46 protein-coding genes and 8 tRNA genes are annotated in these 44,541 nt (G+C 29.7%); 41 read left to right on the top strand and 13 right to left on the bottom strand.

The features are described 5' to 3' along the window. Positions 1-155: 155 nt before the first annotated feature. On the top strand, positions 156-500 hold the full coding sequence (locus LJD34_RS07490; RefSeq protein WP_227359547.1) for a hypothetical protein: 345 nt from the start codon (positions 156-158) through the stop codon (positions 498-500). Positions 501-522: 22 nt separating this feature from the next. Here LJD34_RS07490 and map read toward each other — a convergent pair whose 3' ends face one another. Then, positions 523-1,380 carry a type I methionyl aminopeptidase gene (gene map / locus LJD34_RS07485; RefSeq protein ID WP_195933455.1) on the bottom strand — a complete coding sequence of 286 codons (858 nt, stop codon included), beginning with the start codon at positions 1,378-1,380 and terminating at the stop codon, positions 523-525. Positions 1,381-1,468: 88 nt separating this feature from the next. Here map and LJD34_RS07480 point away from each other — a divergent pair, with 88 nt between their 5' ends. From LJD34_RS07480 to LJD34_RS07455, 6 genes are all read left to right on the top strand, one after another. Continuing rightward, entirely contained in the window at positions 1,469-2,020 is a 552-nt protein-coding gene (locus LJD34_RS07480) for an NUDIX hydrolase (RefSeq protein WP_195933454.1), read from the top strand. Between the two features lie 149 nt (positions 2,021-2,169). Further along, positions 2,170-2,883 carry a LytR/AlgR family response regulator transcription factor gene (locus LJD34_RS07475; RefSeq protein ID WP_227359546.1) on the top strand — a complete coding sequence of 238 codons (714 nt, stop codon included), beginning with the start codon at positions 2,170-2,172 and terminating at the stop codon, positions 2,881-2,883. A gap of 55 nt (positions 2,884-2,938) precedes the next feature. Beyond that, complete coding sequence (locus LJD34_RS07470) at positions 2,939-3,628, top strand: N-acetylmuramoyl-L-alanine amidase family protein (RefSeq protein WP_107030484.1); 690 nt, start codon at positions 2,939-2,941, stop codon at positions 3,626-3,628. A gap of 116 nt (positions 3,629-3,744) precedes the next feature. Beyond that, positions 3,745-3,821, top strand: a tRNA-Ile gene (locus tag LJD34_RS07465). Between the two features lie 40 nt (positions 3,822-3,861). Then, positions 3,862-3,937, top strand: a tRNA-Ala gene (locus LJD34_RS07460). A gap of 80 nt (positions 3,938-4,017) precedes the next feature. Further along, complete coding sequence (locus LJD34_RS07455) at positions 4,018-5,022, top strand: PTS transporter subunit IIC (protein ID WP_117788642.1); 1,005 nt, start codon at positions 4,018-4,020, stop codon at positions 5,020-5,022. A gap of 12 nt (positions 5,023-5,034) precedes the next feature. Here the strand turns inward: LJD34_RS07455 and LJD34_RS07450 are convergent, their stop codons facing one another. The 4 genes from LJD34_RS07450 to LJD34_RS07435 form a co-directional block, all read right to left on the bottom strand. Further along, positions 5,035-8,202, bottom strand: a complete 3,168-nt coding sequence (locus LJD34_RS07450) for a DEAD/DEAH box helicase (protein WP_227359545.1) — start codon at positions 8,200-8,202, stop codon at positions 5,035-5,037. 103 nt (positions 8,203-8,305) lie between these two features. Beyond that, positions 8,306-9,292: a dipeptidase gene (locus LJD34_RS07445; RefSeq protein WP_147580739.1), complete on the bottom strand. Its 987-nt coding sequence runs from the start codon at positions 9,290-9,292 to the stop codon at positions 8,306-8,308. 13 nt (positions 9,293-9,305) lie between these two features. Further along, a complete protein-coding gene (locus LJD34_RS07440; protein WP_227359544.1) occupies positions 9,306-10,160 on the bottom strand; it encodes a DegV family protein in 855 nt (284 codons plus the stop codon). Between the two features lie 11 nt (positions 10,161-10,171). Next, entirely contained in the window at positions 10,172-10,426 is a 255-nt protein-coding gene (locus LJD34_RS07435; protein ID WP_022001050.1) for a hypothetical protein, read from the bottom strand. Between the two features lie 177 nt (positions 10,427-10,603). On the opposite strand from LJD34_RS07435, the gene LJD34_RS07430 reads away from it, so the two are divergent. From LJD34_RS07430 to rpiB, 12 genes are all read left to right on the top strand, one after another. Then, a tRNA-Asn gene (locus LJD34_RS07430) sits at positions 10,604-10,679 on the top strand. 3 nt (positions 10,680-10,682) lie between these two features. Next, positions 10,683-10,758 (top strand) — tRNA-Glu (locus LJD34_RS07425). Positions 10,759-10,763: 5 nt separating this feature from the next. After that, positions 10,764-10,839 (top strand) — tRNA-Val (locus LJD34_RS07420). Between the two features lie 11 nt (positions 10,840-10,850). Beyond that, a tRNA-Thr gene (locus tag LJD34_RS07415) sits at positions 10,851-10,926 on the top strand. Between the two features lie 6 nt (positions 10,927-10,932). Beyond that, positions 10,933-11,008, top strand: a tRNA-Lys gene (locus tag LJD34_RS07410). 7 nt (positions 11,009-11,015) lie between these two features. Next, positions 11,016-11,099, top strand: a tRNA-Leu gene (locus tag LJD34_RS07405). Positions 11,100-11,636: 537 nt separating this feature from the next. Then, on the top strand, positions 11,637-12,584 hold the full coding sequence (locus LJD34_RS07400) for a sugar phosphate isomerase/epimerase family protein (protein ID WP_227359543.1): 948 nt from the start codon (positions 11,637-11,639) through the stop codon (positions 12,582-12,584). After that, positions 12,574-13,938: a PTS transporter subunit EIIC gene (locus tag LJD34_RS07395; protein ID WP_117480774.1), complete on the top strand. Its 1,365-nt coding sequence runs from the start codon at positions 12,574-12,576 to the stop codon at positions 13,936-13,938. The genes LJD34_RS07400 and LJD34_RS07395 overlap by 11 nt, the downstream gene beginning before the upstream one ends. Before the next feature lie 64 nt (positions 13,939-14,002). After that, positions 14,003-14,743, top strand: a complete 741-nt coding sequence (locus tag LJD34_RS07390; RefSeq protein ID WP_117871431.1) for a DeoR/GlpR family DNA-binding transcription regulator — start codon at positions 14,003-14,005, stop codon at positions 14,741-14,743. Positions 14,744-14,805: 62 nt separating this feature from the next. Continuing rightward, positions 14,806-15,291 carry a PTS glucose transporter subunit IIA gene (locus LJD34_RS07385; RefSeq protein WP_022002312.1) on the top strand — a complete coding sequence of 162 codons (486 nt, stop codon included), beginning with the start codon at positions 14,806-14,808 and terminating at the stop codon, positions 15,289-15,291. A gap of 9 nt (positions 15,292-15,300) precedes the next feature. Further along, a complete protein-coding gene (locus LJD34_RS07380) occupies positions 15,301-15,954 on the top strand; it encodes a ribulose-phosphate 3-epimerase (RefSeq protein ID WP_227359542.1) in 654 nt (217 codons plus the stop codon). Positions 15,955-15,956: 2 nt separating this feature from the next. Beyond that, entirely contained in the window at positions 15,957-16,412 is a 456-nt protein-coding gene (gene rpiB, locus LJD34_RS07375; RefSeq protein WP_227359541.1) for a ribose 5-phosphate isomerase B, read from the top strand. Positions 16,413-16,539: 127 nt separating this feature from the next. Here rpiB and mscL read toward each other — a convergent pair whose 3' ends face one another. Beyond that, entirely contained in the window at positions 16,540-16,992 is a 453-nt protein-coding gene (gene mscL / locus LJD34_RS07370; protein WP_200765361.1) for a large conductance mechanosensitive channel protein MscL, read from the bottom strand. A gap of 266 nt (positions 16,993-17,258) precedes the next feature. Here mscL and LJD34_RS07365 point away from each other — a divergent pair, with 266 nt between their 5' ends. Genes LJD34_RS07365 through LJD34_RS07340 form a run of 6 tightly spaced genes read left to right on the top strand, consistent with a single transcriptional unit; the run spans position 17,259 to position 23,024 of the window. Continuing rightward, complete coding sequence (locus LJD34_RS07365) at positions 17,259-18,077, top strand: MurR/RpiR family transcriptional regulator (RefSeq protein WP_022002308.1); 819 nt, start codon at positions 17,259-17,261, stop codon at positions 18,075-18,077. Positions 18,078-18,086: 9 nt separating this feature from the next. Beyond that, entirely contained in the window at positions 18,087-18,932 is an 846-nt protein-coding gene (locus tag LJD34_RS07360; protein WP_118473463.1) for a fumarate hydratase, read from the top strand. Then, a complete protein-coding gene (locus LJD34_RS07355) occupies positions 18,929-19,486 on the top strand; it encodes a Fe-S-containing hydro-lyase (RefSeq protein WP_022002307.1) in 558 nt (185 codons plus the stop codon). The genes LJD34_RS07360 and LJD34_RS07355 overlap by 4 nt, the downstream gene beginning before the upstream one ends. Before the next feature lie 50 nt (positions 19,487-19,536). Next, positions 19,537-20,793 (top strand): D-alanyl-D-alanine carboxypeptidase family protein, encoded by a 1,257-nt coding sequence (locus tag LJD34_RS07350; RefSeq protein ID WP_227359540.1) that lies wholly within the window; start codon positions 19,537-19,539, stop codon positions 20,791-20,793. 39 nt (positions 20,794-20,832) lie between these two features. Continuing rightward, entirely contained in the window at positions 20,833-22,455 is a 1,623-nt protein-coding gene (locus tag LJD34_RS07345; protein WP_227359539.1) for a B12-binding domain-containing radical SAM protein, read from the top strand. Positions 22,456-22,505: 50 nt separating this feature from the next. Continuing rightward, a complete protein-coding gene (locus tag LJD34_RS07340) occupies positions 22,506-23,024 on the top strand; it encodes an ATP cone domain-containing protein (protein WP_022002304.1) in 519 nt (172 codons plus the stop codon). Positions 23,025-23,052: 28 nt separating this feature from the next. On the opposite strand, the gene LJD34_RS07335 is transcribed toward LJD34_RS07340, so the two are convergent. Both LJD34_RS07335 and LJD34_RS07330 read right to left on the bottom strand, forming a co-directional pair. Continuing rightward, on the bottom strand, positions 23,053-24,156 hold the full coding sequence (locus LJD34_RS07335; RefSeq protein ID WP_117347560.1) for a 5-methyltetrahydropteroyltriglutamate--homocysteine S-methyltransferase: 1,104 nt from the start codon (positions 24,154-24,156) through the stop codon (positions 23,053-23,055). 127 nt (positions 24,157-24,283) lie between these two features. Continuing rightward, positions 24,284-26,026, bottom strand: a complete 1,743-nt coding sequence (locus LJD34_RS07330) for a M24B family metallopeptidase (RefSeq protein ID WP_227359538.1) — start codon at positions 26,024-26,026, stop codon at positions 24,284-24,286. Between the two features lie 418 nt (positions 26,027-26,444). Between LJD34_RS07330 and LJD34_RS07325 the strand changes: the two genes are divergently transcribed. The 12 genes from LJD34_RS07325 to LJD34_RS07270 all read left to right on the top strand — a co-directional run bounded on the left by LJD34_RS07325 (position 26,445) and on the right by LJD34_RS07270 (position 37,575). Continuing rightward, the gene (locus LJD34_RS07325) at positions 26,445-26,753 is read left to right on the top strand and encodes a hypothetical protein (RefSeq protein ID WP_118632897.1); all 309 of its coding nucleotides are present in this window, start codon (positions 26,445-26,447) and stop codon (positions 26,751-26,753) included. An 11-nt stretch (positions 26,754-26,764) separates the two neighbouring features. Then, positions 26,765-27,796: a V0D/AC39 family V-type ATPase subunit gene (locus tag LJD34_RS07320; protein WP_048924892.1), complete on the top strand. Its 1,032-nt coding sequence runs from the start codon at positions 26,765-26,767 to the stop codon at positions 27,794-27,796. 11 nt (positions 27,797-27,807) lie between these two features. After that, positions 27,808-29,172 (top strand): hypothetical protein, encoded by a 1,365-nt coding sequence (locus LJD34_RS07315; RefSeq protein ID WP_147580721.1) that lies wholly within the window; start codon positions 27,808-27,810, stop codon positions 29,170-29,172. Then, positions 29,163-31,070 (top strand): V-type ATP synthase subunit I, encoded by a 1,908-nt coding sequence (locus tag LJD34_RS07310; protein ID WP_227359537.1) that lies wholly within the window; start codon positions 29,163-29,165, stop codon positions 31,068-31,070. Before LJD34_RS07315 ends, LJD34_RS07310 begins: the two co-directional genes overlap by 10 nt. Positions 31,071-31,090: 20 nt before the next feature. Then, complete coding sequence (locus tag LJD34_RS07305) at positions 31,091-31,525, top strand: ATP synthase subunit C (RefSeq protein WP_022002297.1); 435 nt, start codon at positions 31,091-31,093, stop codon at positions 31,523-31,525. A gap of 18 nt (positions 31,526-31,543) precedes the next feature. Next, positions 31,544-31,852: a V-type ATP synthase subunit F gene (locus tag LJD34_RS07300; RefSeq protein ID WP_022002296.1), complete on the top strand. Its 309-nt coding sequence runs from the start codon at positions 31,544-31,546 to the stop codon at positions 31,850-31,852. An 11-nt stretch (positions 31,853-31,863) separates the two neighbouring features. Further along, a complete protein-coding gene (locus LJD34_RS07295) occupies positions 31,864-32,460 on the top strand; it encodes a V-type ATP synthase subunit E (RefSeq protein WP_022002295.1) in 597 nt (198 codons plus the stop codon). Positions 32,461-32,471: 11 nt separating this feature from the next. Then, positions 32,472-34,223 carry a V-type ATP synthase subunit A gene (locus tag LJD34_RS07290; RefSeq protein ID WP_022002294.1) on the top strand — a complete coding sequence of 584 codons (1,752 nt, stop codon included), beginning with the start codon at positions 32,472-32,474 and terminating at the stop codon, positions 34,221-34,223. Positions 34,224-34,235: 12 nt separating this feature from the next. Then, positions 34,236-35,678: a V-type ATP synthase subunit B gene (locus tag LJD34_RS07285; RefSeq protein WP_107030497.1), complete on the top strand. Its 1,443-nt coding sequence runs from the start codon at positions 34,236-34,238 to the stop codon at positions 35,676-35,678. Between the two features lie 2 nt (positions 35,679-35,680). Next, a complete protein-coding gene (locus LJD34_RS07280) occupies positions 35,681-36,289 on the top strand; it encodes a V-type ATP synthase subunit D (protein WP_022002292.1) in 609 nt (202 codons plus the stop codon). A gap of 103 nt (positions 36,290-36,392) precedes the next feature. Then, on the top strand, positions 36,393-37,160 hold the full coding sequence (gene aroD, locus LJD34_RS07275) for a type I 3-dehydroquinate dehydratase (protein WP_022002291.1): 768 nt from the start codon (positions 36,393-36,395) through the stop codon (positions 37,158-37,160). Positions 37,161-37,200: 40 nt separating this feature from the next. Then, positions 37,201-37,575: a hypothetical protein gene (locus tag LJD34_RS07270; protein WP_032089659.1), complete on the top strand. Its 375-nt coding sequence runs from the start codon at positions 37,201-37,203 to the stop codon at positions 37,573-37,575. Here the strand turns inward: LJD34_RS07270 and asnB are convergent. From asnB to LJD34_RS07250, 4 genes are all read right to left on the bottom strand, one after another. After that, the gene (asnB, locus tag LJD34_RS07265; protein ID WP_227359536.1) at positions 37,572-39,386 is read right to left on the bottom strand and encodes an asparagine synthase (glutamine-hydrolyzing); all 1,815 of its coding nucleotides are present in this window, start codon (positions 39,384-39,386) and stop codon (positions 37,572-37,574) included. The genes LJD34_RS07270 and asnB overlap by 4 nt on opposite strands. Before the next feature lie 70 nt (positions 39,387-39,456). Further along, a complete protein-coding gene (locus tag LJD34_RS07260; protein WP_022002288.1) occupies positions 39,457-40,368 on the bottom strand; it encodes an SPFH domain-containing protein in 912 nt (303 codons plus the stop codon). 12 nt (positions 40,369-40,380) lie between these two features. Beyond that, positions 40,381-40,809, bottom strand: coding sequence for an NfeD family protein (locus LJD34_RS07255; protein WP_022002287.1), 429 nt, complete (start codon positions 40,807-40,809; stop codon positions 40,381-40,383). 14 nt (positions 40,810-40,823) lie between these two features. Beyond that, a complete protein-coding gene (locus LJD34_RS07250; protein WP_117813630.1) occupies positions 40,824-41,189 on the bottom strand; it encodes a hypothetical protein in 366 nt (121 codons plus the stop codon). Between the two features lie 164 nt (positions 41,190-41,353). Between LJD34_RS07250 and LJD34_RS07245 the strand changes: the two genes are divergently transcribed. From LJD34_RS07245 to LJD34_RS07235, 3 genes are all read left to right on the top strand, one after another. Then, positions 41,354-41,818, top strand: a complete 465-nt coding sequence (locus LJD34_RS07245) for a hypothetical protein (RefSeq protein WP_227359535.1) — start codon at positions 41,354-41,356, stop codon at positions 41,816-41,818. A gap of 64 nt (positions 41,819-41,882) precedes the next feature. Beyond that, positions 41,883-42,581 (top strand): purine-nucleoside phosphorylase, encoded by a 699-nt coding sequence (deoD, locus tag LJD34_RS07240; RefSeq protein WP_022002283.1) that lies wholly within the window; start codon positions 41,883-41,885, stop codon positions 42,579-42,581. Beyond that, positions 42,582-43,202, top strand: a complete 621-nt coding sequence (locus LJD34_RS07235) for an HAD family hydrolase (protein ID WP_117828737.1) — start codon at positions 42,582-42,584, stop codon at positions 43,200-43,202. It begins immediately after the preceding gene. Positions 43,203-43,207: 5 nt separating this feature from the next. Here LJD34_RS07235 and LJD34_RS07230 read toward each other — a convergent pair whose 3' ends face one another. After that, entirely contained in the window at positions 43,208-43,411 is a 204-nt protein-coding gene (locus LJD34_RS07230) for a DUF378 domain-containing protein (RefSeq protein ID WP_117574731.1), read from the bottom strand. A gap of 94 nt (positions 43,412-43,505) precedes the next feature. Between LJD34_RS07230 and LJD34_RS07225 the strand changes: the two genes are divergently transcribed. Then, a complete protein-coding gene (locus LJD34_RS07225) occupies positions 43,506-44,486 on the top strand; it encodes a LolA family protein (protein WP_227359534.1) in 981 nt (326 codons plus the stop codon). Positions 44,487-44,541: the final 55 nt, after the last annotated feature.

The following is a 44,541-nucleotide window of genomic DNA, read 5'->3' as shown; positions in this document are numbered from 1 at the left end:
CAATAGTGATTGGTATGATGTTTATGGAGAAGGTAAAGGTATTTGTGATTTATAAGAGAAAACTGTAGTTCGTGAGGACTACAGTTTTTGGACTATCTGTCTAATGAAATAACAAAAATGAGATGTTAAAATAACCCTAGAAAGGGGTTGTTAAAATGAGTTGTCATCGTATTGGTCTAGGAATGAATTCAGTTGTTGAAAAATCAATTGAAATGTTTGAAAATGAAGAAATAGGCTTAAATGCTTGTAAAAAAATTATTGTTGCCTGTAGAAATGGTATTTATTGGTGTGATGGGAATGAAGATGAAGCTATTGCCTGTATTATTGATTGTTATTGTGGTAATTGTTTAAGAAAGCTTCATCAAGAGCATCGAATTCGTGTTGATAGAAATCGGTATGATGTTGTGACTCATTATTTATGTGAGGATTGTTATCAACATCTTGTTTATGAAGAAAGTATATTAAACAAGCACGTATATGTTGAAAAAACGGCAAAATAAAAAAGTCAGATTTTCTGACTTTTTATTTTGAAATAATTTCCACACCATCTTCTGTAACAAGGAAAGTATGTTCCCATTGAGCAGAAAGTTTTCCATCATCTGTATAAACTGTCCAATCATCATTATAATTTAAGTGAACATGTCTTGTTCCTTGATTAAGCATTGGTTCAATTGTAAAAACCATTCCTGGAACAATCAAAACAGTATCTTCTTTTGTTTTAAAATGGAAAACATAAGGATCTTCATGCATGGTCATTCCAATACCATGACCACAGAATTCTTCAACGACGCTATAGCCATTAATATGTGCATATCTTTGAATTGCTTTACCGATATCTCCAATATGACTTTTCCATGGTTTGATAGCTTTCATCCCTTCATACATCGCTTCTTTTGTGATTTTAACAAGTTTTTTAGCTTCATCTGAAACATTTCCCATCATAAACATACGTGAAGCATCGGCATAGTAACCATTTAATTCACTTGTAGCGTCAACGTTAATAATATCCCCATCTTTTAAAATAACATCAGAAGAAGGAATTCCATGACAAACGACATCATTAATAGATGTACAAATACTTTTAGGATAGCCTTCATAATTTAAATCAGCAGAATGTGCATTGTGTTCCTTTAAATATTCTCTTGTAAGTACATCGATATCTTCAGTCGACATACCAATTTTTATATTCTTTTCGATATGATCTAATAACCCATTATTTACAACAGCTGCTTTTTTGATTCCGTCAATTTGTTGTTGATTTTTAATCATTGATCTAGGAGGTGTCATCACTCCTCTTTTTTTGTAATAATTAATTTTTTTGTCAAATTCGCGGTGACAAACTTCATAGTCCAAGCCACTTCCGCACCAACATTTATTCATTTGTTCTACCTCTTTTCGTATCTATTTTAAACATCTCGTTTTATAATGTAAAGAAAGATGATAATATGATTTTAATGGAGATGATAAAATGGAAATTTTAGATATATGCGATGAATTAGGAAATCCAACAGGAAAGACAGTAGAAAGAAAAATTGCACACCAACAAGGAATCTTACATCGTACAGCTCATGTTTGGATCTTAAGAAAAAAAGAAAATAAAATACAAATATTATTACAAAAAAGAAGTGAACAAAAGGATTCGTTTCCTGGCTGTTATGATATTTCAAGTGCAGGACATATTCTTGCAGGGGATAACTATGGCCAATCGGCGGTAAGAGAGTTGAAAGAGGAATTAGGAATTGTTGTAAGGGAAAGTGAATTGATTGATTGTGGAAATCGTAGATTTCATTTTGAAGAAATTTTTCATGGTCGTTTATTTAAAGATAATCAAGTAAGTAAAATATTTGTTTTATGGAAAGATTTAGAAGAAAAAGATTTTGTTTTTGTTGATCATGAAGTAAGTGAAGTTAAATGGTTGGATTTTGAAAAATGTTATCAAGATGTTAAAGAAAATAAAATAAACCATTGTATTTATATTGAAGAACTAGACATAGTAAAAAAATATCTTCGTGTTCAATAATGCTCCTTTTTAAGTCTATATAAATTCCTTCTAAGGCGTTTTTTTGGAAAAAAACAAAAAAAAATATAAAAATAAAAAAGATGCGGGGGGGGGGTAAAATATGCTATAATTTATAGTGAATAAAATATGTGTAGTAAGGGTGTGTGAATATGTATTTTACGATTATGGATGATGATCGAGCGTTTGGCGAAACTTTAAAAAATAAATTAGAAAGTGAATACCATGCTGTTGTAGATGTTTATCATGGAATGATTGATCTAGATCAGATAAAACATGTACCCGATATTTTATTTTTAGATGTGATATTTGAAAATGGGACAGGTGTGGATTATGCGAAAAAGTACAAAGAAAAGTTTGATTCACAAAATGTTTTTGTTTCAAGTAAAAGTAGTTTGATTTTTAAAACCCAAGGATTAAAGGCGTTATGCTTTATTAGAAAGAGTCATCTTGATAATGACTTTAAAGTCTTTAAACAACTTTACGATGAAGAATGTAAAAATGAAATGAAATTGATTTTTGAACTGAATAAGGGAATGAATAAAAATCAAATGGCATATATAACATTAATGAGTGATGATATTATCTATGCAGAATGTTATGCTCATGAATTAATTATCCATACATATGAACATGAATATGCTGTTAAAATGACTTTGAAGAAATTTATGGAACAAGTAAAACAAGCACATTGTTTTATTCAAATACATAGAAGTTATGCAATTAATATGAAATATATTTATCGTATAGATAAAAATCATATTAATATGGTTGATGAAGAAAGTAAGAATGAATTAGAAATTGGTAGAAAATATAAAAAAGAAGTTAATGAGGCCTTTAGAAACTACTTGATGGATAAATTTTAGATATCATGAAAAATCATGATATCTTTTTTTTGACATATAATACAACGGTGATGTTATGAAAAGAATTTTTCTTATAATGATTGCTTTTGGTGTGTGTTTCTTTGAGATTCCTGTAGATGCTTATGAAAAATCTTTAAAAAATGTAAAAGTGGTGATTGATGCAGGACATGGTGGTTTTGATAATGGAGCTATTGAATATGGTTATTATGAAGATAATATTAATTTAGAAATTGCTTTGAAAATGAAAGATGAATTAGAAAAAAGTGGAGCTAAAGTCTATTTAACAAGAGATGGTGATTATGATATGACGAAAAGAAATCATCATTATTCTAAACAAGATGATATGTATTTAAGAGTCAAGAAGATAGATAGCTATAAATGTGATTATTTATTAAGTATTCACCAAAATGCTTCTGGTAATAGAAGTGCATGGGGTTCACAAGTTTTTTATTATTATAGAAGCAAACAAGGAAAAGCATTAGCTTTTGATATTGATCAAAGTTTAAAACAGTTAACAAATAGCAGAAAACCAATTAGTGGATGTGGTTTTAGAGTTTTAAGAGCTACTAAGACATTAGGAGTTCTAATTGAATGTGGTTTTTTATCAAATTATAATGAATGTGGGCAACTAAGAAGCAAAAATTATCAAAAAAAACTATGTCAAAAGGTAAAAGAAGGGCTCATTAAATATCATTTAAGAATAATGACTCAAAAAAAGAAAAAAACAGCAAAAATTTTACAATAAAAAAGCGTTGATTTTATCAATGTATTTTTATTTTTTTAAAAAAATGTAAAAAAATACACGAAAAACTGTTGACGTATTCTTATATGCATGGTATATTATATGGGCAGTTGATTGATGGGCCTGTAGCTCAGTTGGTTAGAGCGCACCCCTGATAAGGGTGAGGTCGATGGTTCAAATCCATTCAGGCCCACCATTTTAACAAATGAAATGGTGGAAAAAATAAATATTAAATTGGGGCCATAGCTCAGCTGGGAGAGCACCTGCCTTGCACGCAGGGGGTCAGCGGTTCGATCCCGCTTGGCTCCACCAATAAATAAACTAACTGCTTCGGCAGTTTTTTTGTTGTAAAAAAATAAATATACTCTATAATCCAATTGAGGGGGTAAAATATGGCACAAAGTAGAGGAAAAGGAAATTATGTAATCAATACTTTTAATGGAATGGCTTATGGCTTTTTTGCAAGTTTGATTATTGGAACAATATTAAAACAATTAGGAACATTAGTTCATGTTGAACAACTTGTAACCTGGGGGACAGTAGCAGGTTATTTAATGGGACCGGCCATTGGAATTGGTATGGGCTATGCAATTGATGCAAAAGGACTTAATTTGATTTCTGCGGTTATTGCAGGAGCAATAGGAGCTGGAACGTTTAATAATGGTGTTCAAGCGGGTAATCCAATTTCAGCTTATGTAGCAGTTTTAGCGGCTATTGAGGTAACAAGACTTATTCAAGGGAAAACACCGATTGATATTTTACTTGTTCCTTTTGTTTCTATCTGTATAGCAGGTTTGGTAACACAATTTGTAGGACCTTATCTTACACAAATGATTACTTGGATTGGAAGTGTTATTAATGATGGGGTTTCTTTGCAACCTTTATTTATGTCAATTGTTGTAGGGGTGTTAATGGGAATGGCATTAACGGCACCGATTTCTTCAGCTGCTATTGGTATTATGTTAGGGCTTGATGGTTTAGCGGCAGGGGCAGCACTTGCAGGGTGTTGCGCACAAATGATTGGTTTTGCGATGATGTCTATTGAAGACAATGATATTGGTGATGTTATTGCTATTGGAATTGGAACAAGTATGTTACAGTTTAAAAATATTATTAGAAGACCGGTTATTTGGTTACCTACAATTTTAACAACGATTATTACAGCACCTATTTCAACGGTCTTACTTCATATTCGTTGCAGTGCAATTGGCTCAGGAATGGGAACAGCAGGACTTGTAGGCTTATTGGATGCGATTCAAGTAATGGGAAATCAGTATTGGATACCACTTATTTTGATAGATGTGATTGCTCCAGCAATTTTAACATTTAGTTTTTACAAAGCTTTTAGAAAATTGAATTACATAAGAAAAGGAGATTTAAAGATTGAACGTCTTTGATCTCCTTTTTCTTTATTTAAATAAATCAATAATATCTGCAGTAGACATTTGGGTAATAGAACCATTATTGTTTTCAATAAACATATTCGATAAATCTTGTTTTTGTTCTTGAAGTTTTTGGATTTTTTCTTCAATTGAATTTTTCATAATCAATTTATAAACTTGAACATTATTTGTTTGTCCAATACGATAAGCTCTATCTGTTGCTTGATTTTGTGCAGACATATTCCACCATGGATCATAGTGAATAACGGTAGAAGCACTTGTTAAGTTAAGACCAGTACCACCTGCTTTTAAACTGATTAAAAAGACAGTTGTTTGATCGTTTTGGAAGGCATTAACAAGTTGATGCCTTTTGATTTTTGTTGTTGAACCAGTTAAAACATAATAAGAAATATCTTTTTTACGTAATTCAGCTTCGATTAAATCTAATGATTTAGTAAAAGAAGAGAATAGTAAGACTTTTTGATTATTTTCTTTTGCTGTTTCAATAATATCCATACAAGCTTTAAGTTTAGAACTTGGCTCAATGATATCTTTATATAAAATACGTTGATCACAACATAATTGACGAAGCCTTGTCATCATTGCAAGGATTTGGATCTTATCGATATGATTTACCTGAATAGCACTTTGTAATTCACTATTAATTGTTGATAAGTTAGCAAGATATATTTTTTCTTCCTCTGGTGTAAAAGGAATAATGACATTGTTTTCAATCTTGTCTGGTAATTCTGTTAAAACCTCTTTCTTTGTTCTCCTTAAAATAAATGGTTCAACTAATTGCTTAAGTTTTGCTTGTTTTTGTTGGTCTTCATTTTTTATGATTGGTATTTCGTAAGTTTCTTTGAAATGATGATAATTATATAAATATTGAGGCATCAAGAAATCAAAGATTGACCATAATTCTGCTAAACTATTTTCAATTGGAGTACCTGTTAAAGCAAAACGATATTTACCATTAATTAATTTAACAGTTTGAGCATTCTTTGTACTTTGATTTTTGATATATTGAGCTTCATCTAAAATAAAATAATAGAATTGATAATCTTTATATAATTCATAATCTCTACGAATATAATCATATGAAGTAATAACAACATCATATTCTGGAATGCTTTCAATTAATTTCTTTCTTTGAGCAATATTTCCAGTAATACAAACTGTTTTCAATTTCTTTGAGAATTTTTTGATTTCATCTTGCCAGTTATAAATCAAGGTTGCAGGAGCAACAACGAGACTGACATGATTTTCACCGATACCATCTTCAATCAATGTCATGACTTGTAATGTTTTACCAAGCCCCATATCATCAGCTAAGATACCACCGAAGCCATATTCTGACATTGTTTTTAACCATTTAAATCCTTGAACTTGATAGTCTCTTAAAATCTTAGAATAATTTTGTGGAACTTGAATATCTTCAGGATCTTTTTCTTCAATATGAGAAATCAAGTCTTGGAAATGTTGATCTCTGTTGAAATGTAATGATGAACTGTTCATAAAGTTTTCTAAATAAAGTGAATGATATTTATCAACTTCAACTTCACCATCTTTTAAATCGTTATATTCAATATTTAAATCATTAAATAATAAATCTAAATCTTTGATACTATCATCATCTAAATTAATAAATTCCCCATTTTTTAAACGATGATAATTCTTTTTGTGTTGATAAGCATATAAAATATCTTTAATTTCTTCTTTATCAACATTGATACTATTAATATCGATTTTTAATAAATCATTTTGTAAACGAACACCGATATTTAATTTCATATTTTTAGGTTTATTCATTTGTTTGATTTCTTCACTAATATAAATTTCACAATCATTATTAAGTGAAGGTAAAACACGAGTAATGAAATCATAAATATCTTCTTCATTATAAAGATAATACATTTGAGTGATTTCATCATATTCCAGGTATTTTTGTAGTGTTTGAATAACACCATCTAATTTTAATGGAAGTACTAGATCTTTAGGGTTTTCTAAGATTGTATTTCCTTGATCATCTCGATAATCTAATGTGACAGATAATTCGTTGTTGTTATTTAAATCGACATAAATTAATAAAGAAATATCCATAGGTAGATATTCATCGATATCATCTCCTGTAAATTCGACATAAGGAACAACAGAATCAATGATATATTTAGAAAAACGTGGTAATTCGTTATTTGGAATTGTAAGTGAATTATTTTCTAAATGTGTAAGTAAAGGTCTTAGCGCATCACTACATTCTTTTGAATATCTATTAAGGGTATAGTGATCGAAATAATAGATATATTGATGACCGATGATAGTAATACCATCAGGTTCTTTGTATTTGATGGTTGTGTAATCTTCATCTTTTTGGATTTCTAAAATGAAGTTTTGTAAATCAATTGTTGTAAAGTTAATGTTGATATCTAAATTATCATAATGTGTTAGAAAAAAATCATCAATATTGTCTGATGTGATTCTAATACTACGATCATCATCTTTTAAATGAAAATATTCTTTAATAAAACGAATTTGTTTTAATGAAGAACTATCAAAGGCTTTAGAGTTATGATCGGTAACTAAAGCATTTCCATATTCAACAATTTCGTTTGCTTTTACATTTTGAATAAAAGTATTTAAATTTTTAATTGTATAACTTCTATCGCTAGCAATCTTATAAGATAAACTTAATCGATTAAATGTACTTTTTACTTGTGGTATTAAATGAATGTGTTGATTAAGTTGTAATTGATGTAAACGATGTTGATTTTTATATTGTTCAATTAATGAAAAAGTTAAATTAGCTTGTTCTTTTAAATGTGCGGCTTCTTTTTTGGCTTGAAGTGCTTGTAATTGATCAGCGTAATTTCCTTTTTGATTGAAAGAATAAGGTAAATCACTTGCTTCAAGACCGTAAAATTTTAATAAAATAGCACCTATATGTCCACATGCCAGTTCATTAGGCTTACAGTGATTACAATCACAGTTAAATTCGAGGATATGTCCTCCTGTATCAACTTGAATTGTAGCAGTATCAATTTTACCGTTAACATTAGTACTTCCTACGATTTGGTAAATTTGACCATCTTTAATAACAGACATGTTAGATATTGTATTATGTTGAAATAAGTTATGAGCTACTTTCCAATTGGGCTCATTAAAATACTTATTAATTTCATCATCTTTAATATACATAAGTAGTCCCTCCCATTTAGCTATTATAACATTATTTTTCTAAAATGATGAGATAGAGATACGCATTTTTTTTGTTTTTTTAAAAATAGGATTGTTTCCAATCCTATTTCAAAACTGCTTTATAAACACGTAAGACATTTTTATAAAAAATCTTTTCAATTTCTTCAATAGATAATCCAGCTTCAATTAAAGCACCATATAACATTTGATAACCACTTGCATCCTTCATTTCAAGCTTGGATCCAATACCATCAAAGTCACTTCCTAAACCAATACAATCAATACCTGCAAGATTTTTGATATATAAAATATGTTGAACCATATCCTTAACATAACTTGTTTGATGAGTACCTTCGGTAGTTAAAAAATCACTACAGAAGTTGATTCCCATAACACCTCCACGACTAGCAAGTTTTAAAATCATGTCATCTGACATATTTCTAGCGACACCACATACTTGACGAGCGTTACTATGAGAGGCAACGAAAGGTTTTGTTGTATGATGATAAACATCATAAAATCCAGCATCACTTAAATGAGAAACGTCAATAATGATTCCTAAACGTTCCATTTCTTTAATATATTGTAAACCAAAAGGTGTTAAACCATCGTGATCATTGATTTTAAACATATCTTCATAACAAGAAATATTAGAAAGGTTAGGGTGTCCAATGCCATTTACATGATTCCATGTCAAAGTAATCATTCTAACGCCTAATCTATAATAATGTTCAAGTAGTGATAAATCATTTTCTACAACAGCACCTTCTTCTAATGTTAGAAGAGAAGACATGATACCTGCTTGTTGATGATCGATAATATCTTGATAACAAAAGACAGGTTTAATGAGTTCAGGATATTTTTCTATTTCATGATAATAATAGTTAATGAGTTGATTTGCTTTTAAAAAAGGTTGAGGATTTTCACTTAAATCAACAAACATCGCAAAGTTTTGAAGTAAATAATCTCCTTTTTGCATTTTCTTTAAATCAATATGACCGTCATTTTCTAATAAAGAACCTTCTTTACCGTGATGTAAATCATCATAAAGTTTTAAAATAGTGTCACAATGCATATCAACAACTTTCATCATTAATCACTCCTTAAATTTTATATGTAGCATGAATTGCACAACAAGCAAGACCACCATGGCATGTTAAAACAGCAGGCAAATAATTGATTTCTACATCAATACCATGGAAGGTTGTTTGAAATAATAATTTTGCTTTTTTAGCAAAAATTTCATTATCAGCGTGTGAAATATAAATCTTGTGTTGTTTAGCGTTAACACCTAATTCATGGAATTTATCAACAATCGATTTTAAAATTTTTACCTCAGTTCTAGACATTGCATATTTATCAACGGCTTTACCTTGTTCATCTAAACAAAGCAAAGCTTTGATTTTTAACATCGATGCCATTCTGGCTGCCATTGGTGATAATCTTCCACTACGTGAAAGTTGTTTAAAGTTATCTGGATAAAGGAACGAAAAAGAATGATTTGTTTTTTCTTCTAAAGCAGCAAAAATTTCATCAACAGTTTTCCCTTCATCTGCAAGTTGTTTTGCACAAATAGCCATATCCATAACAGGAGCACCTACTTGACGACTATCATAAATATAAACATTATCTAAACCAACGGTATCTTTAGCAAGATGGAAACCGTTGTTTGTTCCTGATAAATCTGCAGAGCAAGTAATAATAATGATTGCTTCATAATCTTCTTCTTGCCATTTTTCCATTTGTTCAACAAGATAACCTGTATTTGGCTGACTTGTTGAAGGAATTTTACCATCTCTTAAATAGTCATAAAGTTGTTTGGTTGAAATATCGATTTGATCTTTATATTCATGACCATCAACGATGACACTTAATGAAATAAGTTCGATTCCGTTTTTTTGTGCAATTTCTTGATCCATTGCACTTGTTGTGTCTGTCACAATTAAATATTTTTCCATTTTTGATCTCCTTAAAATTCTAATTCTAATTCTTGATAATCTTCTGTAAGAGATTGAGTGGTTTTTAACCAAGCGTAGGCTTCCTCAAATTCTTCTTCAGTAATATCTTCTATTATTCCAAATTTAATAAGTTTACATACATCATATATACTTTGCCATAAAGCATCGAATTGATGATCTTTTGCATCAATATCTGCTTGTTCACTTTCTTGATAAACAATAAATTCATGTGCGATTTGACTTGCCTGTTCTCTTTGTTGGTCCATAGGATCCTCCTTATATTATATGTTTATATAATTATACCATTAATCAAATATAGAATGGTATATAATATTACAAGAAGAAACGGTTTTTGACATAAAATTAAATTTTTTTAAAAAAAATTTAAAAAAGGGTTGATTTATTAGAAAAAGGATGCTAATATAAATGAGCACTGTTAAGTTGCTTGAATAGCTCAGTTGGTAGAGCAATCGGCTGTTAACCGATCGGTCGTAGGTTCGAGTCCTACTTCAAGCGCCATGTGGCTCGTTGGAGAAACGGTTAACTCACATGCCTTTCACGCATGCATTCACGGGTTCGAATCCCGTACGAGTCACCATTTTTGGAGGTTTAGCTCAGTTGGGAGAGCATCTGCCTTACAAGCAGAGGGTCAGCGGTTCGAGCCCGTTAACCTCCACCATTTTTTTAAATGCCGGCTTAGCTCAATTGGTAGAGCAACTGACTTGTAATCAGTAGGTTGAGGGTTCAAGTCCTTTAGCCGGCACCATATTTTGACCCGCTAGCTCAGTTGGTAGAGCATCTGACTTTTAATCAGAGGGTCAGGCGTTCGAGTCGCCTGCGGGTCACCATTTCAATGCGGGCGTGGCGGAACTGGCAGACGCACTAGACTTAGGATCTAGCGCCTTCGGCGTGCAGGTTCGATTCCTGTCGCCCGCACCAAATGTAAGAGACATCGAGTAATCGATGTTTTTTTGTGTTTTATAGATAAATAAATTATAATGATTTACTTTTTTGTTGCACTATTAATAATTACGTTAATTTTTTATAGTTAATGTGTTAATTATTGAATATAAGTATTTGAGTAAGCTAAATTACGTATTATATGAAATCGTTTGTTTTTGTTTAAAAGTTAGAAAAAGTAAAGACGTTTGGTATTAAAAAAATATAATCATAATCAATCATTAAATTGTCTTGTGAAAATATTATTAAAGTAAAAAATACAAAAGATCCTTTTATAAAAAAAGTTCTTTTGTATTTTTTTATGGGATGAATAGTTACTTATGAAAAAATATGAAAATAAAATCAAAATATTTCAAAAATAATCAAATATATCTATTAAACACATGGCTAAAATCATTAATTTTCATAAACTTAAGAAAAATAATGAAAAAATATGAAAAAAATTGAAATAAAATGATTGAAAACGCTATCTTGATGTGCTAATATTGAAACTGTCAAAGGGAGGTAATGAAAAAAATGAAATTAGCAACAAGAATTAATTCTTATTTAAGAATTGAAGGATATGATTTAGAAAAATCATTTTCAGATTTTAAAAAAGTTGGATTAGGATATGTTGATTTAAATTATCCGGAACATGTTAAAGGTTATGATGCAAATACCATGAAATCATTATTAAATAAATATGATTTAAAATTAAATGGTGTTGCACTTAGATTTAGAAATAAATTTATTAATGGTGAATTAGGAAATTCTGATCCCGAGCTTGCAAAAGATGCACTTCAATTATGTAAAGATGCTGCAGATTATTGTAGAGATGTAGGGGGAAAAGTTGTTACAATATGGCTAGGTTTTGATGGTTTTGATTATAGCTTTCAAATCAACTATAAAAGAGTTTGGGATCAATTAGTTCATGCATTCCAAGAAGTTTGTGATTATGCACCTGATTTACAAATAAGCATTGAATATAAACCATATGAAGAAAGATCATATGCATTTATTGATTCAATGGGTGTTACAGGTATGATGTTAAATGATATTAATAGAGATAATATTGGAGTGACATTAGATTATTGTCATATGTTAATGAAACATGAAAATCCTGCATTTGCTGCAGATATTTTTGGAAGTCGGAATAAATTATATGGTATTCATTTAAATGATGGTTACGGTGTACATGATGATGGTTTAATGATTGGAACATCAACTCCATTTAAGACATTAGAAATGCTATATTATTTTAAAAAACATGGTTATAAAAATGCAATTTATTTTGATACATTCCCTGTTATTGAAGAAGCTGCAGCAGAATGTGAAAGAAATATTGAAATGATTAATTATATGAATAACTTAATAGATAAAGTTGGATTAGACTATATTCAATCTATTATAGATAGAAATGATGCTATTGCAGCTAGTAAGTTAATGCTTGGATTCTTTAAAGGAGGAGAAAAAAATGAATTATAAAGAAACTGCAAAAGGTATTCTTGAGCATGTTGGTGGTGTTGAAAATATATCAAATATGTCACATTGTGCAACACGTTTAAGATTAAATTTAAAAGATGAAACATTAGCAAATGATGAAGATGTTAAGGCGGTTGATGGTGTTGTTAATGTCATCAATAAAGCAGGACAATATCAAGTGCTTATTGGAATTGAAGTTCCTCATGTTTTTGAAGAATTTGAAAAATTAGTAAAAGGTAACGGAAATGTTGAAATGGCAGAAAGTAATGAAGATGAAGGGATTATAAGTAAAGTTTTCTCAGCAATCTCTGCAATTTTCGCACCATTATTACCTGCTTTAGCTGGATCAGGTATTTTAAGAGGTTTATTGATTTTAGCAGTACAATTAGGAATGATTAAAGAAGGTAGTGGAACTTATACTATTTTATATTCAACATCTATGGCAGTGTTTTATTTCTTGCCTGTTCTACTAGCATTTACATCTGGTAAAAGATTTGGTGCAAGTCCTTATATTTCAGCACTTATTGGGGCTGCTTTACTTCATCCAGATTTAATTGGATTAATGGGTGATATTGGAAATGGAGCAACAACTTCATTCTTTGGCATTCCAACAGTTTTAATGAATTATAACTCTACAGTTTTACCTATCATTATTACAATTTGGGCATATTCTTTCTTATATAAATTTTTAGATAGAAAAGTTCCAGAAACATTGAAATTAGTTATCGTTCCACTTGTATCTTTAGTAGTAATGGTTCCATTAACATTAATTGTTATTGGTCCAATTGGGGTTTATGTAGGAGAAGGTATTGCAAATGTTGTTAACTGGTTAATTGAACGTAGTGGTATTTTAACTGGTGTCTTAATTGGTGGTGGATGGAGTGTCCTTGTAAGTTTTGGTGTACATTGGGCAGTTAATCCAATCATGATTAATAATATTTCTCAATTTGGTTATGATTATATTTGTCCTTTAACATTTGCATGTAACTTTGCAGTAATTGGTACAGCTTTAGGTGTTTATTTAAAAGCTAAAGATCCTCAATTAAAAGGATTTTCATTAACAGGTATTATCACAATTGCATTATCTGCAATTATTGAACCAACTTTATTTGGTATGTTAGTAAAAAATAAGAAATTATTTTTAGCACAAATTATTGGTGGTGCTGTAGGTGGCGCTTATTTAGGATTAATGAAGGTTGTTACAAATGCATTTGTTTTTGGTAGTGTTACAACTTTTCCAGCATTCATCGTAAATAACGCAAATGTTATTCATGGTGCAATTGGTTTATTAATTGCTACTATTGTTGGTGCAGTATTAGGATATATGTTTACAAACAAAGAAGACAAACTCGCATAGTATTGATTTATAAATTATGGAAAATATGTTATCCTTATAAACAGGAAGCAGGTGTATTTAAAATATGATTCCATATGAAAGACAAAAGAAAATTTTAAGTATTATTGAAGAAAAAGAACTTGTAAAAATAGACGAATTACAAAAAATATTTGATGGCGTATCTGTTTCAACTTTGAGAAGAGATTTAAAGGAACTTGAAAAAAATAGAAAAATAGAATCTTTCTCTGGTGGAGCATTTAAAAAAATATCTACAATTGGAGAAATACCAATTTCAACGAAAAATACATTAGAAAGTGAAAAAAAGGAAAAAATTGCTAGAATGGCATCTGAATTAATTGTGGATGGAGATACAATATATCTTGATTCAGGGTCAACATGTACAATGATTTTAAAATATATTATCGGAAAAAAAATTACGATTTATACTACGAATACAGATGTTTTTTCTATAAATGAAAATGTAATAGCTGATATATTTGTTCTTGGAGGTAGATATAATCCTATCACTTCATCATTAACAGGACCGTTTACAGAAGATTTGTTAAAAAACCTATATTTTAATAAATCATTCTTAGGAGCTAATGGGATAGATGAAACATTAGGTGTTACAACACCTACTATAGAAGAAGCAACAAAGAAGAGAATGGTAAAAAGACATTCAGATCAAATTTATCTTGTATGTGACAGTTCTAAGTTTCATAAGTTATCAAATGTAAAAGCATTTGATTTAGATGATGTAATTGTAATTTCGGATAAAAATGATACAAAATTAAATGAAAAAGTTTCAATAATTACTGAATTATAGATAGAAATTACAAAAAGCGAGTCACTAACAGTGTACTCGTTTTTAAAATAAGGAGAAGAAAGATGATATTTGGTAAATTTAAAGCAAAAAAAGTAGAAAATTATAATATTTGTTCCCCAATTAAGGGGAGTGTTATTGATATAACTAAAACAAATGATCCGTTATTTAAAGAAGAAGCATTAGGAAAAGGAGTAGGAATTATTGCTGAAGAAAATACTTTAGTATCTCCTGTAAATGGAGTAATAAAAACTTTTTTTCCTACTAAACATGCTATTGGTATTACTACAGATGATGGTATAGACATTCTTATTCATGTAGGGATTGATACAGTTGAATTAAATGGTAAATATTTTAATGCTTTAAAAGAACAAGGAGATAAAGTAAAACAAGGAGATAAACTTTTAGAAGTTGATTTTGATGGTGTCAAAGAAAGTGGATATGATGCTACAGTTTTATTTGTCGTTACTAATTCTCAAGAATATTCTTCTGTGAAATCATGTGAAGGAAATAAAACGATAACAGATACTATTATTGAAATTCAAAAATAGGAGTATTTTATGGAAAAGTTATTATGTCCAAGTATGATGTGTGCAGATTTTGCATCATTAAAAACAGAAATAGAAAATCTAGAAAAAGTTGGAATAGATATCTTTCATTTAGATGTGATGGATGGAAGCTTTGTACCAAACTTTGGGATGGGACTACAAGATATCGAATATATCTGTAAGACAGCCACAAAACCATGTGATGTGCATCTAATGATTGAAGAACCAGCAAAATATGTAGAAAAGTTTGCTAAACTAGGAGCGAAAATCATCTATATTCATCCAGAAACAGATCCACATGCCTGTAGAACATTACAAATGATCAAGGGTGCAGGAGCCAAAGCAGGGATTGCAGTGAATCCAGGGACAACCTTTGAAACAGTAAAGGATTTACTTTATTTATGTGACTATGTAATGTTGATGAGTGTGAATCCAGGATTTGCAGGACAAAAATATTTAGATTTTGTAACACCAAAATTTAAAAAGTTTGTAGAAGAAGCAAAGAACTATGGAGGATATGATGTCATGATCGATGGAGCATGTTCGCCAGAGAAAATAGAAATGTTGTCTAAAATAGGAGTTAAGGGATTTATTTTAGGAACAAGTGCTTTATTTGGAAAAGGAAGAAGTTATCAAGAAACTATCAAAGAATTAAGAGGATTATAAAAATGAAAATAGGAATTGGAAATGATCATGTAGCAGTAGAATACAAAAAAGAAATCAAAAAATATATAGAAGAAAAATATGGCTATGAAGTAGTCAACTATGGAACAAATAGTACAGAAAGATTCAACTATCCTGTATCAGGAGAAGCAGTAGCAAATGCGGTTGTAAGTGGAGAAGTGGATAAAGGAATCGTTATCTGTGGAACAGGAGTAGGGATCTCACTAGCGGCAAATAAAGTCAATGGAATTAGATGTGTAACATGTAGCGAACCATATAGTGCACTTTTATCAAGACAACATAACAATACAAATATGTTAGCTTTTGGAGCAAGAGTGGTAGGAATTGAACTTGCAAAAATGATTGTTGATGCATGGCTATCAGGTGAATACGAAGGTGGAAGACACCAAGTACGTATTGATATGTTAAAAGAAATTGAAGAAAAACAAAAAAATAAATAATTAATTGAATCAATAGCATTATTTATAACATGCACCGATATTTTTCCTCTCTTAAATATCACATAAATAATGCAATATAAAATTTATTAAAAAACTCTTTGTAATGAGTACATTACAGAGAGTTTTTTTACTTTTCTAATTGACTTGTACAGTGTGGGCAACGAGATGCTTTAATAGAAATTTCACTTTGACAATAAGGACAAATCTTCTTTGTCGGTTTTTCTTCTACTGGTTTTTCAGTTTTAGATCTTAACTTGTTCATTGCTTTAACAATCATAAAGATGACAAAAGCCATAATAATGAAGTTAAGTAAACCAGTAATAAATAAACCATAATTGACAGTAGATGCCCCTGCTGCTTGAGCAGCAGCTAATGTTTTGTATGTATTTCCATCTAAAGCAATAAATAGATTAGAAAAATCGATCTTACCTGTAACTAAACTTAAAATAGGCATAATGATGTTTTCTACAAGAGAAGTGACTAATGAATTAAAAGCACCACCGATAATAACCCCAACAGCTAAATCAATCATGTTGCCTTTTAAGGCAAATTCTTTGAATTCTTTTAACATTATATTGATCTCCTTTTTCTTTATTATAAGAAAAAGAAAAAAGACATCAAGATGCCTTTTATGTTATTCTTATTTGGGAGGATAAGAATAATATAGAAAGATAATAGAGGGAATATGAATAGTAAAATCTATTTTCTTTCTACAGATTTAATATATGAATAAAAAATAGTTAAAAAAAGTTACAAATGTAAAAAAATATGTGATTTGTTATCACAAATTTATATAAGCATAAAGATGAATTTAGTGTATAATATTGTAGAATAGGGGAGGATGACATGAAAAATTTATTTTATAGATTATTAATATATTTAGATAGCGCCAATGAAACAGATACAAATTATAACATTGCCTGGTATATGGCACATCATATTTCAGAAGTAGCTCATATGGGAATTTCTAAACTTGCGAGCGAATGTTTTGTGTCTCCAGCAACCATTTCTCGTTTTTGTAGAACGCTTGGTTATGAAAATTATGCTCATTTAAAACAAGAGTGTGCGTGGTTTAGTTCAACATCAAGAAAGTTTAATAATTTAATTAATGTTCCTTTAGATATGATGAAAGATCATCCAGAAGAAAGTACAGCTTATTATAGCCAACAAATTTGTACATCTTTAAATCAACTTTCTTCTTATTTAGATTGGAATGTAATCGATGAGGTTTTAAAACTGATTCATGATAGTGATAACGTAGCTTTTTTTGGAACACAGTTTTCACATTCTGTTGCTTTACATTTTCAAACTGATTTATTGATGTTAGAGAAGTTCACAATGGCTTATATGGAACAAACAAGTCAGCTTCAATGTGCTAAGGAGTTAGATGAAAATAGTGTAGCTATTATCTTAACAGTAAGTGGTCATATTTTTAATGGGAGTCAAAAGATGATTTCATATATTAAAAAATCAAATGCGAAAGTTGTTGTGATTACCAATGATAAGAGCTTTGATTTTGGTTTTGAACCAAATTATATTATTGAAATAGGTGATTCAAAATATAAAAAAACAGGTAAACATAATTTACTTACAACAATGGAATTAATGTCACTTAGATATTATTCTATTTATTATCCTGATGTAAAAGATAATATTATTGAATAGGAGATATATATGAGAGAAATAACATGTTCAACAATTACAGATGCAATTAAAAAAATGTGTATAGAAGCAGCAACTATTTTACCTCAAGATGTTGAAAAAGCATTATCACAAAAACATGATGAAGAAGATAGTGCACTTGCCCAAAAAACATTACAAGTATTAATGGATAATGCAAAGTTGGCACAAGAAAAACAAATGCCTATTTGTCAAGATACAGGAATGGCTTTTGTTTATGTGACAATGGGACAAGAAGTACATATTACAGGTGGCAGTTTAAATGAAGCAATTCAAGAAGGAGTAAGACAAGGATATACAGAGGGGTATTTAAGAAAATCAGTTGTTAAAGATCCTTTGTTTGAACGTACTAATACAAAAGATAATACTCCAGCAATTATTTATTATGATATTGTTGAGGGGGATACTTTTCATATTACTTTAGCACCTAAAGGATTTGGTTCAGAAAATATGAGCCAAATTAAGATGTTAAAACCAAGTGATGGACTTCAAGGAATTAAGGATTTTGTGATGAAAGTGGTCAATGATGCAGGACCAAATGCCTGCCCACCATTGGTTATTGGTGTAGGTATTGGAGGTTCTTTTGATAAAGTGACAATGCTTGCTAAAAAGGCCATGATTCGTGAAATTGGAAGTCATCATTCAGATCAAAGATATGCTTCTTTAGAAGATGAATTATTACAAATGATCAATGAAACAGGAATTGGCCCTGCTGGTTATGGAGGAAAGACAACAGCTCTTTCTTTAAATATTGAAACTTTCCCTACACATATTGCAGGAATGCCAGTCGCTGTTAGTATTTGTTGTCATGTCTCACGTCATAAGGAGGTTTCATTATGATTTATTTAGAAACACCATTAACAGTTGATAAAATTAAACAGCTAAAAGCTGGAGATGAAGTTTTTTTAAGTGGAACGATTTATACAGGAAGAGATGCTGCTCATAAAAGATTGATTCAATTATTGGATGAAGGAAAAGAACTTCCTTTCAATATCCAAGATCAAACGATTTTTTATGTTGGCCCAACACCTTCAAAACCAGGTCAAGTATTTGGCAGTGGTGGACCAACCACTTCAGGAAGAATGGATGCTTATTCACCTAGACTTATTAAACTTGGCTTACATGCGATGATTGGTAAAGGGTATCGAAGTGATGCAGTTAAAAAAGCCATTGTTGACTATCATGGCGTTTATTTTGGTGCTATTGGTGGTGCTGGAGCGATGATGTCTTCATGTATAGAAGAATGTGAAGTGATTGCTTTTGATGATTTAGGACCGGAAGCAATTCGTAAGTTAAAAGTTAAAAATATGCCATTAGTTGTAGTGATTGATCATTTAGGAAATGATTTATATGAAATTGGTAGAAAAAACTATTTAAAAAAGGATTGTAAGTAGTATTTATATTTTCTATAATAGCGATACATTAATAGAGGTGAAAAAAAGAAATGGGATTATTTAAGAAAAAAACAGATTATAGTTATTACAGTTCTTATAGTAGTTCAAGAAGACGTTTAAAAGTAGGACGTACTGTGATTGCTGTAATTGCAGCAGTGGTTGTTATTTTAGGAATTATTATTTATTTTAATTTTAATAGAATTCAATTTTTGATGAAAGGCTACTCTTGGTCAACAACTAGTGAATTAGTAAAATCATTTGATAATGATGAAGAAAAAGAATTGTTATCACATGATGAGATGAAACATATTTTAAAATGGATCGATAATTCAAATAAAGTAGCTCTTTATGATGAATATGAACAATTCTATTCTTTACATAAAGATATGAATTATGAAGATATCGTTGATGTTGTTAATTATATTTTTGAAAATCAAGTGCCTTCATTAAAATCAATGGGTTATAGTGAAAAAACAATTTGGTCAATGTTAAAAGATGGTGCAGGTAAAAGTGATCTTCAATTTTTAATAGACAATAAACTTACAAATAGTCAAACAGCTCCTTTTAGAAAAGTAAAAGGATATGATTTAAAGAAAATCAATGATTATATAGCACAATATAATACTGTTAAAGATTATAATTATGCCGTTAATATTGTTAATTATCCATTTATTGTTTCAAGTAATGGTCAAACAAAAGCTAAATATAATATTGCCAATCCAGATGATTATTTAACTCTTGTAAAAAAAGGATTCTATTTAAATGATTATGAACCAAAAGATTTAGTAGAATTAGATAGTGAATATGTAGCGCCAACATGCGATCATCCACAACTTAGAAAAGTTGCAGCCGAAGCTTTAGTTAAAATGATCAAAGATGCTAAAAAAGAAGGTATGTATTTATTATTAAATAGTGGTTATCGTTCATATGAAGAACAAGAAAAAATCTATCAAGAAACTGAACAAAAATATGGTGGTGCTTATGCTGCTGAATATGTAGCTACTCCAGGAGCAAGTGAACATCAAACAGGACTTGGTATTGATATGACTTCTCAAAGTGTCGTTGATAAACAAAGACTTGTCTTTGGGGATACAACAGAATATAAATGGGTTGTTGAAAACTGTGCAAAATATGGATTTATTGTTCGTTTTACAGAAGGAACGGATGGTATTACAGGAATTTCTCATGAACCATGGCATTTACGTTATGTAGGTAAAAAAGTGGCTAAGGAAATTAAAGATCAAAACTGGACGTTAGAAGAGTATTGTTTATATAAAAATGTTATTCCAAAATTTAAGAAAGATTAAAAATCTAGAGTTTTCTCTAGATTTTTATATAGAGTTATTATGAAAACATTAATCACAACATTAAATTCAAAATTTATCCATAAATCATTAGCGTTAAGACTTCTTTATGTAGCTTGTAAAGATGATCATGATATTGATTTTAAAGAATATACCATTAAAGATGATTTAAATCATATCGTAGATGATCTTTTATCAATGGATTTAGATGTTCTTTGTTTAAGTGTCTATATTTGGAATGTAGATCATATTCAAAAATTATGTCATTTATTAAAAGAAAGAAAACCTGAGTTAAAGATTATTATTGGTGGACCTGAAGTAACTTATGAAATTGATCATTTTTTAGATGAGTTTGAAATTGACTATATTATGGCAGGTGAAGGGGAAGTTGCTTTAAATCAATTATTGACAGCTTTGGAAAATAATGAAGAAGTCAAGCTTCAAGGTATTAGTATGAAAGAACATCGAGATCCACGCTTGATTCCACCAGTTGATTTAAGTTATTTAGAAATGTTAGAGTCTCCTTATTTATTAGAAAGAGACATGAAAGATATGAAAAATAGGATCTTATATTTTGAAACAAGTAGAGGATGTCCTTATCAATGTCAATATTGTTTATCTTCATTAGAAAAAGGATTAAGATTCTTTTCAATGGATTATTTAAAACAACAATTAAAAGCAATCTTAAATACAGATGTCAAAGTAATTAAGCTTTTAGATCGCTCGTTTAACGCTAAAACAGAACATGCTTTAGAAATATTAGACTTTGTTTTTAAAAACTGTCATCCAGGAGTACAATTACAATTTGAAATCAATGGGGATGTTTTAGATCAAAGAATTATTGATTTTATTAATGAAGAAGCACCTGATGGTTTACTTAGATTTGAAATCGGTATTCAATCAACTTATGAACCAACAAATAAAGTTGTTCAAAGATATCAAAACTTTGAACGTCTATGTGATGTTATTCGACAACTCCAACAAAATCATAAAATAGATTTTCATTTAGATTTAATTGCAGGATTGCCACTAGAGAACTTACAAAGATTCTCAAAATCATTTGATGATGTTTTTAGATTATATCCTAAGGAATTACAATTAGGGTTCTTAAAACTTTTAAGAGGAACAAGTTTAAGAAAAGAAGCTAATAAATATGGTTATATTTATGAAAAACATGCGCCTTATGAATTAATAGAGAGTCATGATTTATCTAAAGAAGATATTGAAAAAATACATTTAGCTGAAGATATGTTACAAAAATATTGGAATTCAGGAAGAATGCCAATAACAATGAATAAAGTCCTAAGACAATGTAAGTCACCATTTTATTTCTTTTTAGATTTGGGTGAATTTTACCAAGCTCAACAGTTTAAATTCTTTGGTTTTCAATTAGATGAATTATTCCAATATATCAATCTTTATTTAAAAGAACGATATGAAGATGAATTAATAGAAGACTATTTAAGATTATCTAAAGTCAAACCTAAAAAATGGTGGAAGACAAGAATTGATAACGAAAAAGAAATCAAACATCGATTAATAGAAAAGCATCAATTAAATCAAGAAGATGTCTTTAGATATGGGATTGTTGAAAAATTAAAAGAAGATTATATTTTAGTAATTTATAAAAATTATCAAGTCCATGTAGAAAAATATCATATATAATGAAATTAAATAAAAATTTCATTATACTATATATAGATAGGAGACTTTGTATGATTAAAAGTATTAGAAAAAGAGATGGGCGTTTAGTTGACTTTGAAGTAGACAAGATTGCTGGAGCGCTTTATAAAGCCTTTAGTGCATGTTTTGATAAAGTAGAATTAAAGAAAGTATATGCTATTGCTCATGATGTAGAAAAAAGATTAGAAGAAAAAGAAAGTACTTTACCAACAGTAGAACTTGTTCAAGATACAGTTGAAGAAATTTTAATTGAAGAAGGCTATGTAAGAGTAGCAAAGGCTTATATTTTATATCGTGATAAAAGAAGTCGTTCTCGTGATATGAAATCGATTTTGTTAGAAAGTATTGAAAATGAATCCAGTGATGATATTAATTTGTTTGATGTTTTTGAAAACTTAATGAATGATGCAATGGATAAAACAAGAAAAGAGGATTTAAAAAAGGTTTTTAAACTTTTAAAAGAATTGAACATTGATGAAGAAATCATCTATCAAAAAGTATCAGAAACTTTTGCAATGACAGATGAAACATTAAAATCAGTTATAAAATAATAAAAGGAACGAAAAGTTCCTTTTATTATTACCAAACTTCTTCAGCGATTTCTTTAACAAGTTTGACTTTATTCCATTGTTCTTCTTTAGTAAGTAAGTTTCCTTCTTCTGTTGAAGCAAAACCACATTGTGGAGACAGTGCTAATTGATTTAATGGAACATATTTTTCTGCTTCATGAATACGTTTAATAATTTCATCTTTGTTTTCAAGTTTAGCATCTTTAGAAGTCACAAGACCTAAGACAACTTTTTGATTTTGAATATAGCGAAGAGGTTCAAATCCACCAGCACGTTCACTATCATATTCTAAGAAGAAACCATCAACATGACAATTCCCAAATAAAATTTTTGCAACTGGTTCATATCCGCCTGAAGTAAACCATGTTGATCTAAAGTTACCTCTACAAATATGCATTGTAATAACCATATCATCAGGTTTAGCTTCTAATGCGAGATTGATCATATCAACATATTTTTTAGCAAGTTCATCTACATCAATTCCTCTTGCTTTGTAAGCTTCTCTTTTTTCTTTTGAACAAAATTCTCCCCATGAAGTATCATCTAATTGAAGATAACGGCATCCAGCATTATAAAAAGCTTTGATTGCTTTTTGATAAGCATAGGCGATATCTTTTAATAAAACATCGTTATCTTGATATCTTTCAATAGGTTGATAGTTTTCTTCTCTAATACAACAAATTAAATGAAGCATTGAAGGAGAAGGGATACATTGTTTAACTTCTGTTTCTCCAGATACTCTTTGCATGAATTTAAAATGTTTTAAAAATGGATGATCTTCGGGAAAATCGATTTTATCCACAATTTCTAAAGTTTGACTTTTTGGTTGATGTCCTTTAAAGGCAATTGAAAAATGTTCGACGGCTACTTTTTCTACGCCTTTTAAATCCCATAGAAAATCTAAATGCCAAAAGGCTCTTCGAAATTCACCATCAGTGACAGCTTTTAAACCAACAGCTTTTTCTTCATTAACAAGATTTTCGATAGATTTATTTTCAACTTCTTCTAATTGTTGAAGTGTTATTTTACCTAAAGAAAATTCTTCTCTTGCTTGTTTAATTTCTTTATCTCTTAAAAAACTTCCAACAATATCATATTTATAAGGTGCGTTCATTTTTACTTCCTCCTTGTTGTTACTAAAAGTATAAAAAACATAAGTGATATTGTAAAATACATATTTTTCACTATTTGATATAGCTTAAAGCTATATCGGTTTTAAAAAAATAACAAGATTTCTCTTGTTATTTAATAAATAAGTTATTTAAGTACCAATCTTTTTCTTCTTGAGTTAAGGCATCTTTAATATGATCGAAGGCATATTGTTGATATTCATTAATAGAAGCAATTTCATGATTTGATAAATAATTTAAATCTAAACCTTCAATATCAAATGGAACATAAGTGATCGGTTCAAATTTTAAGAAAGTACCATATTCATTTTCAGTATGTTTTACACATAAGAGTTCGTTTTCATGTCTAATACCATGACTACCTTCTACATAAACACCTGGTTCATCTGTTGTAATCATGCCTGGAACGATACATGCTTCATGACCATATAAGCTTTTTGGACGAAGTCCATTAGGTCCTTCATGAACATTTAAGAAATGACCAACACCATGCCCTGTTCCACAACGATAATCTAAATCATAGTCATAAATCACACCACGAGCAAGGATGTCTAGGTTTGCTCCTGTTGTAACATCTTGGATAAAATGCGCATTTTGTAATCTGAACATTGCTTTTAAAGCAATTGTGAAGTCTTTTCTTTCTTCTTGCGTCATTTCACCTAAAACAAAGGTTCTTGTGATATCTGTTGTTCCTGTTAAGTATTGTCCACCACTATCAATTAATAATAGATGTGAAGCTTCTACTTTAGAATATTGTTTTTCTGTTGGATGATAATGCATTAAAGCAGCATTTTCACGATAAGCACAGATTGTTGTAAAGGAAATATCTTTGAAATTTGGTTGTTGTTTGCGATATTCTAAAAGTTTATTCGAAATAGAAAGTTCATCCATTTCCATCTTTCCTATATTTGTTTTTAACCAATACATAAATTTAGTAACAGCAATACCATCATGTAAATGAGCATCTTTAGTTGCTTTGATTTCTGTTTCGTTTTTAATTGATTTAAGTAATTGACTTGGGTTTGTTTGATCAATGATATTTTCTTGACGAATATGACTTACTAAAGCATAGTTAACAGATTTAGTATCTAATAATACTTTTCCTTCAATATGTTTAATATCTTCATAAATATCAAAATAATCTTTAACTTCAATTTGGTCTTTTAATAATTCATCAATGACTTCTTGACTTACCGCTTCTTTTCTTAAATAAAGATTTGCTTTTTCTTTTTCAATTAAAGCATAAGCTAAAGCAACAGGGTTGCATAAAACATCATTACCGCGAATATTAAAGATCCAAGCAATATCATCTAAAGTTGTCACTAAATGATATTTCGCATCTTTCATTTTTTCTCTAATGATTTCTAATTTTTCTTTTCTAGAAACACCACAATATTTTGTATCATATAAATAAATTTCTTCATGGGAAAGTTCAGGACGCTCTTGCCAAATAAGATCTACAAGATCTTCATTGGCTTGAATGGTATTTGTGAAAAGACATTGATTATAAGGCATCACGCGTCCATCAAAACCAATGGTTGCTTCTGGATATTTTTCAATATATTCTTTAATAGTAGGAACACCCGGTGTACGCATTTTCATTAATTGGATACAACTACCGGCAAGTTCTTTTTCTGCTTGAATAAAATAACGACCGTCTGTCCATAAATAAGCTTCATCTTCTCTTACGATAAGAGTTCCAGCTGAACCGCTAAATCCAGACATATAATGACGAGCTTCAAAGTAACTTCCTACATATTCACTTTGATGAAAATCACTGGTTGGAATGATATAAAGATCGATTCCTCTTTCTTTCATAAGTTGTCTTAATTTTGTAATTCTTTGATTTATCATAATGACCTCCTAAGTTCTTTCATTTTAACATTTACATTCAAGAATGAAAAGGCTTAGAGATGAATAAAAATTAGGAATGAATCTTGCTAAAAGTGGCATGACGCTAAGGTTTTGGCAGATTTATGCAAATGTGAAAATTTGTCTATTGACAAATATTGAAAAGTGGGAGTAGAATAACGTGCGAAATAAAGAATAAGGTATGTATTGCAAGCGCCACATCTCTAGGAAGTGACATGAACAACACAAAAATAGGGGAGGTGCTTTTATTTTTACATACATTCTTTAAAGAGGATTTTTGATAAATTCTTATAAATTCGTCATAAATTTATCATAAAGAGTGCTTTTGAAAGCTATATCTGTTGAATTTTAAAAGAATGAGAGTACAATTATCCTCGACAAGAAGAAGGGGGAAAATAAGATGGATGATATTATTCAAAAGTTAATAGAATTCGATCGCCAATGCGTAGAAAAAGTAGAACTTGCGAAAAAGAAAAAAGCGGAAGCTCAATCAAGTATGATGTCGCAAAAGTCTACAATTTATAGTGAGTATATTGATAGTCAACAAGATCAAGTTGAAAAGCATAAACAAGATCTATTGAATAAGAATAAAGAAGAAGCACAATTACAAGAAAATGAATTTCATAAATCAATGGAAAATATGGAAGATTTATTTACTCAAAATAAAGATAAATGGGTAGATGAAATCTTTACGAGATGTACTAAATAGAAGGTGTAAAGATGTCTTTATCTTCAAATGCCTTATGTGCAAAAGCTAAAGCGATGTATGGTGGGCGTTTAAATAAGAATGTTTATCTTGATTTAACAAGAAAACAAACAATTGGAGAAGTTGTTTCTTATTTAAAATCTCAAACAAGTTATGCAGATGCTTTAAAAGATATTAATATTAGACATGTTCATCGTGGTCAAATAGAAGATTGTTTAAATCAAGAATATTATCATCGTTGTGCGAAGTTGATGAAATATTCACCTAAATCTGATGAAGATTTTTATCTATTTGAAATTATTGGAGTAGAAATTAATTTAATTATGGATAAACTTGTTTCTTTACAAGCAAAGGAACAATATAGCTTTAATTTATCAATTCCTACTTATTTAGCGAAAAAGACAAGTTTTAATATTGATGGATTAGTAAACATTGAATCATTCAAAGATCTTTTACAATATCTTTCAAAAACAAGATATTATAAAGTTCTTAAAGAAATTGATTTCTCTGTCCCATTTGATGTTAAAGAAGTTCATATGTGCTTACAATCACTTTATTATGAAAACATTGTTGAAACAATTAAAAAACACTTCAAAGGAAGTGTTCAAAAAGATTTATTAAATATTCTCTATACTTCTATTGAATTAAAGAATATTTCAAAAATCTATCGTTATAAACAATATTTCCATGAATCAGAAGATTCAATCAGAAGTTCACTCTTTTTACAATATTCAAGATTGCCAAAAGATATGATGAATCGTTTAATTAGTGCAAGCGGTCCTAAAGAAGTATTATCTTTATTATCAACTTCTAAATATAACTTCTATATGGATGATAAAGAATTTGCCTATATCGAATATTATGCAGATAGTATTCAATATAATATCGCAAAAAGATACATGCGTTTTTCAAACAGTGCACCACTTGTTTATATGACTTATAGTATTTTACAAAGAATTGAAATAGATAACTTGAAGCATATTGTTGAAGGTATTCGTTATAATCAACCTGTTTCAAAAATTGAAAATACATTGATCTATGCATAGGAGGGAAAAAAATGATTAAGAATACACATTTATATAACATTGTTTTCTCTAGAGATGATTATATGGAAGTTTTGATGAAACTTGAAAATCATCAAGATTCTATTTATCCAGTTAAAGCGAAGAAAGTGATTTCTAATTTAGATCATGCAACTTCTATGGAAGATAGAAATCCATATAACGAAGTATTAGACGAACTTTATAATGTGATGGATGTCTTACATATTGAAAGAGTAGATAGACCCGTTCAAAGTGCATTTTTAAATGTTCGTGAAATTTTAGATTATATTTCAGAAATTCATCAAAAGTTAGATGATATTAATGAAATTAAAAGAGGAATTAAAAAAGATTATTATGAAAATCAAGAAGCAATTGAATTGATTTCATGTTTAAATCGTGATCGTATTTCTATCGATGATATTCATGAATTAAAATATGTTGCTTTAAGATTTGGTAAATTACCATTATCACAAATTGAAAAAATTAAATATTTTGACAGTTATCCATTTGTTTATCAAGAATTATCACATACAGATCAATTTGCTTGGATTGTTTATGGTGGCGTTGAACATAGTATTGGTGAAATTGATAACATTTTCTCTTCAATGAACTTTGAAGAAGTAAAACTTCCAAAATTTGCCCATGGTAAAATGGAAGAAGCAGTTGCTGAATTAAAAGCAGAAGATAAAACAATGGAAGCGTATCTTCAAGAACTTGATCAACGTATTGAAAAAGTGAAAGAAGAAAATGAAGAACAATTACTTGGTGACTTTTGGAAAACATATCGTTTGAAAGAGTTATACAAGAAAGGTAAATATGTAGTTGATTTAAAAACTAAAGCTGCAGTTTATGCATTTAGTTCATTTAATAAAAATGAATTAGAAGATATTGTAAATGTTCCTGGAATTACTATTCATGAACTTCCTATTGATACATATCAAGATCAAGGAATTGAAGGTCCTGTTTATGTTGAAAACAACACACTTTTCCAACCATTTGAATGCTTATTCACATTTAAACCTGGTGAAAAATTTGATCCAACAGTGATTGCTGGTGTGGTTATGATGCTTTCAGCACTTGTTTTACTTGGTGATTTAGGAGTAGGTGTTTTAGCTATTCTATTATCATTTATTATTAAAGGTAACATCAGTAAGTTACTACAACGTGTAGGAGCTGCTGTTACAATAGGAGGACTATTAAGTGGAACAGTCTTCTATAGTATGTCACTTTATAATTCAATCTTTGTTGTAGGTACAAACTATGCAATGCAAATTGGATTATTCTTTGTTATAAACATTGCGTTATTATTAGTTTGTAGCTTAGTGAAAAAAGTGACAAAAAGATCAACAAAGAGTAAAGGGGGACTGTCATGGCAATAGCGAAATTAAACTTGGTTAGCCTTGATTTTGATAAAGACAATTGTAATGATGTGTTACTTGAGCTTTATCAAAGAGATGATTTTCATCCCGAGCTAGCAAGCAAGTTTACGGATAGTGTTGCTGGTCTTTCAGCTTACAACAATGACAATCTTTATGAAGAATTGTTATCAAGAATTGAAGAAATGAAAACAAAATATCATTTTGAAGTTCCTGAAGTTGAAACAGATTCGCAACTTAATGTATTTAGAGCTAAAGAATTTTTAGATGATTTATTTTTAGATATTGACCGTATTGATGCTGTTAAAAAAGAATTGACAAAGATGATTGAAGAAAATGATGAAGCTATCATTACTTTGAATCATGTTGAAGGTTCTAATATTGACTTTGATCAATTATTTGGAACACAATATTTAAAAATAAGATTCGGTAAACTTCCTCTCAATAATGAAGGAAAGTTAGAGTATTATGAAACATTACCATTTGTTTATAAAGCATTTCAAAGAGATGATAAATATGTATGGTGTATGTATATGACAACACCTACAGATGCTCCTGAAGTGGATAATGTTTTTACATCACTTTATTTTGAAAAAATCCATATTCCTGAATTCGTTCATGGTTCATGTGAATTAGCTGAAAAAGAAATTCAAAATGAATCTGATTCAGCTAAACAATACAGCCAAGATTTACAAAATAGAATTGATAAAACAATTTCGGAAAACATGGAAGAATTAACACGTATTTATAGTGTTGCTAAAAAATTAAATTCAGTTTATGCAATGCAAAAATATATTGTTAAATTAGGTGATAAATTAAATGTTCATGGATTTGTCCCTAAGAATGATTTAGATACTTTCAAAAACACTTTTGAAAGTATCGATGGTGTTAAACTTGAAGTTTTACCTGCTACATCAGATGTACGTCTAGAACCACCAACAAGACTTAAAAATTCATGGTTTGCAAAACCATTTAGAATGTTCGTCGAAATGTATGGTGTACCTCGTTACAATGATGTAGATCCAACATTATTAGTTGCTATTTCATATACTTTATTATTTGGTATTATGTTTGGTGACTTAGGACAAGGTATTATTCTTTCTTTAGTAGGCCTTGTTGCTGAAAAGAAATTTAATTTAAAATTAGGTGGCGTGGGAGTTCGTTTAGGTATTTCCAGTGCAATCTTCGGTGTATTCTTTGGTTCATTCTTTGGAAATGAAGAAATCTTATCTGAATATTTCAAAGGTTTCTCATTCTTTAATGCAATGTCACCAGAAAATACAATGACATTATTAATGGCTGCCATTGGACTTGGTATTGTCTTAATTCTTATTTCAATGACATTCAGTATTGTTTTGAACTTTAAAAAGAAAAATATCGGTGAAGCGATTTTAAGTCAAAATGGTTTATGTGGGGTTACATTCTATGTTGCTGTTATTGTTGCAGCACTTGGAATGCTTACAGGACAACATTTTGTAAATATTTTCTATATTTTAATTTTAATTGTATTACCACTTATCTTAATGTTCTTAAAAGAACCGTTAATTAGAAAATTAGAAGAACATGGTGAAATGTTCCCAAATGGTTTTGGAGCATTCTTTGTTGAAGGATTCTTCGAATTATTTGAAGTAGTCTTATCATTTATTACAAACACAATGTCATTCTTGCGTGTTGGGGGATTCGTTTTATCGCATGCTGGTATGATGCTTGTTGTTTATACTCTTGCTGAAATGGTAGGAGGATTTGGTGAAATCATCGTCTTGATTTTAGGAAACGTTTTTGTAATGTGTCTTGAAGGATTGATTGTTGGTATTCAAGTATTACGTCTTGAATTCTATGAAATGTTTTCACGTTATTATGAAGGAAATGGAATTCCATTTAAAACTATTAAGGAAGATTAAATTCAAGGAGGAAATTTATTATGACAGTATTAGAAATTTTATTACCATTAGTTGCAGTAGTTTTATTAACATTACCATTAATTAAAGTATTTACAGGAAAAGTATCAGCTCAAAGCGCTAAAAGAAGATTAGGTGTTCATATCAGTGGTTTCGCTGGTGCCGTTGTTTTATGCTTATTAGTTGCTATGTCAAATTCAAGTGTATTTGCAGCAGGTGAAGTTGCTACAATCACTGGTACAATTGCTCAAGGTTTAGGATTCTTAGCAGCATCTTTATCAACTGGTTTCTCTGCTTTAGGTGCAGGTATTGCCGTTGCAGCAGCAGCTCCAGCAGCTATTGGAGCTTTCTCTGAAAATGAAAAGAACTTTGGTAAATCATTAATCTTCGTTGCCTTAGGTGAAGGGGTTGCAATCTATGGTTTATTAATCTCTATCTTAATTATCAACAAAATCTAATTTAGAGAGTGATTTTTTATGAAATTTTATTTAATAAGTGACAATGTCGATACTGAAATGGGTTTAAGACTGGTTGGTATTGAAGGAGAAGTTGTTCATAAAAGACGTGATTTTCTTGAAGTTTTGGAAACAAAAATGAAAGATAGATCCATAGGTGTGATTTTAATTACAACGAAATTAATTGAATTAGCTCCTGATGTTATTTCTGAAATAAAATTAAAACAACAAAAACCATTGCTTGTAGAAATTCCTGATAGACATGGAAATTCTAAAATTGGTGAAACGATTGATAGATATGTTTCAGAAGCAATTGGAGTTAAGTTATAGGAGAAAGTGCTATGCAAAAAAAAGATCAAGTCTTTCTTTATATCAAAGATGAAATTGAAAAAATTTCATCAGCTGAAGAAAAAGAAATTTTAGATGAAGCAAAAGCAATTGAACAAGAAGCTTATAACCAATTAAGAGGTGAAGCTGAAATTGATGCTAAGCATCAATTAGATAAAGAATTAGCAGAAATTTCTTCTAAAGCAAGTATTGAAGCTTCAGCTCAATTAGAAGAAAGATTAAAAAAATTAGTTGAAAAAAGAGAAGAATATGTTAATACAATTTTTACAGAAGTAAAAAATAAACTTGTTGAATTTGTAAATAGTTCTAATTATCTTGAATATCTTACAAGTCATGTAAAAGCAGTAAGTGATGAATATCAAATGACTGATTGTGTTTTATGTGTAAGAAAAGAAGATTTAAAATATGCTGATGATTTAAAGAAAGCATATGCTTTACCAATTGAAGTTGAAGAAGGTCAACAAATTCAATTAGGTGGATTCATTATTGAAAATAAAACAACAAATGTTGTCGTAGATGAATCATTAGACTCAAATTTAGAAGCTCAAAAAGATTGGTTCTATAAGACTTCTGGATTGATGATTAAATAGGGGGATTAAAGATGAGTGAAAATGTAATTTATTCTATTAATGGTCCCGTTGTTAAAGTAAAAAATGCCAAAGACTTTTCAATGTTAGAAATGGTTTATGTTGGTCATGCTAAATTAATGGGTGAAGTTATCTCAATTTCTAAAGATTTAACAACTATCCAAGTATATGAAACAACAACTGGTTTAAAACCAGGAGAACCTGTTATTTCTACAGGATCACCAATTTGTGTTACATTAGGTCCTGGTATTTTAAGAAATATCTTTGATGGGATTGAACGTCCTTTACAAGCCATTGCTGAACAATCAGGTGCTTTTATTGAAGCCGGAAGCGATGTTGATTCACTTGATGTTGAAAAATTATGGGACGTTACAATGAAAGTAAAAGTAGGAGATGTTTTAAAAGGTGGAGACATCTATGCAACATGTCCTGAAACAGATTTAATTGAACACAGATGTATGCTTTCACCACTTTTAAGTGGTAAAGTTGTTGAAGTAAAAGAAAATGGTCAATATAAAATCAATGATGTCGTAATGAAAATTGAAGATGAACATGGTCAAATTCATGAATGTACATTATGTCAAAAATGGCCAATTAAACAAGCACGTCCAACTCTAGAACGTTTACCAATTTCTATTCCTTTAGTAACAGGACAACGTGTTATCGATACATTATTCCCAATCGCTAAAGGTGGAACTGCTGCTATTCCAGGTGGTTTCGGTACTGGTAAAACAATGACACAACACCAAATTGCTAAATGGTGTGATGCCGATATTATCATTTATGTTGGTTGTGGAGAACGTGGAAACGAAATGACTCAAGTTCTTGAAGAATTTAGTGAGTTGATTGACCCTAAGAGTGGTAAACCATTAACTGATAGAACTGTCTTAATTGCGAATACTTCAAACATGCCAGTTGCCGCACGTGAAGCAAGTATTTATACAGGAATTACTTTAGCTGAATATTATCGTGATATGGGATATCACTGTGCAATCATGGCCGATTCTACTTCACGTTGGGCTGAAGCGTTACGTGAAATCTCTGGTCGTCTAGAAGAAATGCCAGCTGAAGAAGGATTCCCAGCTTACTTACCATCACGTTTATCACAATTCTATGAACGTGCTGGATACATGAAAACTTTAAATGGACAAGAAGGTTCTGTTTCAATCATCGGTGCCGTATCACCACAAGGGGCAGACTTCTCAGAACCAGTTACACAAAATACAAAACGTTTCGTAAGATGTTTCTGGGCCTTAGATAAAGCCTTGGCTTATGCTCGTCACTATTTCGCAATTAACTGGACACAATCTTATAGTGATTATGTTTATGATCTTGAAAAATGGTATGACCAAAATGTTGGTTCTGATTTCGTCAGTGATCGTCAACAACTTTCATTCATTCTTGCTGAAGAATCAAGATTAAATGAAATTGTTAACTTAATGGGACCTGATGTATTACCAGAAGATCAAAAATTAGTGATGGAAATCGCAAAAGTGGTTCGTGTTGGTTATTTACAACAAAATGCCTTCCATAAGGATGATACATACGTACCACTTGCTAAACAATTAAAGATGATGGATGTTATCTTATATTTAAATAAAAAATGTCAAGAAGCTGTTGCTCAAGGTAAAGTTGTTCGAGCAATTAGTGAAACTGGTATTTTTGAACAATTAATTAAAATGAAATATGATATTCCAAATGATCATATTGAAAAATTAGATACTTATTATCAAGATATTGATAATGCATTAAAATCTGTAGCGTAGGAGGAAATAAAAATGGCACTACAATATGTAGGATTAAATGAAATCAATGGATCATTAGTCGTTTTAGATCACGTAAAAGGTGCCTCTTACGACGAAATGGTTGAAATTCAATTAAAAAATGGGACAACACGTTCTGGACGTGTTGTCCAAATTGAAGGTGAAAAAATCGTTGTCCAAGTATTTGAAGGAACAAATGATTTATCACTAGAAAATACAAAGACTAAATTATTAGGTAGACCAATGGAATTACCTGTTTCTAAAGAAATTTTAGGACGTGTCTTCAATGGTGCTGGTAGACCAATCGATGGTTTAGGTGAAATTTATGCAGAGGAAATGATGGATATCAATGGTTTACCATTAAATCCAGTAAGCCGTGTTTATCCACGTAACTACATCAATACAGGTATTTCATCAATTGACTGTCTTGCTACATTAATTCGTGGACAAAAATTACCAATCTTCTCTGGTTCAGGTTTACCACATGACCGTTTAGCTGTACAAATCGTTAAACAAGCAAAAGTTGCTGACGAATCAGGAAAAGGTTTCGCCATTGTCTTTGCGGCAATGGGTGTTACAAATGACGTTGCAAACTACTTTAAACGTAGCTTTAAAGAAGCAGGAGTTATGGAAAGAGTTGTTATGTTCTTAAACTTATCAAATGATCCAATCATTGAACGTACATTAACTCCACGTTGTGCTTTAACTGCTGCTGAATATTTAGCTTATAAACAAAATATGCACGTATTAGTTATCTATACAGATATTACTTCCTATTGTGAAGCGTTACGTGAATTCTCTTCAAGTAAAGGAGAAATTCCTGGACGTAAAGGTTATCCAGGTTACTTATATTCTGACTTAGCTTCTTTATATGAAAGAGCTGGTATTATTAAAGGGGCAGAAGGTTCTGTAACACAAATCCCTATTTTAACAATGCCTAACAATGATATTACTCATCCAGTTCCTGACTTAACTGGATATATCACAGAAGGACAAATTACTCTATCACCTGAATTAAACTCAGCCGGTATTTATCCACCAGTTGATGTTTTACCATCACTTTCACGTTTAATGAAAGATGGTATCGGTGAAGGGTATACACGTGGCGATCATCAAGACATCGCCAACCAATTATTTGCATGTTATGCCCACGTACAAGATGTTAAATCATTAACATCAGTAATTGGTGAAGATGAATTATCTCCATTAGATAAACAATATTTATCATTTGGTAAACTATTTGAACAACATTTCTTAAATCAAGGTTTCGATGTCAATAGATCAATTGAAGAAACATTAGATTTAGGATGGGATTTAGTTTCAGTTTTACCTAGAGAAGCACTTGATCGTCTAGATAACAAATTATTAGATGAACATTATGATCACGATCGTGCTGTAAAACGTTTCCATATTAAAGAAAAATCAATCATCAAAGAATTACAAGAAGCAGGTGATTAATTATGGCTTTAAAAGTTGTTCCAACAAAAGGAAATTTAATTTCTACAAAGAAACAATTACAATTAGCTGTTCTTGGATATGATCTATTAGATAAGAAAAGAAACGTTCTTATTAAAGAAATGATGTCATTATTAGATGATGTTAAAATGGTCAGAGATGAAATTACGGAAGCTTATCAAAATGCTTACGATGCTTTACAAGAAGCAAATATTTCTTTAGGGTTGATTAGTGACTTAGTTACAGCAACACCTATTGATTATGGAATCAGTATTGCTTATCGAAGTGTTATGGGTGTAGAAATTCCTAAAATTACTTATCATAAACAACCAATGGTATGTAGTTATAACATGGATCGTTCTAATTCAAAAGTAGACTATGCTTATGAATGTTTCTATCGTGTTAAAGAATTGACTGTTGTTTTAGCAGAAGTTGAAAACTCAGTTTATCGTCTAGCAAATACCATTAGAAAAACACAAAAACGTGCGAATGCCTTAAAAAATATTTCAATTCCACGTTTTGAAGAAACAATTAAATTTATTAGTGAATCTCTTGAAGAAAAAGAACGTGAAGAATTTTCAAGACAAAAAGTTATAAAAAATCAAAAGCATTAATTTTAATGCTTTTTTTGCAAATTATAAAAAAATTAACACTCTGATAAAAAAATATGATATTATTATGCTGTTGAATTATTAAATAATCAAAGAAGGTGTAAATATGAGTATTGAAATTAAAGGAGTCATCATTGGAGAGGGAAAACCTAAAGTATGTGTTCCTATCGTAGAAAGCCATGATGAAGCGATTCTAAATAAATTAAAAGAATTTAATGAATTAGAAGTGGATATGATCGAATTAAGAATAGATTTTTATGAAAATATTCATCAAGAAGATGCATTAAGAAATTTATTTTTAAACATTGCTGCCTTACAAATACAAAAACCAGTTATTCTAACAATTCGTACAGCTGCAGAAGGTGGAGAAGTTGAAATTGATCCAAAAGATTATTTCAATGTTTATAAATTAGCAGTTGAAGCAAATGCATTTGATATTTACGATGTTGAATTAGCGTTAGGAACAAATATGGCAATTGAATTAAGAACACTTATTCATGATGCTGGTAAATATATGTTGATGTCAAGTCATAACTTTGATAGAACACCAGAAGTTGATTCATTGATGCAAAAATTTAGATCAATGGATTCTTTAGAAGCAGATATTATGAAGGTAGCAGTTATGCCAGAAGACTATCAAGATTTATTAAATCTACTTTCATTCACAGTTCAAGCTAAACATGAATATGCTCAAAAACCAATTGTGACAATGTCAATGTCATCTATTGGACTTACTTCACGTTTAGTAGGGGAACAATTCGGTAGTGCAATTACTTTTGCTACTGTAGGAAAAGCAAGTGCTCCAGGACAAATTGATTATCAAGAATTGAATCAAATGTTAGATATTATTCATAAAAATATTCAAGAAGCTTAAGCTTCTTGATTTTTTATACATATAATAAAGTGGTGAGATTATGAAAATTGATGTAAAAACTTTAGAAAAACTTGTTTGGATCATTTATAAACGATTCTTTATAGAAAAAGGAAAGCTAAAAGATATCCAAATAAAAATAGATCAGTATATTCAAATAAGAATGGTTTTAGTCTATAAAGGAATTGAAACTAAAATACACATAGATGCAAGACCTTATGTTAATGAAGATATTATTATTGATAGTCAAGGAAGTATACGTTATGGTTTTTTAAAGCTTAACTATGCTAAAATGTTACAAGAATGGGTTAAAGACATTCCTCAAGTATCTGTGAATAATACACAAATAAGAGTAAAAAACGAATATCTACAAGACATTCGTTTAAATAGTCAAGAAATAGAATTAGAGCTTTATTAAAGCTCTAATTCTACATGATATATTTTACCCCACATATAGATTTGATAAAAATAGGCAAGGAGTTGTGGTCCCATCATGAGTTGACCAAACCAAGGAACTTCAATACTTTCGCTGTTTTCAATAAAGTGTTTAAGTTTTTTAATATCAAAAAGTTGATAAAGAATGTTATTTTTATCGTTAAGTGTTTCTAAGAGAAGGTTTTTAATGTAAGTAAGGAAAAATGGAGAATGAGTTTTAGGGTAAGGATTTTTCTTACGATTATAGATTTCTTGAGGAAGGAAGTCTTTGAAAGCATCACGTAAAACAGCTTTTTCTTGTTGATCTTTAAACATATAGGTCCAAGGGACATTGTACATATATTCAACGATTTCTTTTGAAGCGAAGGGTACACGAAGCTCTACAGCGTTATACATAGATTGGCTATCACTCCGTGTTAAGAGTGTTTGCATAAACCATTCAATGTTTAAATAAATCATCTTTCTTTTATTGGTATCATAAAAGCTTTGATCGAGGTAGTCTATTTCATTAAGTGATTGATAATATTTACTTTGAACATATTCTTTAATGTTCAATTTTTTTATATTTTCATTAAGAAGTTCTAATCTTTGATCAACATCTCTAATCCATGGAAATGAATCTAGACTATAAAGTTCTTTTTTATAAAACCAAGGATAACCTCCAAAAATTTCATCTGCACACTCACCAGATAAAACGACTTTATGATTTCTTTTAATTTCTTTACAAAATAATAGAAAACTAGAATCAATATCAGCCATTCCTGGAGCGTCTCTAGCCATTAGACTTTGTTTTAAAAAGATAATTAAATTCTTTTGTGATAAAACGACATTATTGTGGTGACTATGATAACGATTGACCATTAAATCAATATAATCACTATCTTTTGTAAGTTGATAATCATAGGGTTGAAAATATTTATCTTGGTCTAAGTAATCAATACTATAGGTTGAAATATGATTGACGTATTGACTGCTTATAGCTGTAATAATACTCGAATCTAAACCACCAGATAACATACAAGAAATAGGTACATCACTTAATAATTGTCTTTGAATACTTTTATTTACAAGGAAGCGTACATCTTGAACAGTTTCTTCATAACTTTTTAGATGTGCTTTTTTTTGTAAAGACCAATATCTTTCAATCATTAAATGCTCACCGTCAAACCATAAATAATGAGCAGGTCTTAAACTATAAATATCTTTATAAAGTGTACTTCCTGGTGATAAACTAGGACCTAAACCTAGTAATTCTTTAATTCCTGTTTTATCAACAACACATTTTCCAATGTACATTAAAATAGCTTTAATTTCACTTGAAATGATTAAATCATCATCTTTTAAATAATAAAAGAGAGGCTTTACACCTAAATGATCACGACAAGCAAAGATTTTATTTTCATAAGATATAACAAATGAAAAGATACCATCTAACATATTTAAACATTTTTCTTTATAAGCAATAAAACTGACAAGTAAAACCTCACTATCACTTTGACTATAAAAATGGAAACCTAAATCAATAAGATGTTTCTTTAATTCATTCATATTATAAATTTCACCATTAAAAATAATGCGATAAGTAATATCTTGATAAGTATATTCTAAAGGTTGCATACCTCCTTTTAAATCAATAATTGAAAGACGGCAATGACCTAATAAAACATGTTGATCAAAATAAGTTCGCATATCATCAGGACCACGATGGTCTAATAAATGGAGCATTTTATTAAATTTTCCACAATCATCTAAGACATTTCTTTGTTGATTATATAAACATAAAATTCCACACATCATTATTCACCCTATACACTATATGACATAAAAAAAAGAATATGAAAAAACAGTCCGAAGACTGTTTTCATTATTCCTTATCTTTCTTTTCACTTACAACTTCTTTTAAAGTAGTTGCTAATCCTGCAATTCCTTGTAATTCACTTGGAATAATAATCTTAGTAGCATCACCTTTAGATAAGTTTTCTAAGGCTTTAAAACCTTGTAAAGTGACATAAGCTTGATCTGGATGTGCATCATTGATATAAGTAATACCTTTTGCTTGTGCTTCATAAACTAAACGTAAAGCTTCAGCTTGACCTTCAGCTTTAGCGATGGCTGCTTCTTTTTCAGCTTCCGCTCTTAAGATCGTTGATTGTTTATCCCCTTCAGCATTTAAGATAGCAGCTGTTTTCTTACCTTCAGCTTGTAAAATAGCTTCACGTCTTTCACGTTCAGCACGCATTTGTTTTTCCATAGCTTCTTGAATATCACGAGGTGGAATGATATTTTTAACTTCAACACGGTGAACTTTAATTCCCCAAGGATCAGTTGCTTCATCAAGGATACTTCTCATACGTGAGTTAATAATATCACGAGATGTTAAAGTTTCATCTAATTCCAAATCCCCAATAATATTACGAAGAGTTGTTGCTGTTAAGTTTTCAATGGCATTAATAGGACGATCGACACCATATGTGAATAAACGAGGATCTGTAATTTGATAATAAACAACTGTATCAATTTGCATTGTAACATTATCTTTAGTAATAACAGGTTGAGGTGCAAAATCAACAACTTGTTCTTTTAAAGAAACTTTGTTGGCAACACGATCTAAAAATGGAACGAGAATATGAAGACCAACACCACATGTACGGTTATATGCTCCGATTCTTTCTACAACATAAGCTTTTGATTGAGGAACAATACGAATTGCAAATGCAATAACACTGACAATAATAATTAAAACAATGATAATTAAAATTAAACCAATAATACTCATTTTCTTTCTCCTTTATTTATTAATTTTTTTAACCACAAGATGAGCACCTTCTACAGCAAGAATTTCACAATAATCTCCTTCTTCTAAAGTAGAATTATCTACACTAGAAGCGGACCATTCCATAGAAAGCACCTTAACTTCTCCTCTTGTATCAGCATCAATTCTTTTTAAAACAAGTCCATGTTGACCAATAACACGATCATAGTTTGTACTGACTGTTTGTGTTCTTAAGTATTTCTTAGCAAGAGGTCTGCTGATTCCAATACAAATAACACTTAAAATGATAAAGATAATAATTTGAATGGTTTGATTTAAACCTAAAGCATAGGCAATCAAGGCACCGATTCCACCAAGTGTAAACCAGATGCTTACTAAATCGATTGTAACTAATTCAATAATAGCAGTTACAATGATAACGCCTAGCCATATCCATAACATCATGATCTATCCCTCCCTTATAGATTAACTGTTAATATTTGGTGAACAACATCAAAATTTGCAGGATACTTTAGACCTTGTTTATCACTTAAATCTAAATGATATTCTCTAGCAAGGTTTTCAATAAAATTTTTATTAGAAACACGTCCATAACTTTTACCAATTGAAATACGATGCAATTGATCATTTGGATAAATTCCTTCATCTATTGCTGTTTTATCAACTGGCTTGATTCCTAATAAATTGTTCTCTTTATCAACTCCTAATAATACATATTGAACATTTTCAAAATGTTTACAAGCAGCTGTGTTTAAAGTGAGATTTGTACTATAAATAGTAACTGTTTTCTTTGAAATTTCATTTGTTGACCATACAAATGCCATAGCTATCATCCTTTCTACTTGTATTATATTATATATATTATTTTTATTCAATATATATTATTATTAATATTATTTATCTCTCATCACATCACTTTCTATTCAAAAATAATTGATGTATAATTGAAAAATAAAAAGAAAACATTATAAATAGAAAAGGTGAAACAATGAAAAAATTAAAAAAGATTCTATTAATTATTTTATTATTAGTACCATTAGTTGGTTGTCAAAATCAAAAAAATGAATGGAAGGAGACATATCATTTAACTTATTTTTATTTAAAAGATTGTTCCAATTGTCAACATTTTAAAAAGAATGTTCTACCAGCAATTAAAAAAGAATTTGGTAAACATATGAAAATCAAAGCCTATGATATGGATGATGAACAAACGTTTGATGAAATGAAAGAAAGTTATCAAAATCATATTGACCAAATCATTGATTTTGATGAAGATGATTACGGTTATGGACCAATGGTCTTTTTAGAAGGATATATGGCTATTTTAGGTGCAGGTAATGAAGATGATTATGTTGAACATCTTGTTAATGCGATTAAAGGCGAAAAACTTAATGAAGCAGCAGATATTGAAACTTTTTATTATTTAAAAGATGGAAAGGTACAAAATCCTTAAAAGTTATTATCAATTGAAAAAGAATATGTTAAACTTTAAGGAGAAAATAAAGGAGGAAGTGTTTATGTCAACACCACATAATCAAGCAAATAAAGGAGATATCGCAAAAACTGTCTTAATGCCAGGAGATCCTTTACGTGCAAAATATTTAGCAGAAACGTATTTAGAAAATGTTAAACAATTTAATGCGACAAGAAGCATGTTTGGCTATACAGGAACGTATAAAGGAAAAGAAGTTTCTATTATGGGTTCGGGTATGGGAATGCCTAGTATTGGGATTTATAGTTATGAATTGTTTCATTTTTATGATGTAGAAAATATTATTCGTATTGGATCTTGTGGATCATTTAAAGAAGATGTTCGTTTAAGAGATATTATTATTGTACAAGGTGCTTGTACAGATTCAAATTATGCACATCAATATGAATTACCAGGAACATATTCAGCTATTTCTGATTATAGTTTATTAGAAAAAGCTGTAGAAAAAGCAAAAGAAAAGAATTTAACTTATCATGTAGGAAATGTCCTATCTTCTGATTTATTCTATCATGCAGATAATAAAGCAGATAAATGGATTAAAATGGGATGTTTAGCTACTGAAATGGAATCTTATGCATTATTTGCAAATGCAGCTTATGCTGGTAAAAAAGCTTTAACTTTATTAACTGTTTCTGATTCATTAGTTTCAAATGAAGAAACAACAGCAGAAGAAAGAGAAAAAACTTTCACAGCAATGATGGAAGTTGCTTTGGAGATTGCATAGGTGTTAACTAAATTTGCATTTTTTGATTTTGATGATACTTTGATTCATGGAGATTCTGGTGGAAAACTTTTAAAGTATTATTTAAAAAAACATCCACTATCTGTTTTTAAATTATTAAAAGTGGTTTATCATTATGCTTTATATCTATTAAAGATAGAACCACTTAATAAAGCAAAATCAGCATGGTTATATCCATTAGATAAGATGTCCGATCAAGAGATTGAAAAGTTTTATCAAGAAGTATTAGAACCTTGTTATTATTTAAATGTCATTGAAGAATTAAAAAAGAAAAAGGCAGAAGGGTATACGATTTATATATGTAGTGCCTCTGTAGAAGCTTATCTTCGTTTTTGTAAGTTACCAGTAGATGAAATTTTAGGAACAAAAACAGTCATTAAAGATGGTAAATATACAAGTCAAATGATTGGAAAAAATTGTAAAAATGAAGAAAAGGTAAAAAGAATCCAAGAAGTGATAAAAAATCATAATCTAGAAATAGATTATGACTTATCTTATGCCTATTCGGATTCTTTACATGATATTCCAATGTTAAAAATGGTAAAAAATCGTATTAAAATTGATACTAAAGATGGACATATGTCCACATTTGAAATAGAGTAGCTTAGCTACTCTTTTATATTTAAGTCCGTAAAGAAAAGCATAATATTAATGAGTCCAGCTATTCCTACAATAATATAAATGAGCATTGATAAAAAACTATTTTGACCAAATAAACTATCTACCAAATTAAAATTAAATAAACCAATAAGACCCCAATTAATAGCACCGATAATAGTAAATACAAGTGCTGTTTTTTGTAATGCATTCATTTTCTTAACCTCCTTAAATAGAGTCTATCCCATAAATTTGTATTTTATACATATAAAAATAAATAAAGAATATTTTTATAATGGAGGGATAGATTTGAAAAAATTATATATTGTCATTATAGGTTTAGTCATTTGTGCAATAGGTATTGTTGTTTTTTTTAAATTTAAAAATAATTCATTGGATGAAACGTTAAAAGAAGCTAAAAGTATGAGTTCTTATCAACTTATATGTGATATGGAAATGACACAAAATGATGAACTTAAAAGTTATGAAGTAAAAGTAGATTATTTAAAAAAAGATAAACAAAAATATTATCGAGTAGAACTTTATGATAAAAGTTTAAATCAATCACAAATCATTATAAAAAATAAAAAAGGAGTCTATGTTTTAACACCAACACTTAATCAAATGTTTAAATTTCAAAGTGATTGGCCTGAAAATAGTCCTAAACCATATATTTATCATTATTTAATCCAATTATTAGAAAATAATAAAGTTAAAAAGATTGAAAAAGGATATCAAGTAGAAGCAAAGGTGAAATATCCTAATGATACAAGAATTGTTAAACAAGAAGTTATTTTTGATAAAAAATTAAAACCATTGATTGTTTTATGTCTAGATCAAGATGAGGCAGAAATTGTTACTTGTAAAGTAAATGAATTTCATAAAAATAAAAATTTTAAAGAGAAACATTTTAATCAAAATCAAGCATTGAAAGAATCAAAAAAGGATGTCAAAACATCCGCAAATAATGATGTTTTATATCCAGTTTCTCTATTAGGAGCTAAATTAGAAAGTGAAACAGTGTCTTCAATAGAAGGGGATAAAAATCATATTTTAAAATTTAGTGGTGATAAAAGTTTTACAATGGTAGAAACACAAGTAAATGATCAACAAGTAATGCAGTTTTCTGATGATGAAGTGATCGATTTAATAGATGGGTTTGCATATTATCAACCTGGAAAATTATCGATGATGTATCATGGAATGATGTGTTCTTTATATTCACAAGATTTAACGAAAGAAGAAATGCTTTCAGTCATGACAAGTATGCAAACTTCATCGACAAAATAAGCTAAAGTGAAAAGTTAAATTCCACTTTAAAAAAATGAAAAATAAAAGTAGAATT

The sequence above is a fragment of the Faecalibacillus sp. MSK20_93 genome (assembly GCF_020589945.1).
Taxonomy (GTDB): Bacteria; Bacillota_I; Bacilli_A; order Erysipelotrichales; family Coprobacillaceae; genus Faecalibacillus; species Faecalibacillus intestinalis.
This window is presented reverse-complemented; position numbering and strand designations above follow the sequence as displayed.

Coding starts and splice junctions, on each gene's coding strand:
- LJD34_RS07490 (WP_227359547.1), top strand. CDS start 156: ATGAGTTGTCATCGTATTGGTCTAGGAATGAATTCAGTTGTTGAAAAA.
- map (WP_195933455.1), bottom strand. CDS start 1,380: ATGAATAAATGTTGGTGCGGAAGTGGCTTGGACTATGAAGTTTGTCAC.
- LJD34_RS07480 (WP_195933454.1), top strand. CDS start 1,469: ATGGAAATTTTAGATATATGCGATGAATTAGGAAATCCAACAGGAAAG.
- LJD34_RS07475 (WP_227359546.1), top strand. CDS start 2,170: ATGTATTTTACGATTATGGATGATGATCGAGCGTTTGGCGAAACTTTA.
- LJD34_RS07470 (WP_107030484.1), top strand. CDS start 2,939: ATGAAAAGAATTTTTCTTATAATGATTGCTTTTGGTGTGTGTTTCTTT.
- LJD34_RS07455 (WP_117788642.1), top strand. CDS start 4,018: ATGGCACAAAGTAGAGGAAAAGGAAATTATGTAATCAATACTTTTAAT.
- LJD34_RS07450 (WP_227359545.1), bottom strand. CDS start 8,202: ATGTATATTAAAGATGATGAAATTAATAAGTATTTTAATGAGCCCAAT.
- LJD34_RS07445 (WP_147580739.1), bottom strand. CDS start 9,292: ATGAAAGTTGTTGATATGCATTGTGACACTATTTTAAAACTTTATGAT.
- LJD34_RS07440 (WP_227359544.1), bottom strand. CDS start 10,160: ATGGAAAAATATTTAATTGTGACAGACACAACAAGTGCAATGGATCAA.
- LJD34_RS07435 (WP_022001050.1), bottom strand. CDS start 10,426: ATGGACCAACAAAGAGAACAGGCAAGTCAAATCGCACATGAATTTATT.
- LJD34_RS07400 (WP_227359543.1), top strand. CDS start 11,637: ATGAAATTAGCAACAAGAATTAATTCTTATTTAAGAATTGAAGGATAT.
- LJD34_RS07395 (WP_117480774.1), top strand. CDS start 12,574: ATGAATTATAAAGAAACTGCAAAAGGTATTCTTGAGCATGTTGGTGGT.
- LJD34_RS07390 (WP_117871431.1), top strand. CDS start 14,003: ATGATTCCATATGAAAGACAAAAGAAAATTTTAAGTATTATTGAAGAA.
- LJD34_RS07385 (WP_022002312.1), top strand. CDS start 14,806: ATGATATTTGGTAAATTTAAAGCAAAAAAAGTAGAAAATTATAATATT.
- LJD34_RS07380 (WP_227359542.1), top strand. CDS start 15,301: ATGGAAAAGTTATTATGTCCAAGTATGATGTGTGCAGATTTTGCATCA.
- rpiB (WP_227359541.1), top strand. CDS start 15,957: ATGAAAATAGGAATTGGAAATGATCATGTAGCAGTAGAATACAAAAAA.
- LJD34_RS07365 (WP_022002308.1), top strand. CDS start 17,259: ATGAAAAATTTATTTTATAGATTATTAATATATTTAGATAGCGCCAAT.
- LJD34_RS07360 (WP_118473463.1), top strand. CDS start 18,087: ATGAGAGAAATAACATGTTCAACAATTACAGATGCAATTAAAAAAATG.
- LJD34_RS07355 (WP_022002307.1), top strand. CDS start 18,929: ATGATTTATTTAGAAACACCATTAACAGTTGATAAAATTAAACAGCTA.
- LJD34_RS07350 (WP_227359540.1), top strand. CDS start 19,537: ATGGGATTATTTAAGAAAAAAACAGATTATAGTTATTACAGTTCTTAT.
- LJD34_RS07345 (WP_227359539.1), top strand. CDS start 20,833: ATGAAAACATTAATCACAACATTAAATTCAAAATTTATCCATAAATCA.
- LJD34_RS07340 (WP_022002304.1), top strand. CDS start 22,506: ATGATTAAAAGTATTAGAAAAAGAGATGGGCGTTTAGTTGACTTTGAA.
- LJD34_RS07335 (WP_117347560.1), bottom strand. CDS start 24,156: ATGAACGCACCTTATAAATATGATATTGTTGGAAGTTTTTTAAGAGAT.
- LJD34_RS07330 (WP_227359538.1), bottom strand. CDS start 26,026: ATGATAAATCAAAGAATTACAAAATTAAGACAACTTATGAAAGAAAGA.
- LJD34_RS07325 (WP_118632897.1), top strand. CDS start 26,445: ATGGATGATATTATTCAAAAGTTAATAGAATTCGATCGCCAATGCGTA.
- LJD34_RS07320 (WP_048924892.1), top strand. CDS start 26,765: ATGTCTTTATCTTCAAATGCCTTATGTGCAAAAGCTAAAGCGATGTAT.
- LJD34_RS07315 (WP_147580721.1), top strand. CDS start 27,808: ATGATTAAGAATACACATTTATATAACATTGTTTTCTCTAGAGATGAT.
- LJD34_RS07310 (WP_227359537.1), top strand. CDS start 29,163: ATGGCAATAGCGAAATTAAACTTGGTTAGCCTTGATTTTGATAAAGAC.
- LJD34_RS07305 (WP_022002297.1), top strand. CDS start 31,091: ATGACAGTATTAGAAATTTTATTACCATTAGTTGCAGTAGTTTTATTA.
- LJD34_RS07300 (WP_022002296.1), top strand. CDS start 31,544: ATGAAATTTTATTTAATAAGTGACAATGTCGATACTGAAATGGGTTTA.
- LJD34_RS07295 (WP_022002295.1), top strand. CDS start 31,864: ATGCAAAAAAAAGATCAAGTCTTTCTTTATATCAAAGATGAAATTGAA.
- LJD34_RS07290 (WP_022002294.1), top strand. CDS start 32,472: ATGAGTGAAAATGTAATTTATTCTATTAATGGTCCCGTTGTTAAAGTA.
- LJD34_RS07285 (WP_107030497.1), top strand. CDS start 34,236: ATGGCACTACAATATGTAGGATTAAATGAAATCAATGGATCATTAGTC.
- LJD34_RS07280 (WP_022002292.1), top strand. CDS start 35,681: ATGGCTTTAAAAGTTGTTCCAACAAAAGGAAATTTAATTTCTACAAAG.
- aroD (WP_022002291.1), top strand. CDS start 36,393: ATGAGTATTGAAATTAAAGGAGTCATCATTGGAGAGGGAAAACCTAAA.
- LJD34_RS07270 (WP_032089659.1), top strand. CDS start 37,201: ATGAAAATTGATGTAAAAACTTTAGAAAAACTTGTTTGGATCATTTAT.
- asnB (WP_227359536.1), bottom strand. CDS start 39,386: ATGTGTGGAATTTTATGTTTATATAATCAACAAAGAAATGTCTTAGAT.
- LJD34_RS07260 (WP_022002288.1), bottom strand. CDS start 40,368: ATGAGTATTATTGGTTTAATTTTAATTATCATTGTTTTAATTATTATT.
- LJD34_RS07255 (WP_022002287.1), bottom strand. CDS start 40,809: ATGATGTTATGGATATGGCTAGGCGTTATCATTGTAACTGCTATTATT.
- LJD34_RS07250 (WP_117813630.1), bottom strand. CDS start 41,189: ATGGCATTTGTATGGTCAACAAATGAAATTTCAAAGAAAACAGTTACT.
- LJD34_RS07245 (WP_227359535.1), top strand. CDS start 41,354: ATGAAAAAATTAAAAAAGATTCTATTAATTATTTTATTATTAGTACCA.
- deoD (WP_022002283.1), top strand. CDS start 41,883: ATGTCAACACCACATAATCAAGCAAATAAAGGAGATATCGCAAAAACT.
- LJD34_RS07230 (WP_117574731.1), bottom strand. CDS start 43,411: ATGAATGCATTACAAAAAACAGCACTTGTATTTACTATTATCGGTGCT.